This window comes from Kiritimatiellia bacterium, from assembly GCA_026417735.1.
Lineage (GTDB): Bacteria > Verrucomicrobiota > Kiritimatiellia > PWTM01 > PWTM01 > CAACVY01.
In genome coordinates this window covers 115,343-170,400 of sequence record JAOACR010000017.1, presented here as the reverse complement: position 1 = coordinate 170,400, position 55,058 = coordinate 115,343, and the positions used below count along the sequence as shown (strand labels likewise).

The 55,058-nt window shown below is 69.2% G+C and carries 53 protein-coding genes, 1 tRNA gene and 1 riboswitch (2 of these 55 running past the window's edge); of the genes, 37 read left to right on the top strand and 17 right to left on the bottom strand.

Annotated elements, in window-relative coordinates:
* From N2652_09065 to thiE, 3 genes are all read left to right on the top strand, one after another.
* Positions 1-1,143, top strand: the 3' portion of a protein-coding gene (locus N2652_09065; protein MCX7819344.1) for a hypothetical protein. The gene continues 69 nt to the left of window position 1, outside the view; 1,143 of the gene's 1,212 nt are visible here — the last part of the coding sequence; its start codon lies off the left edge, out of view; it ends in the stop codon at positions 1,141-1,143.
* 40 nt (positions 1,144-1,183) lie between these two features.
* A riboswitch (TPP riboswitch) is annotated at positions 1,184-1,283 on the top strand.
* A 57-nt stretch (positions 1,284-1,340) separates the two neighbouring features.
* The gene (locus N2652_09060; GenBank protein MCX7819343.1) at positions 1,341-2,114 is read left to right on the top strand and encodes a sulfide-dependent adenosine diphosphate thiazole synthase; all 774 of its coding nucleotides are present in this window, start codon (positions 1,341-1,343) and stop codon (positions 2,112-2,114) included.
* A complete protein-coding gene (gene thiE / locus N2652_09055) occupies positions 2,107-2,742 on the top strand; it encodes a thiamine phosphate synthase (GenBank protein ID MCX7819342.1) in 636 nt (211 codons plus the stop codon). Before N2652_09060 ends, thiE begins: the two co-directional genes overlap by 8 nt.
* Here thiE and N2652_09050 read toward each other — a convergent pair.
* From N2652_09050 to N2652_09040, 3 genes are read right to left on the bottom strand one after another with little or no spacing between them, the layout of a single operon-like run.
* The gene (locus N2652_09050) at positions 2,706-4,637 is read right to left on the bottom strand and encodes an ASKHA domain-containing protein (protein MCX7819341.1); all 1,932 of its coding nucleotides are present in this window, start codon (positions 4,635-4,637) and stop codon (positions 2,706-2,708) included. The genes thiE and N2652_09050 overlap by 37 nt on opposite strands.
* Before the next feature lie 18 nt (positions 4,638-4,655).
* Positions 4,656-5,285 (bottom strand): corrinoid protein, encoded by a 630-nt coding sequence (locus N2652_09045; GenBank protein ID MCX7819340.1) that lies wholly within the window; start codon positions 5,283-5,285, stop codon positions 4,656-4,658.
* Between the two features lie 29 nt (positions 5,286-5,314).
* The gene (locus tag N2652_09040; protein MCX7819339.1) at positions 5,315-5,740 is read right to left on the bottom strand and encodes a hypothetical protein; all 426 of its coding nucleotides are present in this window, start codon (positions 5,738-5,740) and stop codon (positions 5,315-5,317) included.
* A gap of 112 nt (positions 5,741-5,852) precedes the next feature.
* On the opposite strand from N2652_09040, the gene N2652_09035 reads away from it, so the two are divergent.
* The 6 genes from N2652_09035 (at position 5,853) to N2652_09010 (ending at position 11,723) form a co-directional block, all read left to right on the top strand.
* Positions 5,853-6,638, top strand: a complete 786-nt coding sequence (locus N2652_09035; GenBank protein MCX7819338.1) for a prolyl oligopeptidase family serine peptidase — start codon at positions 5,853-5,855, stop codon at positions 6,636-6,638.
* On the top strand, positions 6,635-7,516 hold the full coding sequence (locus N2652_09030) for a hypothetical protein (GenBank protein MCX7819337.1): 882 nt from the start codon (positions 6,635-6,637) through the stop codon (positions 7,514-7,516). Before N2652_09035 ends, N2652_09030 begins: the two co-directional genes overlap by 4 nt.
* A gap of 23 nt (positions 7,517-7,539) precedes the next feature.
* Positions 7,540-8,607, top strand: a complete 1,068-nt coding sequence (locus N2652_09025; GenBank protein ID MCX7819336.1) for a mechanosensitive ion channel family protein — start codon at positions 7,540-7,542, stop codon at positions 8,605-8,607.
* A complete protein-coding gene (locus N2652_09020) occupies positions 8,604-10,055 on the top strand; it encodes a glycoside hydrolase family 140 protein (protein ID MCX7819335.1) in 1,452 nt (483 codons plus the stop codon). Before N2652_09025 ends, N2652_09020 begins: the two co-directional genes overlap by 4 nt.
* A gap of 73 nt (positions 10,056-10,128) precedes the next feature.
* Entirely contained in the window at positions 10,129-11,013 is an 885-nt protein-coding gene (locus N2652_09015) for a lysophospholipid acyltransferase family protein (GenBank protein ID MCX7819334.1), read from the top strand.
* Positions 11,010-11,723 (top strand): glycosyltransferase family 2 protein, encoded by a 714-nt coding sequence (locus N2652_09010; GenBank protein MCX7819333.1) that lies wholly within the window; start codon positions 11,010-11,012, stop codon positions 11,721-11,723. Before N2652_09015 ends, N2652_09010 begins: the two co-directional genes overlap by 4 nt.
* On the opposite strand, the gene N2652_09005 is transcribed toward N2652_09010, so the two are convergent.
* Together N2652_09005 and N2652_09000 are read right to left on the bottom strand one after the other, a co-directional pair.
* The gene (locus tag N2652_09005) at positions 11,720-12,793 is read right to left on the bottom strand and encodes a peptidylprolyl isomerase (GenBank protein MCX7819332.1); all 1,074 of its coding nucleotides are present in this window, start codon (positions 12,791-12,793) and stop codon (positions 11,720-11,722) included. The genes N2652_09010 and N2652_09005 overlap by 4 nt on opposite strands.
* A gap of 66 nt (positions 12,794-12,859) precedes the next feature.
* Positions 12,860-14,191 carry an RsmB/NOP family class I SAM-dependent RNA methyltransferase gene (locus N2652_09000; GenBank protein ID MCX7819331.1) on the bottom strand — a complete coding sequence of 444 codons (1,332 nt, stop codon included), beginning with the start codon at positions 14,189-14,191 and terminating at the stop codon, positions 12,860-12,862.
* A 79-nt stretch (positions 14,192-14,270) separates the two neighbouring features.
* On the opposite strand from N2652_09000, the gene N2652_08995 reads away from it, so the two are divergent.
* From N2652_08995 to N2652_08985, 3 genes are read left to right on the top strand one after another with little or no spacing between them, the layout of a single operon-like run.
* Positions 14,271-15,434 (top strand): nucleoside-diphosphate kinase, encoded by a 1,164-nt coding sequence (locus N2652_08995; protein MCX7819330.1) that lies wholly within the window; start codon positions 14,271-14,273, stop codon positions 15,432-15,434.
* A gap of 4 nt (positions 15,435-15,438) precedes the next feature.
* Entirely contained in the window at positions 15,439-16,647 is a 1,209-nt protein-coding gene (locus N2652_08990; protein ID MCX7819329.1) for an aromatic amino acid transaminase, read from the top strand.
* 19 nt (positions 16,648-16,666) lie between these two features.
* On the top strand, positions 16,667-17,869 hold the full coding sequence (locus tag N2652_08985; GenBank protein MCX7819328.1) for an RtcB family protein: 1,203 nt from the start codon (positions 16,667-16,669) through the stop codon (positions 17,867-17,869).
* 21 nt (positions 17,870-17,890) lie between these two features.
* On the opposite strand, the gene N2652_08980 is transcribed toward N2652_08985, so the two are convergent.
* Positions 17,891-18,658: a PorT family protein gene (locus N2652_08980; GenBank protein ID MCX7819327.1), complete on the bottom strand. Its 768-nt coding sequence runs from the start codon at positions 18,656-18,658 to the stop codon at positions 17,891-17,893.
* Between the two features lie 181 nt (positions 18,659-18,839).
* A complete protein-coding gene (locus N2652_08975; protein MCX7819326.1) occupies positions 18,840-19,937 on the bottom strand; it encodes a hypothetical protein in 1,098 nt (365 codons plus the stop codon).
* A gap of 112 nt (positions 19,938-20,049) precedes the next feature.
* Between N2652_08975 and N2652_08970 the strand changes: the two genes are divergently transcribed.
* From N2652_08970 to N2652_08895, 16 genes are all read left to right on the top strand, one after another.
* Complete coding sequence (locus N2652_08970) at positions 20,050-20,823, top strand: DeoR/GlpR family DNA-binding transcription regulator (GenBank protein MCX7819325.1); 774 nt, start codon at positions 20,050-20,052, stop codon at positions 20,821-20,823.
* Between the two features lie 55 nt (positions 20,824-20,878).
* Complete coding sequence (locus tag N2652_08965; protein ID MCX7819324.1) at positions 20,879-23,176, top strand: dehydrogenase E1 component subunit alpha/beta; 2,298 nt, start codon at positions 20,879-20,881, stop codon at positions 23,174-23,176.
* A 35-nt stretch (positions 23,177-23,211) separates the two neighbouring features.
* Positions 23,212-24,591 (top strand): 2-oxo acid dehydrogenase subunit E2, encoded by a 1,380-nt coding sequence (locus N2652_08960; protein ID MCX7819323.1) that lies wholly within the window; start codon positions 23,212-23,214, stop codon positions 24,589-24,591.
* A gap of 30 nt (positions 24,592-24,621) precedes the next feature.
* A complete protein-coding gene (gene lpdA / locus N2652_08955) occupies positions 24,622-26,025 on the top strand; it encodes a dihydrolipoyl dehydrogenase (protein MCX7819322.1) in 1,404 nt (467 codons plus the stop codon).
* 372 nt (positions 26,026-26,397) lie between these two features.
* A complete protein-coding gene (locus N2652_08950; GenBank protein ID MCX7819321.1) occupies positions 26,398-26,841 on the top strand; it encodes a prepilin-type N-terminal cleavage/methylation domain-containing protein in 444 nt (147 codons plus the stop codon).
* Positions 26,842-27,004: 163 nt separating this feature from the next.
* Positions 27,005-27,427: a type II secretion system GspH family protein gene (locus tag N2652_08945; GenBank protein ID MCX7819320.1), complete on the top strand. Its 423-nt coding sequence runs from the start codon at positions 27,005-27,007 to the stop codon at positions 27,425-27,427.
* 91 nt (positions 27,428-27,518) lie between these two features.
* Positions 27,519-27,956 carry a type II secretion system GspH family protein gene (locus N2652_08940; GenBank protein MCX7819319.1) on the top strand — a complete coding sequence of 146 codons (438 nt, stop codon included), beginning with the start codon at positions 27,519-27,521 and terminating at the stop codon, positions 27,954-27,956.
* Between the two features lie 40 nt (positions 27,957-27,996).
* A complete protein-coding gene (gene pilM / locus N2652_08935) occupies positions 27,997-28,941 on the top strand; it encodes a pilus assembly protein PilM (protein MCX7819318.1) in 945 nt (314 codons plus the stop codon).
* A complete protein-coding gene (locus tag N2652_08930; protein MCX7819317.1) occupies positions 28,928-29,569 on the top strand; it encodes a hypothetical protein in 642 nt (213 codons plus the stop codon). The genes pilM and N2652_08930 overlap by 14 nt, the downstream gene beginning before the upstream one ends.
* 127 nt (positions 29,570-29,696) lie before the next feature.
* Positions 29,697-30,086 carry a hypothetical protein gene (locus N2652_08925; protein ID MCX7819316.1) on the top strand — a complete coding sequence of 130 codons (390 nt, stop codon included), beginning with the start codon at positions 29,697-29,699 and terminating at the stop codon, positions 30,084-30,086.
* A complete protein-coding gene (locus N2652_08920; protein ID MCX7819315.1) occupies positions 30,083-30,643 on the top strand; it encodes a hypothetical protein in 561 nt (186 codons plus the stop codon). The genes N2652_08925 and N2652_08920 overlap by 4 nt, the downstream gene beginning before the upstream one ends.
* Positions 30,618-31,100, top strand: coding sequence for a type II secretion system GspH family protein (locus tag N2652_08915; protein MCX7819314.1), 483 nt, complete (start codon positions 30,618-30,620; stop codon positions 31,098-31,100). Before N2652_08920 ends, N2652_08915 begins: the two co-directional genes overlap by 26 nt.
* Entirely contained in the window at positions 31,097-31,570 is a 474-nt protein-coding gene (locus tag N2652_08910) for a hypothetical protein (GenBank protein ID MCX7819313.1), read from the top strand. The genes N2652_08915 and N2652_08910 overlap by 4 nt, the downstream gene beginning before the upstream one ends.
* 17 nt (positions 31,571-31,587) lie before the next feature.
* The gene (locus N2652_08905; protein ID MCX7819312.1) at positions 31,588-32,868 is read left to right on the top strand and encodes a hypothetical protein; all 1,281 of its coding nucleotides are present in this window, start codon (positions 31,588-31,590) and stop codon (positions 32,866-32,868) included.
* On the top strand, positions 32,865-34,169 hold the full coding sequence (locus N2652_08900) for a hypothetical protein (GenBank protein MCX7819311.1): 1,305 nt from the start codon (positions 32,865-32,867) through the stop codon (positions 34,167-34,169). Before N2652_08905 ends, N2652_08900 begins: the two co-directional genes overlap by 4 nt.
* A gap of 25 nt (positions 34,170-34,194) precedes the next feature.
* On the top strand, positions 34,195-34,608 hold the full coding sequence (locus tag N2652_08895) for a hypothetical protein (GenBank protein MCX7819310.1): 414 nt from the start codon (positions 34,195-34,197) through the stop codon (positions 34,606-34,608).
* Positions 34,609-34,710: 102 nt separating this feature from the next.
* Here the strand turns inward: N2652_08895 and N2652_08890 are convergent, their stop codons facing one another.
* Both N2652_08890 and N2652_08885 read right to left on the bottom strand, forming a co-directional pair.
* Positions 34,711-35,988, bottom strand: coding sequence for a tagaturonate epimerase family protein (locus N2652_08890; protein MCX7819309.1), 1,278 nt, complete (start codon positions 35,986-35,988; stop codon positions 34,711-34,713).
* Between the two features lie 64 nt (positions 35,989-36,052).
* Positions 36,053-36,137: transfer RNA gene (locus N2652_08885), tRNA-Leu, on the bottom strand.
* Between the two features lie 48 nt (positions 36,138-36,185).
* On the opposite strand from N2652_08885, the gene N2652_08880 reads away from it, so the two are divergent.
* Positions 36,186-36,308, top strand: a complete 123-nt coding sequence (locus N2652_08880; GenBank protein MCX7819308.1) for a hypothetical protein — start codon at positions 36,186-36,188, stop codon at positions 36,306-36,308.
* Positions 36,309-36,949: 641 nt separating this feature from the next.
* Here N2652_08880 and ybeY read toward each other — a convergent pair.
* The 3 genes from ybeY to N2652_08865 are packed head-to-tail and all read right to left on the bottom strand — an operon-like array spanning position 36,950 to position 40,693.
* The gene (ybeY, locus tag N2652_08875; protein ID MCX7819307.1) at positions 36,950-37,357 is read right to left on the bottom strand and encodes an rRNA maturation RNase YbeY; all 408 of its coding nucleotides are present in this window, start codon (positions 37,355-37,357) and stop codon (positions 36,950-36,952) included.
* Positions 37,314-39,695 (bottom strand): HDIG domain-containing protein, encoded by a 2,382-nt coding sequence (locus N2652_08870; protein ID MCX7819306.1) that lies wholly within the window; start codon positions 39,693-39,695, stop codon positions 37,314-37,316. Before N2652_08870 ends, ybeY begins: the two co-directional genes overlap by 44 nt.
* Positions 39,692-40,693 (bottom strand): PhoH family protein, encoded by a 1,002-nt coding sequence (locus tag N2652_08865; GenBank protein MCX7819305.1) that lies wholly within the window; start codon positions 40,691-40,693, stop codon positions 39,692-39,694. The genes N2652_08870 and N2652_08865 overlap by 4 nt, the downstream gene beginning before the upstream one ends.
* A 150-nt stretch (positions 40,694-40,843) precedes the next feature.
* Here N2652_08865 and N2652_08860 point away from each other — a divergent pair, with 150 nt between their 5' ends.
* From N2652_08860 to N2652_08830, 7 genes are all read left to right on the top strand, one after another.
* Positions 40,844-41,143 carry a hypothetical protein gene (locus N2652_08860; protein ID MCX7819304.1) on the top strand — a complete coding sequence of 100 codons (300 nt, stop codon included), beginning with the start codon at positions 40,844-40,846 and terminating at the stop codon, positions 41,141-41,143.
* Positions 41,144-41,174: 31 nt separating this feature from the next.
* Positions 41,175-41,468, top strand: coding sequence for a hypothetical protein (locus N2652_08855; GenBank protein ID MCX7819303.1), 294 nt, complete (start codon positions 41,175-41,177; stop codon positions 41,466-41,468).
* 8 nt (positions 41,469-41,476) lie between these two features.
* Complete coding sequence (gene yidD / locus N2652_08850; GenBank protein MCX7819302.1) at positions 41,477-41,974, top strand: membrane protein insertion efficiency factor YidD; 498 nt, start codon at positions 41,477-41,479, stop codon at positions 41,972-41,974.
* Complete coding sequence (locus N2652_08845) at positions 41,943-42,842, top strand: hypothetical protein (GenBank protein ID MCX7819301.1); 900 nt, start codon at positions 41,943-41,945, stop codon at positions 42,840-42,842. Before yidD ends, N2652_08845 begins: the two co-directional genes overlap by 32 nt.
* 37 nt (positions 42,843-42,879) lie before the next feature.
* Positions 42,880-44,133 carry a NupC/NupG family nucleoside CNT transporter gene (locus N2652_08840; protein MCX7819300.1) on the top strand — a complete coding sequence of 418 codons (1,254 nt, stop codon included), beginning with the start codon at positions 42,880-42,882 and terminating at the stop codon, positions 44,131-44,133.
* A 113-nt stretch (positions 44,134-44,246) separates the two neighbouring features.
* A complete protein-coding gene (locus N2652_08835; protein ID MCX7819299.1) occupies positions 44,247-46,433 on the top strand; it encodes a glutamine synthetase III in 2,187 nt (728 codons plus the stop codon).
* Between the two features lie 46 nt (positions 46,434-46,479).
* Positions 46,480-48,315, top strand: coding sequence for a bifunctional homocysteine S-methyltransferase/methylenetetrahydrofolate reductase (locus tag N2652_08830; protein ID MCX7819298.1), 1,836 nt, complete (start codon positions 46,480-46,482; stop codon positions 48,313-48,315).
* Positions 48,316-48,332: 17 nt separating this feature from the next.
* On the opposite strand, the gene N2652_08825 is transcribed toward N2652_08830, so the two are convergent.
* From N2652_08825 to hemG, 5 genes are all read right to left on the bottom strand, one after another.
* Complete coding sequence (locus N2652_08825; GenBank protein MCX7819297.1) at positions 48,333-49,100, bottom strand: protein-L-isoaspartate(D-aspartate) O-methyltransferase; 768 nt, start codon at positions 49,098-49,100, stop codon at positions 48,333-48,335.
* A 60-nt stretch (positions 49,101-49,160) separates the two neighbouring features.
* On the bottom strand, positions 49,161-50,474 hold the full coding sequence (locus tag N2652_08820; protein MCX7819296.1) for an alginate export family protein: 1,314 nt from the start codon (positions 50,472-50,474) through the stop codon (positions 49,161-49,163).
* On the bottom strand, positions 50,447-51,535 hold the full coding sequence (locus N2652_08815) for an Sb-PDE family phosphodiesterase (GenBank protein ID MCX7819295.1): 1,089 nt from the start codon (positions 51,533-51,535) through the stop codon (positions 50,447-50,449). Before N2652_08815 ends, N2652_08820 begins: the two co-directional genes overlap by 28 nt.
* 196 nt (positions 51,536-51,731) lie before the next feature.
* A complete protein-coding gene (locus tag N2652_08810) occupies positions 51,732-52,850 on the bottom strand; it encodes a TIGR04053 family radical SAM/SPASM domain-containing protein (GenBank protein MCX7819294.1) in 1,119 nt (372 codons plus the stop codon).
* A 31-nt stretch (positions 52,851-52,881) separates the two neighbouring features.
* Positions 52,882-54,282, bottom strand: coding sequence for a protoporphyrinogen oxidase (gene hemG, locus N2652_08805; protein ID MCX7819293.1), 1,401 nt, complete (start codon positions 54,280-54,282; stop codon positions 52,882-52,884).
* Positions 54,283-54,323: 41 nt separating this feature from the next.
* Here hemG and thiD point away from each other — a divergent pair, with 41 nt between their 5' ends.
* On the top strand, positions 54,324-55,058 hold the 5' portion of the coding sequence (gene thiD / locus N2652_08800) for a bifunctional hydroxymethylpyrimidine kinase/phosphomethylpyrimidine kinase (protein MCX7819292.1). The gene runs 234 nt beyond the window's last position; only the first 735 of its 969 coding nucleotides appear in the window; the start codon lies at positions 54,324-54,326; its stop codon lies off the right edge, out of view.

Here is a 55,058-nt window from a genome sequence, read left to right as displayed (position 1 = left end):
GCGGCCGCGACGGTGGTCCTGCCGTTGTTGATGCCGGCGCTTGCGGCGGGGCTGACGTGGGAGCGGCGGGGGCGGCTGTTTGCGGTGCTCGGCGGCAGTTTTGTCGTGGCGCTGGTGGCGTCGGGGCCGATCGCGGACCGAACGCATCCGCGGCCGTTTGTGGTGGGGGGGAATCTGCTGGTGGGCGCCGGGCTGGTGCTGCTGGGTGTTGCGCGGGGGTTTGGGCCGCGGGCGTTCGCGTGCGCACTTTTGGGGTTGGGGGCGGGTCTGCTGGACATGGTCCTGAGTCCGCTCGTTGCGCGGACGGCGCGGGGGCGTGCGGCTGCGGCATTGAACCGGTTGCATGCGGCGTATTCGATTGGAGCGGTGGGAGTCTCGGCGCTCGGGGCGGCCTGGCTGCGGGCGGGGTTAGACTGGCGGTGGCTGCCGGTGGCGTTGCTTCCGCTGCCGCTGGGGATCGCGGTGCGATTTGCCGGACTGGCGCTGCCGGCGCTGGCAGAGCGCGAAACGCGGGCGGGTGCGGTGCGGGAGGTGTTGGGGCGTCCGGAGTTTCGGTTGTGGGCGCTGGTGTTTTTCGGTGCGGGTGCGGCGATGGCGGGGCTCAGCCAATGGCTGCCGGCGCTGGTGCGCGCGGAGCTGGGCGCGTCGGCATCGATGGGGAGCATGGCGCTCTCGGTGTTTTTGCTTGGGATGGGGGGAGCTCGGCTGATTGTCGCGCGCTGGCTGCACGGTCATTCGCCGGAGCGATTGTTGGCGTGGGGGCTGGTGGCGACGATCGCGCTGGGGCTGGCGGGACGGTTCGTGGGTCCGGCGGAGGTCGGCGTGCTGGCCCTGATCGCGGTGGGCGCACCCTGTGGCATTCTTTGGCCGACCGCCCTGGCGGCTGCTTCCGCACGCATTCGCGCGGGCGGGGGGGCGCTGTTCGGCTGGCTCTCGGCGGCGGGCAACTCGGGGTGTTTTGTTGCGCCGTGGCTGATTGGGTTGGCGGCGGACCGGATCGGGCTGCGGGCGGCGCTGCCGATCGCGGTGCTGCCGGCAGCGGTGGCGCTGTGGCGGCTGGTCCAACGGTTGGATGCGGCTGCGGCGGCGGAATCCAAGGATCGGAGAGCGCCGTGCGGGGCGGCGCGGCGTGAGGCGGCCTGAGAGGTCCGGCTTGAAGATTGGGCTCGCGGTGGTAGCGTAGAGCCAGCGGTTGGGGTGCTGCCCGACAACGGGCGGCTGAGAACATACCCATTGAACCGGATCCGGATAATGCCGGCGCAGGGAACCGTGAGCCGAGATCCTCGAACGCCCCGCGGGTGCGGGGCCCCTCCCGCTCGGTTCCGCGCAGGAGCAGCAACATGGAGCCATCCATCACACGGGCGATTGTTCGCTCGTATTTGGCGAAACTGGACCGAGCGGCGGAGCTGGACGTTGCACTGGTCGGGGCCGGGCCCTCGGCGCTGATGGCGGCGCGGGATCTGGCGGCGGCCGGGCGCTCGGTTGCGATTTTTGAGCGGCGGTTGGCGCCGGGAGGTGGGGTGTGGGGGGGCGGCATGCTGTTCAACGAGGTGGTGTTGCAAGAGGACCTCGGGCCGTTGCTGGACGAGCTGGGCGTTGGGCATGCGCCGGCGGGGGAGGGGCTGCTGACGGCGGATTCGGTGGAGCTGGCGGCGGCGCTGATCCTCGGTGCGCGGCGTGCGGGCGCGCTGATTTTCAACGCGGTGACGGTGGAGGACCTAGTGGTACGTGTGGATCGGGTGGCAGGGCTGGTGATCAACTGGGCGCCGGTGGTGCGGCAGCAGATGCACGTGGATCCGATCTGCGTGGTGGCGCGGGCGGTGGTGGACGCGACCGGCCATCCGGGGGAGATCGTGCGGCTGGCGGCGTTGAAAGGCGGGCTGGTGCTGGACACGCCCACGAGGGGCGTCCCGGGCGAACGACCGATGTGGGCGGAGATGGGCGAGGCCGCGGTGGTGCAGTATACCGGGCGGGTGTGCGCGGGGCTGTATGTTTGCGGCATGGCGGCGAACCAGGTGGGGGGTGGACACCGGATGGGGCCGATTTTCGGCGGGATGTTGCGCAGCGGCCGCAAGGTGGCCGAAGTGATCCTGCGGGATCTGGCGAATGCGTGACCGCTTCGGGCTGTACCTGGTGCTGACCGAGCCGGTGGCCGGCTACGAGCGGTGTGCGGCGGCTGCGGTGGAGTGCGGTGTGGCCTGGGTGCAGCTGCGGATGAAGCGCGAACCGCCCGACGAGCGCCGACGGATCGCGGAGCGGATCCGCGAAATCACGCGCGGGAGCGCGACGGGGCTGATCATCAACGACGACTTGGCGCTGGCGCGCGAAGTGTCCGCCGACGGCCTGCATCTGGGCCAGGGGGACCCGCCCGGGCCGGCAGAGGCGCGGCGGCAGTGGGGCCGCGTGGAGGTGGTGATCGGCCTCTCGACGCACAACGCAGCCCAGGCGGCACGTGCCCGCGAGCTCGGTGCCGACTATGTCGGTGTGGGGCCGGTTTTTGCGACGCCGACGAAGCCAGATGGCGATCCGCCGTTGGGGCCGGTGGCGGCCGCACGGGCGGCAGAGCTGGCCGGATGCCCTGCGGTGGCGATCGGCGGCATTGATGCGACGAACCTCGAAGCGGTGCTGCGCGCCGGTTTCGTGAACTTCGCGGTCGTGCGCGCGGTCGGCGCCTCGCTTAATCCGGCGGCGGAGATCCGGCGGCTTCAGCGAATCTGGTGGGAGGTCGTTGGCGGCGGCTGAGCGGGCGGCTCGTTCGATTCGTCGGCGAGCACCTGCTCGAACCTCGATGGGTCCGCGTGCGGGATCAGCAGCGAGTCAACGAACTCGCCCTCGAACCCCTCGCAGAGGTTCAGTTCGACCGGCTCGGCGATCCGCACCAGCCGTTCCCAGATTTCGGGCGCCCGCGGGTCACCGAGCCCCTGCAGCGCGCCACCGAGCGCGCCGTTGCCGATCACTTCGATGATTTCGAGCGGCAGGTCCGGCAGTAGACCGATGCGCATCGCGTTCCGCAGGTGGAGGTGCCGGCCAAATCCGCCGGCGACGATGACGCCGTCGAGGTCGTGCGGCCCGCAGCCGGCCGCACGCAGTAGTGTGACGATGCCTGCGTGCACCGCCGCCTTGGCCTTCAAGAGTTCGGCGATGTCCGCCTCGCTCAGCACGATGGGGGAGCCCTGTGCGGTTGGCTCGGAGGGAGCGACGATCACCGCGCGAAGGTCGTGGCCGCGCTGATGCACAGTGATGCCGGCGCCGGCGCGCCGGAGCGCGTGCCAGTCGAGCCGACCCGTCGCGTCCAGCCGGCCCGCGCGCGCGAGCTCCGCGAGCGCGTCCACCGCGGCGGAGCCGCAGATCCCGACGGGTGGCGCGCCACCGATGGTTTCGTACTCGAAGTGGTCCGCATGCCAGCGCAGCCGTTCGATCGCGCCAGGCTCGGCGCGCATGCCACAGGCGAGGCCGGCACCTTCGAACGCGGGGCCGGCCGCGGTGGCCGCACAGAGCAGTCGTTGGCCGTTCCAAAAGAGAATTTCTCCGTTCGTGCCGATGTCGACCAGCAGCCAGCGGCCGGTGCGGTCGAGCAGGCCGCTGATCGCGGCGTCGGCGGTGAGGTCGCCGCCGACATGGCCGGAGAGTGACGGAATCGCCTCGACCCACGCGCGCGGATCGGTGGCCAGGCCGACCCGCGTGGCGCGCAGGGGCGGGTAGCGCCGCGCGGCCGGGCGGAACGGAATTCGCCCGATGCCGACCGGCGAGAGCCCCAGCGCGAGGTGTTCCATCACGCTGTTGCCGGCCAGCACCACGTGCAGGATGTCGTCGGGCGAGCGGTGCGCGCGCGCACAGGCGCGCTGGATCAGCCGGTTGGCCGTCCCGATGACCAGTTCCTGCAGCTGGCGGCGGCCCGCGGGATCTTCGGCGGCGCTGATGCGCGAGGCGACGTCCGCGCCGCGACTCATCTGGGCGTTGTAGTCGGAGGCGGTTGCGAGCGGTTGGCCGCTGTCCAGTTCGACGAGCGTCGCGACGACGGTGGTGGTGCCGATGTCGAGCGCGAGGCCGAGCGGAGGCGGGGCGGTGGCGGACCGGATCTCCGCCGGGAGCGCGCGGCCGGCGCGCTCCAGCCACCAGAGCTCGGCGCGCCCGTAGCGGGCGAGTTCCGCGTGCAGACGCTCGAGAGCGTCGATGTCGAGGGCCGGCGGGGTGGGTGCGCCGGTGGCGATGGCAGCGGCTTCCGCCAGTTCCGCATCGGAGGCGACGGCGCCGGGCTCGTCCGGGGGAGGCCGGACTTCGGCGCGATGGAGACGGGGGCGCCAACCGCCGAGCGCGATCGCGCAGTCGGCGACGACGCGGCCTTCGGCGGGGCTGCGCGAGGCCACCGGAATCTCGAACTCGCACGGCGCGCCCTCGATCGTGGTGGTCTGGCAGGCGAGCACGCGCCGGGGCTCGCCGCGATGGATTTCGGCGATGGCCGCGCGGATGCGGATCCGACCGCTCTCTACGATCACCGCGCAGCGGCCGCACCGCCCGCGGCCGCCGCAGAGGGTGTTCAGCGGCCATCCTGCGCGCGCGGCGGTGCAATCGAGGGTTTCGCCCGGCCGGAGCGGCACGGTACGGGTTTCGCCGCCCAGCCGCACGGTGATGGTCATCGCAGGAGAGGCGGCGAATCAGCCGGCGAGGCCGAGACAGCGCTCTACCACGCGCACCGCGGCGCCCGCGTCCTCGCCGTAGCCGTGCGCGCCAATTTCGTCGGCGTATTCCTGCGTGATCGGCGCGCCGCCGATGATGATCTTCACACCGGGCGAGCCGCGGAAGTGGTCCGCGACGGTTTTCATGTAGGGCATTGTGGTGGTCAGCAGCGCACTCATCAGCACCGCGCGGGCGCCGTCGTTCACCGCCTTTTCGAACTTCAGCACGTCCACGTTGGTGCCCAGGTCAATCACCCGGAAGCCGGCGCCTTTGAGCATCATCGCGACGAGGTTCTTGCCGATGTCGTGCAGGTCGCCTTTCACGGTGCCGATGCAGATGGTGGCGCGCGGCTCGTGGCCGGTCTTCACGAGCAGCGGCTCGAGGATCTGCAGCCCCGCCTCCATGGCGCGCGCGGCGATCATCATTTGCGGGATGAACAGCTCGCGGCGCGAGTACCGCTCGCCGACGTCCCGCATCGCGGGAATCATGGTTTCGGTGAGCAGTTCCGACGGGCTACGGCCCGCGGCAAGCTCGCGCTGCAGGATCGTTTGAACCGCCGGCCGGTTGCCGCTGCAGATCGCTGTATACAGTTCCTCGAGTCGTGCCATGACCGCCTCCTTTCCGCCGGTCGGCCGGATCAGAGCGACTTCGCGTCCCGCCGATCGCCGACGTCCTGCAGGATGTCCGTCATTCGATCGAGCGCGGCCTGGATCGTCGCCATCTCCTCCCGGATGCGCTCGAACCGCAGCGCGTGATCAATGCGCAGCTTTTCGAGATAGCGTTTGCGGTCGAGCACCTCTTCCATGGTCACCTGGAGCCGCTCGACCTTTGCCTTCAACGCGGCCTCTTCGCTGGCTTCCCCCGCGAGCAGTTCGGTGTCCGAGCCGGGCGGTGCGATCGCCTGCTCCTCGCGGGTTGGCACCTGCATGCGTTGGCCGCAGTCGGGGCATTTGACGACCAACCCCGCGCCGCGTTCATCGATACCGAGGCTTTTGCCGCAGTTCGGGCACTCAAACAGGATATCGTGCTCGGTGAACCCCGGCGGGAGTTGTTCCTGATTCATCGTCGCACCTCGTCTTCGGGGTCAGCATAGCGGGGCGGCGTGCGGGTCGCAAGCGGCGGGGGCGCACGGCCGCGCGTTGGCAACGGGAGCTGCGGCCGATACACTCCGCGCCATGAGCGGGCACGGTTGGTGTTGGCGGGCTGGGGTGGTGGCCGCGTCGCTGGCGGTGGTGCCGGTGGCGCACAGCAGCCCCGCCCCGACGAATGGGATGACGATGGATGCGAAGGTGCTGGACGGTGCGGCGAGCCTGCGGGTACGGGTGCGCTACTGGTTGGCGTGTCCGCCCGGCTACGAGCGCGAGGGGCCACAGCGCTGGCCGCTGCTGCTGTTTCTGCACGGCGCAGGGGAGCGCGGCGACGATCTGGAGCGGGTGAAGCAGCACGGTCCGCCGAAACTGATCGCGGCCGGACGTGTGTTGCCGTTCATTGTGGTGGCGCCGCAGTGTCCGGCGGACGACTGGTGGGACAGTGCGCGGCAGATTCTGGCGCTGCGGACGCTGCTGGACGACGTGATCGCGGCGCACCGCGTGGACCGGGACCGGGTGTACGTGACGGGGTTGAGCATGGGTGGATTTGGCACCTGGCGGCTGGCGGCGGAGTTTCCAGAATTGTTTGCGGCGATCGCGCCGATCTGCGGCGGGGGGCCGTGGTATCGCGCCGGCGCGCTGCGACAGGTGCCGGCGTGGGTGTTTCATGGCGCGGACGATCCGGTGGTGCCGCTGAGGGAGTCGGAGGTGATGGTGGAGGCGCTACGCCGTGTGGGTGCGCAGCCCCGCTTCACGGTGTATCCGAACACCGGTCACGACGCGTGGACCGCCGCCTACGAGGGGCCGGAGCTGTACGAGTGGCTGTTGCAGCATCGGCGCGGCGCGGCGCCGGCAGCGGGCGGAGCGCAATGAGCGGAGTGGTGGTGCTGGCCTGGGTGGCGCTGGTGCCGGTGTTGGCGGCCGCCGCGGCGGAGCGGGCGCATCCGGCGCTCGCGCAACTTTTGGCTGACGGCGCGCCGCTGCGCAACCTGCACGTGCACCTGAAGGGCGGCCTCACGGTGGAGCGTGCGCTCGAGCTCTCGCGCGCGACTGGCGTGCAGTTCGGCCTGGCGATCAACGTGGGTCTGGGGTTCCCGACCACCAACGACGCGGCCGCGCTCGCGTGGCTGGCGGAGGTGCGACGCTGCGGGGAGTTCTTCGCCGCGGTTCAGGGGGAGGGGCGGGAGTGGACCGCACTGCTCTCGCCGGAGACGGTCGCGCAGTTCGACTATGTGTTCACCGATGCGATGACGTGGACCGACCGACGGGGGCGGCGGCTGCGGCTGTGGATTGCGGCGGAGGCACCGGTCGACGATCCGGAGGAGTTCATGGACATGCTCGTCGAGCGGACGGTCGGCATCGTCGAGCGCGAGCCGATTGACGTGCTGGCGAACCCGACGTTTTTGCCCGCATCGCTCGCGGCGCGGTACGACGAGCTGTGGACCGAGGCGCGGATGCGGCGCGTGATCGAGGCGGCGGTTCGGTACGATGTCGCGTTGGAAATCAACGCGCGCACGCGGCTGCCCGGCCGGGCGTTTCTGCGGCTGGCGCGTGCGGCAGGCGCGAAGTTCGCGTTCGGCACGAACAACCGCGACGAGGACGTGGGTGACCTCGGTTATTGCCTGGACGTTGCGCACGAGCTGGGGCTGGGGCCGGCGGATTTGTTTGTGCCACGGCCAGCGGGCCAGCGGGCGGCGGACCGGCGGCGTCATCTTTTCCCGGCGGTGCGGCGCGCGGCGGGCAGAGGATAACGCCGGGCGGCGGGGGGTTTGTGATGGTCGAGTGGCGGGTCGCATGGATTGGCGGTGTTGCGCTTGGCGCTCTGCTGGGGGGCCGCGTGCTGCGGGTCTACCTCGAGCGGTGGGCGGGCGCCGCCGGCCGGAGGGGACGGCCGCTGCAGCAGAGCGCCGCGGCGGCGCTGGCGCGCTGTGCGCCGGGGACGATCGGCGCGCTCGCGCTCGCACGGATTTTACCCCAGCTGCCCTGGCCTGCGCCCCTGGCACCGGGGGTTGCGGCAGTCGCGCGGGTGCTGGACGTGCTGGCGGTGGGCTGGGTCGCGTGGGCGATGGTGGCGGTCGTCGTGCGCTGGCTCGAGCTCACCGCGCAGCGGAGCCGCAGCCGGCTGGACGAGATGCTGGTGCCGATTGTCGGACACAGCCTGCGCGCGACCGTGTTGGTGCTGGTGATGGTGCAGGTGGCGCAGACGCTGTCCGACAAGCCGGTCACTTCGATCCTCGCCGGCCTCGGGATCGGCGGACTGGCGGTCGCGCTGGCCGCGCAGGACTCGCTGCGGAATTTCTTCGGCTCGATCGTGCTGCTCGCGGACAAGCCCTTTGGACTGGGCGATCGGATTGCGGCGGGCGATCTGGACGGCGTGGTGGAATCGGTCGGGCTGCGGTCCACGCGGTTGCGCACGCTCGACGGCGAGCTGGTGACGATTCCGAACGGCGACCTCGCGGGCCGCGCGATCCGCAACTACGGCCGGCGCACGTTCATCCGAAGCCAGTCGGTGATCGGCATCACGTACGACACGCCGCCGCAGCGGGTGGAGCGCGCGATGGAGATTCTTCGCGAGCTGCTCGATCGGCACGAGGGGTTCAATGCGGAACGGCCGCCACGGGTGCATTTCCGCGAGTATGGGCCCTACTCGCTGAACCTGCAGGTGGTGTACTGGTACCATCCGGCCGACTGGTGGGCGTATCTCGACCACCACAGCCGCCTGAACCTTGAGATTCTGCGGCGGTTTGCGGCGGAGGGAATCCAGTTCGCGTTCCCGACGCAGACGGTACACATTGCGGGCGGCGCGGGCGCGCTCCGGCCGTCCGAGGAGGATCGCACATGATGCGTTGGCCAGCCTACGTCACCCGGGGATTTGTGACCGGCATTCTGGCGGCCTTCGTGGCGGGGTCCGCGGCGCGGGCGGCGCCGCTGCCGCGGCTGCAGGTGCATCCGGAGCGGCGGTATTTGCAAACGGAGGACGGCCGGCCGTTTTTTTGGCTCGGCGACACCGCCTGGGAGCTGTTTCACCGGCTGAACCGCGAGGAGGCGCTGCACTACCTCGACACGCGTGCTCGCCAGCAGTTCAACGTGGTGCAGGCGGTCGCGCTGGCGGAGCTCGACGGGCTGCGCGTGCCGAACGCGTATGGCCATCTGCCGCTGGAGGATCTCGATCCGGCCCGCCCGGCGGAGCGGCCGGGGCCAGCGAACGACTACTGGGACCACGTGGACTTCATTGTGCGCGCCGCGAACGAGCGGGGCATCTACGTGGGGTTCTTGCCGACGTGGGGCGACAAGTGGACCGCGGCGGCCGGCGGCGCGGGGCCGGTGGTGTTCAACGCGACCAACGCATATGTGTACGGACGCTGGCTCGGCCGGCGCTACCGCGAGGCGGGGATCGTCTGGATTCTGGGCGGTGACCGCACGGTGGACAGCGACGAGCATCGCGCGATCATGGACGCGATGGCGCGCGGGCTGCGGGAGGGGGATGGCGGCGCGCATCTGATCACGTTCCATCCGCGCGGCGGGCGGAGCTCGTCGGAGTGGTTCCACGACGCGCCGTGGTTGGATTTCAACATGCGTCAGAACGGTCACGACGCGGTGTGGCCCGCGTACGCGCGCACCACGCGCGATTGGGAGCGCCAACCGGTGAAGCCGGTGCTCGACGGCGAGCCGATCTACGAGGGGCATCCGGTCGGCTTTCGCGCGCAGGAGCACGGCGTTTCGCTCGCGGCGGACGTGCGCCGGGCGCTGTACTGGGACCTGTGCGCGGGGGCGTTCGGGCACACCTACGGCCACCACTCGGTCTGGCAGATGTGGGCGCCGGGCCGCGCGCCGGTGAACGCGCCGATACTGAGCTGGCGCGAGGCGATCCGGGAGCCCGGCGCCGAGCAGATGCGGCACGCGCGGCGATTGATCGAGTCACGGCCGTTCTTCACGCGCATTCCGGACGACTCGCTGATCGCGCCGCATCCGACGAACACCAACGCGGTGCCCGGCGCGGGGCTGCGGCGCTTTGCTGCAACGCGCGACCGGGAGGGCCGCTGGGCGATGGTCTACGCGCCGTGTGGGCGGAGCTTCCGGGTGAACGCCGCACCCCTGCGCGAAGGGCGCTGGGTGGCCTGGTGGTACGATCCGCGCACCGGCGAGGCGTTGAAGATCGGCGAGTTTGAGAAGGCCGCGCTGCCCGTGTTCACGCCGCCGGCTGCGGGCGAGCAGCTCGACTGGGTGCTGGTGCTGGACGAGGCCGCGCAGAACTGGCCGCCGCCGGGCGAGCCACGGCGGGAGGGCTAATGCGGCGGGGTCCTTGCGGTGGGGAGGGGCCGCGCATAGGCTGGTCATCGGGCGTGGCGGAGGCGAGCGGAACGTGGTGGGTTACTGGGCGAACCTGGCGGCGGCGTTCCTCAGTCGTCGGCTGCCGCTGCCCTTTTCGTACTGGCTCGGCATGCGGGTGGCGGATTTGTTCTGCCTCGCGGACCCCGCAGGCCGTCGCGGCGTCCGCGCGAACCTGCGCCGCATTCTCGCCGCGCGCGGCATCCACCCGGCGCGCGGTGCGATCCGTACGCTTGCTCGCAAGACCTACCAGGCGTTTGGCAAATACATTGTGGATTTCTACCGCTATTCCCGCGCGTTTTGCGATGAGCTTGAGCGGAAGGTCAGTGTCGCGCACGGCGAGCGGCTCGACCGGGCGATCGCGGCGGGGCGCGGTGTGATTCTCGCGACCGCGCATCTGGGCAGCTGGGAGATGGGCGGGTTGTTTCTCGCCAGCCGCGGCCATCGCGTCACCGCGGTGTACCGGCCCACCGGCGTGCCGCATCTGGACCGGCTCTGGAGCGACCACCGGCTGCAGCGCGGCATCCGGATCCTGCCGCTGGGCGACGCCGCCGCGGGGCTGTGCCGCGCGTTGCAACAGGGCGAGCTGATTGCGCTGCTGGCCGATCGCGACTTCACGGGGCGCGGCGCACCGGTGGACTTTTTCGGCGCGCCGGTCCGCATGCCGATCGGGCCCGCGGTGCTCGCGAAGCGGTGCGACGCGCCGATTCTGCCCGGTTTCATGCTGCGGCAGGTGGATGAGCGGTTTCTGCTGCAGTTTCACGAGCCGATCTGGCCGCGGGAACATGCCTCCGTCGCGGAGATCCACGCGCGGCTGGTGCGGGTGCTGGAGGATGTGATCGGCGATCATCCCACGCAGTGGTTCGTGTTCCGCGATTTTTGGACCACTGCGGAGCCGGGGGCGGCGCGGGCGAAATGAACGGCCGCGACGCCATCCCTGCGGCGCCGCCCCGCTATGTCGCGGTGATTCCGGCCTACGCGGAAGAGGAGCGGATCGGGCCGGTGGTCGCCGCAGCGCGGGCGCACGGTGTGCACGTGCTGGTGGTGGATGACGGCTCGCCCGATCGCACCGCGGAGGTCGCCCGCGCCGCCGGCGCGGAGGTGATCCGCCATCCCGAGAACCGCGGCAAGGGCCAGGCGCTGCAGACCGGATTCCGGCGTGCCGCGGAGCTCGGATGCGAGGCGGTGATCACGCTCGACGGCGACGGCCAGCATGATCCCGCCGAGATTCCACGCTTCATCGAGGCTTACGAACGCACCCGGATCCCGGTGCTGATCGGCAACCGGATGTGGGATTGCCGGGGCATGCCGTTGGTGCGCCGGCTCACCAACCGGTTCATGAGCTGGCTGCTCAGCCGGGAGATGCGCCGGTATCTGCCCGACACGCAGTGCGGCTACCGGCTGTTCCGAACCGACCTCCTGCGGTTCGTCGAAACCGAGTCGGACCGGTTTGCGGCGGAGTCGGAGATTCTGCTGAGGCTGGCCGCGCGGGGACTGCGGATGGACTCGGTTCGCATCCGCACCATCTACCGGGGCGAGCGCAGCAAGATTCGACCGCTCGCGGATACGATCCGCTTCTGCCGGATGTTGCGCCGCTGGCGGCGCGCTCGCGCGGCGCCGCCGGCCTAGCGCTGCGGAGCGGCGGGGGCCACCGGCGCGGCGCCCGGCCGCACGATGTTTGCGCGGGCCTGCAGGCCGCGGATGTAGTCGGCCACCGCGCGGTTCCACTTCGTCCGCTCCAGATGCTGGCGGATGCGCGGCGCAGCCTCTTCGAACGAAACGGTGCGTTCCGGCGAGCGGTTTGTCGTCTGGATGATGTGATAGCCGAACTGGGTTTCCACGATCGGGCCGATTTCGCCGATTTTCTGCGTGAACGCGGCCTCTTCAAACGGCGGCACCATCCGGCCGCGAGGGAACTCGTAGAGGCCTCCGCGATCGCGGCTGCCGGGGTCGTCGGAGTACTTCTTGGCGAGCTCCGCGAAGTCGCCGCCCGCAAGCAGTTCCGCGCGCACCTTCTCGGCCTGCTCGCGCTTCTTTGCGCGGTCGGCCGCCGGCGCGTCCGGCGGCACCGCGATCAGGATGTGGCGGGCGGTCACCGTCTCCGGCAGGCGAAAGACGTCTGGCTGGCTTTCGTAAAACGCCCGGACCTCCGCGTCGGTCACCTCCGGCTTCGGCACGTTCTTCTCGAGCAGCGCGCGCTTGCGCAGCTCCTGGCGGAGGTCGGCGTCGAACTGTTCCATCGTCACGTTCTGCGCCGCGAGCGCCTGTTCGAGGGTCTGTCCCGGCGGCAGCGTAATGGAGGCCTTCAGTTTGGCGAGCTCCTCGTCGCTCACCGGAATCTTTTGGCGTTCCGCTTCGGCCTCGAGCAGCGTCTGCACGATCAGCTCCTCGCGCGCCTGCACCGCGAGCTGCCGGCGCGCCTCGTCGCGGCGATCGGGCGGGATCTGCCGCCCGTGCATCGCCAGCGCGCGCTCGACCAGGCGGTCCACGTCGCGCTGCGTGATGGTGCGCCCCTCGACGATGGCGACCACCGTTGTCGGGGCGACGGCCGACGGCGCGGGTCGTTCGAAGAGATCGTCGGGAATCAGCGCGGAAGGAACCGCGGGAGGGTTGGTCGTTGCGGCGCCAGACAGGCACACCGCGGCGATGGCGGCGACGCTGCCGCAGCGCAGAGGAGCGGACGGCTGGTTGATCTTCATTTGGCTAGAGTCGCTCGGCGGGGGCACAAAGTCAAACGGCGTTCGGCGGTGCGCGGTGCGTGCCGCTCAGCGGATCCGCCGCCAGCGGACCGCGTACATGCCGGTGCCTGGCCCCATCCACGGCCAGACCCACATGGCCGGTTCCGGGCCGCCCCCCGACTGCAACGGGTGGAGGCCCGGTTCGCGTTCGAAGCGGGGATGTTCGCGCTCGAACCAGCTGGTGATCTCGAGCGTCTCGGCGCGGGTGAGCGAACACACTGCGTAGACCAGCCGGCCGCCGGCGCGGACGGCGGCGGAGGCGGCGCGGAGCAGTTCCCGCTGGAGCGCGGCCGATGCGGCGAGGTCTTCCGGCGCGGCGCGCCAGCGGGCGTCCGGCGCACGGCCCCACGTGCCGAGGCCGGTGCAGGGCGCATCGACGAGCACGCCGTGGAATTGGGGCGAGCCGGGCAGGGGCTGGCGGGCGTCGTGCAGCGTCAGCCGGATGCCGCTGAGGCCGAGCCGGCGGATCCGGCGCCGCGCCTCGCCCAGCGCGGCGGGGCGCACATCGCTGCCGAGGATCTTTGCGCGGCCGCGCGTGCGCGCGGCCAGGTCCAGCGCCTTGCCGCCGGCGCCGACGCACGCGTCCCACCACTCTTCGCCCGGTCGTGGATCGCACCATGCGCCGACCGCCTGGGAGGCCGCGTCCTGGATCTCAAACACCGGGCCGACGGTTTTCTCGAGTTCCGCGATCGGGATCGGGCGGGGTACGCGGACGGCGGCGGGCAGCCGCGGCAACGGTGTTTCGGCCGGATGGCCGAGCGCGGTGAGGCGGCGCGCGAGCGCGGCCCCATCGCCGTCTGCCGCGCGCAGCCAGAGCGGGGGCCGCCGCTGAATTGTCTCGAGCCAGCGCAGAGGCGTGGCGCCGGGCGTGGGGTCGTCGGGCAGTGCGAGTGCATCAAGCGCCCAGGCCGGCACCAGATCTTCCGGGCGGGCGTCAGGCTTCCAATGGTTGGACACCCATTGCCGCCGGTCTTCCAACCCTTGGAAGCCATCGGGCGGAGGGGGTGGGGGGGCGGCGAATCCGGGCAGGTGGTGGAGCGCGGCGGGCAGCGGTTCTGCGCCGCATTCGAGCCGGTGGGCGATCGCGAGCACCGCGCCGATGCGCTCTGTCGGCGGTCCGCACCAGCCGCGCCAGCGCCACAGCGCGAACACGCAGCCGGAGATGATGCGGCGGTCCCGCGCGCCGAGTTCCGGCCGGCTGCGGAAGTAGCGGCTGAGGGTTTCGTCGACGGGCTGCCGCGACGCGACCGCGGTCTCCGCGAGCCGGACCGCCTCCGCGAGCGCGGCGGCCTGGCGTGCGGCGCGCGCGCGGGCGGCCTCCGGCGGGGGCTCATCGGCGTCGGGCTTGTGGTGGTGCATCGGCTCGCCTAGAGTAGCGCGCCCGCGCGGCCGGGGCGACGCACCGCAGGCTGGCGAGCGCGGAGCGAGGTGGTGGACCATGGCCAGAGAACTTGCATTCGCGATGATCAACCCGTACTCGCTGGCGAAGTCGCGTACGGGGGGAATTCTGGGTCGGTTTTTGAGCCGGACGGGACTGGACCTGGTGGCGGCGCGCATGTTCGGGCCCAGCCGGGAGCTCGCCGAGGCGTACGCGCGACAGATCGAGGAGGAGGCGGTGCCGACCAGTCAGACCGCGCCGCTGCTGGCCGATTATGTGCGCCGCGCGTACGGGCCGGAGCCGGCGAGCGGCCGGCGCCGGCGGGTGATGCTGCTGCTGTTCGAGGGGGAGGACGCGGTCGCGAAGATCGCGGCGACCGCTGGGCCAGTGCGCGCCAACAGCGTCAGCGGCGAGACGGTGCGCGACACGTACGGGGATTTCATCGTCGGCAGCGACGGCGAGGTGCGGTACATTGAGCCGGCGGTGATGGTCGCGCCGACGGTGGAGTCGGCGGCGCGCACGCTGCGGATGTGGGCGCAGTACAGCGCGCAGGATGGGGGGGTGGTGGACAATGCCGCGGACGTGGATCCGACCGGGATCGAGCGGACGCTGGTGCTGATCAAACCGGACAATTTCCGGTATCCCAGTGCCCGGCCGGGCAGCGTGGTGGACATTCTCTCGCGCTCGGGGCTACGCATCGTGGCGGCGAAGGTGCACCGGATGAGCGTCGCGGAGGCGGAGGAGTTTTACGGTCCGGTTCGGCCGGTGTTGCGCGAGAAGATGAAGGGTGTGGTGATGCAGAAGCTCGCGCATCTGATCGAGTCCGAGCTGGGGATGGAGGTGCCGGAGGAGCTGCGGGTGCGGCTGGGGGAGCTGGTGGGGCCCTACTACGGGGACCAGCAGTTTTTCAACATCATTCACTTCATGACCGGCCGCTGGCCGCAGAAGTGCGCGCCGGAAGCGAAGACCGAGCCCGGTCTGGAGCGATGTCTGGCGCTGATGTATGCGGGGCCGGACGCGGTCGCCAAGATCCGGCGATTGCTCGGGCCCACGGATCCGAGCCAGGCGGCACCGGGGACGGTGCGGCGGGAGCTGGGGCAGGACGTGATGGTGAATGCGGCGCACGCCTCCGACTCGCGGGAGAACGCGGCGCGGGAGGCGGCGATCATCCGCATCGAAGAGGACCTGGTGACGCCCTGGGTGCGCCGGTACTACGGAGACTGAACCGATGGGTTGGCCGAATGTGGAGCCGGCGCCGCCGGACCCGATCCTGGGGCTGACGGAGGCCTGGCGCGCGGATCCGAATCCGCGGAAGGTGAACCTGGGCGTCGGCGTGTTTCAGGACGAGCAGGGACGCACGCCGGTGCTCGCGTCGGTGAAGGCGGCGGAGACGGCGCTGGTGGCGGCGGAGTTGACGAAGAACTACTGGCCGATTGCGGGCGATCCGGAGTACGGGCGACGGGTCGCGGAGTTGATCTGGGGTGCGGACGGTGGTTCGGACGCGCGACTGCGGGTGATGTGTGCGCCGGGGGGGACCGGCGCGCTGCGCGTGGGGGCCGAGCTGGTCGGGGCGGTCGTGGGGCGGGGCGGTGCGGTGTGGCTGAGCCGGCCGACGTGGCCGAACCACCGGGGCATTTTCACGGCGGCGGGTTTCGCGGTACGGGAGTATCCCTACTTCGAGCCGGCCGGTGGGGGGGTGGATCGTGGGGCGATGTGGGCGGCGTTGGAGGCGGCGGGCCCGCGCGACGTGGTAGTGCTGCACGCTGGGTGTCACAACCCCACCGGCGCCGATCTCGAGCCGGAGGACTGGCAGCGGCTGGCGGCGGCGGCGCGCGAGCGGGGCTGGTTGCCGGTGGTGGACGCGGCCTACCTCGGATTCGGCGGGACGCTGCAGCAGGACGCCGCACCGCTGCGCGAGCTGCTGGGGGCGGGGGTGGAGTTTTTGGCCGCGATTTCGTTCTCGAAGAACATGGGACTGTACCGCGACCGCGTTGGGGCGCTGGCGATCGTTGCGGCGGACGGGCAGGCGGCAGAGGCGTTGCTGAGCCACGCGCGGTGTGCGGCGCGGGTGCTCTACTCGAACCCGCCGGCGCACGGCCCGCAGGTCGCGATGCGCATTCTCGCGGACCGGCTGCTGCGGGAGATGTGGACCCGCGAGCTGGACGCGATGCGCGAGCGTATCGCCCGGGCGCGCGCCGCGTTTGCGGATGGGCTTGCGGCCCGGCTCCCCGCGCGCGACTGGTCGTTCATTCGGCGCCAGCGCGGGATGTTCTCGTTCACGGGGCTGTCGCGTGCGCACACGGAGTGGCTGCGCGAACATCGGTCGATCTATATGACCGCGGACGGACGGGCGAACGTCGTCGGTCTCAATCCCGACAACCTGGACTACGTGTGCGACGCGATCGCCGAGGCGCTGCGCGAACGGCCGGCTGGCTGAGGGCCGTTCGCGGACCGCGATGAAATGGGTTCGGACCGATTGGGGCCGCGTGCCGGTCCTCTCGTGGTGCGATCCGCTCGACGAGAAAGCGGCCGAGCAGGCGGCGAACCTCGCACGGCATCCGGCGGTGTGGAAGCACGTCGCGCTGATGCCGGACTGTCACGTTGGGTTCGGAATGCCGATCGGCGGGGTGATCGCCTGTCCGGAGGAGGTGATCCCGAACGCGGTCGGCGTAGACATTGGGTGCGGCATGCGGGCGGTTCGCACCAGCGTGCCGGTGGAGCGGCTGAATGCGGGACTGATCCGGGAAATTCTCAACGACCTGCGCCGGGAGGTGCCGGTGGGGGAGGGGCATGCGCACCGGCAGCCGCAGGCGTGGGAGGGGTTCGAGCAGGTCGAGACGCGGCCCGGCGGCGTGGATGCGGACGCGTGGGAGCTGGCGCGGCGCAACCTCGGCACGCTGGGGGGCGGCAACCATTTTCTAGAGCTGCAGGGGGGTGAGGACGGGCGCGTGTGGCTGATGGTGCACTCCGGTTCGCGGAACCTTGGCCTGAAGATCGCGCACCACTACCACCGGCTCGCGCGGGAGCTGTGCGCTCGTCGGCGGCTGGTGTTGCCGGATGAGGATCTGGCGTGTCTGCCGCTCGACAGCGAAGCGGGGCGAGCGTATCTGCGGGACATGGCGTTCGCACTGCGCTACGCGCGCGAGAATCGCCGCCGGATGGCGCAGCGGTTCCGCGAAGCGGTTGCACGACACCTGCCCGAGGCGGACTTCGAACCGGACATTGACGTTCACCACAACTATGCGGCGGAGGAGACACACTTCGGCCGGACGGTGTGGGTGCATCGCAAGGGAGCCACGGCCGCGCGCGCCGGTGAGATCGGGATCATACCCGGCAGCATGGGGACCCCCTCCTACATCGTCCGCGGCCTCGGCCATCCCGATGCGTTCATGTCTTCCTCTCATGGCGCAGGCCGGCGGATGGGTCGGTTGGAGGCCTGCCGCCAGCTCACGAAGGAGGAGGCCGATGCCGCGATGCGCGGGATTGTGTTTGACGGCTGGAAGCGGCTCGGCGGTGGGCGGCATCGGGATCTCGCCGGCCGATATGACCTGGAGGAGGCGCCGCAGGCCTACAAGCCGATTGACGAGGTCATGGCCGCGCAAGCCGACCTCGTTGAGCCGGTGGTGCGGTTGCGCCCCTTGGGTGTGGTGAAGGGCTGAGCGCGGCCGGCGGGGCGCCGCTCAGGGGGCGAAGCGGTACTGGTAGCCCAGCAGGAACAGCGCCGCGCCGGTGTTGCTCTCTCCGTTTGCCTTGTCCTTTTGCACCTCGCGGAACCCGTACTGGCCGCGCACCTCGAACGACACCCGATGGGGCCCACCGATGTCCCACAGCAGCCCGACGCCGCCGGTCAGGCCCCAGTTGAAGGTGTGGAGGTCGTCCGTCACATCGGTGGAGCGGTCGAACGAGACCGGCGGCAGCGGCCGGCCGGCGAGCAGAAGCGGAGTGCGGCCGCGATCGAGATAGATCAGGCTGGTGCCGCTGGTTTCCTGTTCGGCGTGCAACAGAAACCCCGCGTAGGGTCCGGCCAGCGCGACGAAGTGCCACTGGTCCGCGAGTTTCGCGCGCCATTTGAGCAGCAGCGGGATCTCGAGGTATTCAAGCTCGCTGCGGCTTTCGAAGTCCGCGTAGAGGTACCGGCCCGGCGGCAGCGGGGGAAGGCCGGGGAGATCCGCGGTAATTGGCTGCAGTTCGTCGCGCTCGCCGCCCTGCACGCTGTAGACCAGCTCCAGCGCGACCGACCAGTCTGCGTCGAGATCGCGTTCGACTGTCAGCCCGAAGTTCGGCGCGAGGATGGACTCGTAGCCGCGGCTGATCTCGTTGCCGCCCCCGCGCAGCCGGGGCACCGCCAGACCACCCCGCGCCCCCGCGCGCCAGCCCTCTGCGAAGGATGAGCTTAGGGCGAGGACCAACGTTCCCGCGATGAGCATTCGCCGATCACCAATCTTCATCGCTTGTTTCCCCCATGGACGCCGCGGTGTGCGGGCCGCGGCGCCAGGTTCAAAGTAGATGACCCCCCGGTGGTTTGACAAGCATCCGGAGGCGGGTTCGCGCGCGGCGGGCGGCCGTGGGGGTGGGAGCGCGGCGGTGCTCGCGTTGTTTGTTCGGTGCGGGCCCGACGAGACGCCCGACTCAGCCCAGCGCTGCGGCAATGAGGTCGGCCGCGCGATCGGCGCCGTCGGTCGGAAGGGTGCGGGCGGGCGGCGGCTGTTGGAGCGCCTGCTCGATGGCCCGGGCCAGCTCGCCCGCGTAGAGGTCTTCTGCGGCCAGCTCCACGCCGCGGGCGCACTCGCGGATTCCCTCCACCAGCAGGTACGACTCCGGCCATTCCGGTCGGTGGACATAGACGATGGGCTTGTCGTTCACAATGCACTCTGACACGATGCCGAACCCGGTCTTCGACACGACCACGTCGCACGAGGCCAGCACGTCCGCGAAGGGGAACCGGCGGCGGTCGAGCGCGTGAAAGTGGGGCGCGGTCCACGCCAGGGGTCGGACTGTGAACCACTCCACGCCCGGCGTTGCGGCGGCCCGCTGGAGCGCGGAGGCTGTCCAGTCCAATGAACTGAAGCTGAGCAGCGCCCAGACCGCGTCTGGCGGCGCGCCGGTGGCCGCGGCGATGTCCTCGCGGCGCGGCCGTCCGGGTGAGGCGACGAGGCCGACGTCGCACCGCTGCGGGAAGGCGTCCATCGGCTCATGAAAGGGAAGCCGGATCAGCTGGTCGGCGCCGGCGTAGGCGCGGCGGAAGGCGTCCGCGACCGGTCGCCAGCGCGGCTCGTCGCGCGCGGCGTGCTCGTAGATCCAGTTCCAGGAGAAATTCCCGACCGCCAGAGCGGGGCGACCGAGGCGGCGGGCGGCCTCGATGGGGATGGCGGGGATATCGCAGACGACCGCGCGAATCGTCTCATCGGCGAGCCAGCGCGCTTCGCGTTCGACGAGCGCCGGCCAGCGCGCGAGCAGCTCGAGCGCGGCGGTGAGGCTGGCGTGGGGGTCGCTGCGGACCGAGTCGCGCTGGATCATGCCGGTATCGAGCGCGTCCTGGCGAATGCGGATCGTCGGATCGCCGATGCGCGAGTGGAGGAACTCCGGCGGGTGCCGACTGACGAGCACCACCTCGACGGCGGGGTGGCGGCGGCGAAGCGCGCGCACGATGTCGCACATGCGCACGGTGTGGCCGTTGCCGTGCGGCGTCAAATAGACTGCGAGCGTGGGCGCCGTCGAACCGCTCATCGGGCGGTGGCTATAGCATGCCGGCCGATGCTCGGCGAGCGACGCGGGCATCTGGCATGATCGCTTCTGATTGCATTTGATCACAATCATGCTATACTCATCACATTCGATCATGATCCGAAACGGCCAGCTGCCGGTCGAGCGGTGGGAGAGGATTCGCGAAGCGCTGCGCGAGGCGCGGATTCTGCGGGTCGGCGAGCTGTGCCGGCGGGTGGGCGCCTCCGCGGCGACGCTGCGGCGGGATCTGGCGGCGCTGGAGCGGCGGGGGGAGCTGAGGCGGGTGCACGGTGGCGCGGTGAGCGTGGAGAGCCGGCTGGAGGAGCCGGGGTTTGAGGACAAGGCCGGCCGCGCGGCGCGGGAGAAGGCGAGGATTGCGGAGGCGGCGCTGGCGCAGATCATGCCGGGCATGACGGTGTATCTGGACGGGGGCAGCACGGTGTTGGCGCTGGCGCGCGCGCTGCGGACGCGGCAGGACGTGGTGGTGGTGACGAACTCGCTGCGCGCGGCGGTGGAGCTGGCGGGTCAGGGGCCGCGGACGATTCTGATTGGCGGCGAGCTGCGGCGGCTCAGCCAGACGCTGGTGGGACCGCTGACGCGGCACGTGTTGGACGTGCTGCAGATGGATGTCGCGTTCATGGGGGCGATGGGGATCGGGCCGGACGGCGAGATCACCACCACCGATCCGGCGGAGGCGTTCACGAAGGAGTGGGTGATGCGGCGGTCGGCGCGCGTGGTGCTGCTGGCCGACCGCAGCAAGTTCGGGAAGGTGTCGTTCGCGCGGGCGGGGCACCTGCGCGATGTGGACGTGTTGATTACGGATGGCCGGTTGGGGCCGGAGTGGGCGCGCCGCATCCGCGCGGCCGGCGCGACACTGGTGAGCGCATGATCGCGCGGAACAGCCGGGCGGCGCGCACGGGCCGCTGGGCGGAATGGAGAGGCGAATGAGCAAACCGAACTATTTGAGCGATCTGAGGCCGGACTTCACACCGTTTGAGATCGACTGCGGGCGGATCCCGGGGTTTCAGTACCGCGGTACGCTGGCGGGGGAACTCGCCGCCGGGCGTCTCACACCGGCGACCGCGCTGGAGATTTTTGAGGACATGCTGATCGTGCGCGAGGTGGAGGACATGATCGTGCGGCTCCGGTCGGGCGCGTACGATCCGCTGCCCGGCTACAACTACCGGGGGCCGACGCACGTGTCGATCGGGCAGGAGGGGACGTCGGTCGGCGCCTGCTCGGCGCTGCGGCTGCGCGATCGGATCACGAGCACGCACCGCGGCCACGGCGATAGCCTTGCGAAAGGGTGTGCGGCGATCCGCCGGATGGGGGAGGCGGAGCTGCGCTCGCGCGTGCCGGGCTCCAGTGCGAGCGGTGCGGCGCTGCTGGAGGAAGTGCTGGAGGACCATGTGTACCGCACGATCGCGGAGCTGTTCGGCAAGGAGGACGGCTACTGCCGCGGGCGCGGTGGCGGCATGCACATCGCGGACTTCCGGATCGGGCACTTGGGGGCGAACGCGATTGTCGGTGGCGGCGTGCCGATCGCGACCGGCGCGGCGATGGCGCTGAGGTATCTGCGCGCCTCTGACATCGTCTGCTGTTTTGCGGGCGATGGCGCCTACGCGAACGGCGTAGTGCTCGAGTCGCTGAATTTCGCCGCGCAGGCGCAGTGGACGAACCACCTGGCGGGGGACCGGCCGTTCGGGCTGCCGATCATTTTCTTGATCCAGGACAACCTCTACGCGATGACGGGGCGTTCGGTGGACGAGGTGCTCGGCGTGCGGTGGCTGGCGCGGCGCGGCGCTGGGTTCGCCGAAAACAACCTGCACGCGGAGGTGGTGAACGGCATGGACGTGTTGGCGGTGTGGGACGCGGTGCAGCGCGCGGCGGAGCGCTGCCGCGCGGGCGAGGGACCGGTGTTGCTGGACGTGATCACCTACCGCTACTACGGGCACTCGCTCGGCGACCCCCGCGTGGAGTACCGCACGAAGGACGAGGAGGCGGCCTGGCGCGCGGTGGACCCGGTGGAGAGCTTTCGGCGACAGCTGCTCGAGGCGCGCGTCGCCAGTGCGGAGGAGCTGGCCGCGATCGAGACGCGGGTGCGGGAGCGCAACACGCGCGCGGCGATCCGCGCCGCGGAGGCGCCGGACCCCAAGCCCGAGGAGGTGCTCCGCTTCATGTACACTGACCGGCGCTGCGACGAGGTGCCGCCCGAGTTTCGGAACGTAACGGTGCTCGACCGTGACGCGTCGAGGGTGAAGCGCGACGCGGAGGGGCGCATCAACTACCGCGACGCGATCAAGGAGGGCATGGTCGAGGAGATGCTGCGGGACCGGCGGGTGATCCTGTATGGGGAGGACGTCGCGGAGTACGGCAACGCGTTCAAGCTGACGAAGGGGATGCTGGAGACCTTCGGCCGCGAGCGGGTGTTCAACACGCCGATTTCCGAGGCGTGCATCTGCGGCACCGCGGTGGGCGCGGCGATGATCGGGCTGCGGCCGGTCGCGGAGCTGATGTACATGGACTTCGCGCTGATGGCGTCGGACCAGATCAGCAACCAGGCGGCGAAGTGGCACTACATGAGCGGCGGGCAGACGACGCTGCCGCTGGTGATCCGCGCGTCGGTCGGTGGGGGCAAGGGCTACGGCGGCCAGCACTCGCAAACGCTCGAGAGCGTGTTCGCGCACATCCCGGGGCTCTACGTGGTGTATCCATCGACGCCGTACGACGCCAAGGGGCTGATCAAGGCCTCGATCCGCGACGACAACCCGGTGATGTTCGTCGAGTCGCAATTGCTCTATTCGGAGAAGGGTGTGGTGCCGGAGGAGGAGTACCTGGTGCCGATCGGTGTCGCGGACGTGAAGCGGGAGGGACGAGACCTGACGTTTGTGGGCTGGGGGCCGGCGATTTTGGATGCGTTGAAGGCCGCGGAGGTGCTCGCGAAGGAGGGCGTCGAGGCGGAGGTGGTGGACATTCGGTCGCTGGTGCCGCTGGACGAGGAGACGATTCTGCGGTCGGTCGCAAAGACGGGGCGCTGCGTGGTGGTCAGCCAGGCGGTGCAGATCGGCAGTTTCACCGCGGAGATTGTGTCGCGGATTGTGGAGAAGGCGTTCGACGACCTAGACGCGCCGGTGGTGCGCGTGGGCGCGAAAGACGGGATCGCGCCGCAGTCGCACATTCTGGAGGCTGCGTTTCTGCCGAACGCGCAGGACATGATCGCCGCCGCGCGCCGGATTCTGTGAGCGCCGGACGGCGCCGAATCGGAGGAAACCGAGCCATGCCGCATGCGGTTGCGATGCCGAAACCGGGGCAGTTCACCGAGGAGTGCACGATTCTGCGTTGGCATAAGCGCGAGGGAGATCCGGTCGCGAAGGGCGACATCCTGTTCGAGATCGAGACCGACAAGGCGAACATGGAGGTCGAGAGTTTTTATGAGGGGACGCTGCTGAAAATCATCGCGAAGGAGGGCGCGACGGTGCCGGTGCAGGCGACGGTCGCGTTCATCGGCCAGCCGGGCGAGGCGATACCGGAAGTCGCGCCGCCGGCGCCCGCGGCGCGCTCGGCGGTGGCGCCCGCCGCGACGCGAACGGCCGCAGTGGTCTCCTCCGCACCAGCGGTCCCCGCGCGTGTTTCGGCCGAGACGCCTCCGCCGGAGCCCGTGTCGAGAGCGTCGTCGCCGATGCCGGTTGCACCCGTGGCGCCGGTGGCGGAGCCAAGCCGGCTGCGGATCAGTCCGCGGGCGCGTCGGCGCGCGCGGGAGGCGGCGATTGATCCGGCGCGCGTGCCGGGCAGCGGTCCGGGAGGGCGGATCACCGAGCGCGACGTGAACGCCTGGCTCGAGGCGCAGGGATACGCTGCGTTGCGGATCACCCCGGCCGCGAAGGAACTGGCGCGGCGCGAGGGCGTGGACATCCTGACGGTGCGCGGTACGGGCGAACACGGCCGCATTCGCGTCGAAGACGTACAACGGGCGATCGCGGAACGGCCGCAGCCGATGAGCCGGATGCGGCAGGTGATCGCGCAACGGCTGACCCACAGTTTTACGACGACGCCGCACTTTTTTGTGACGGTGCCGGTGGACATGACCGAGCTGCTGGCGTTCCGGCAGCGACTGAAGGCAGAGGGTGCGCCCTACACGGTGACGGACTTCATTGCGGAGGCGGTGGTTCAGGCGCTGGTGGAGTTCCCGCAGATGAACAGCCATACGGACGGCCGCCAGGTGTGGCGTTCAACCCGGGTGCACCTGGGAATCGCGGTCGCGCTCGACGCGGGCCTCGTGGTGCCGGTGGTGCGGGATGCGGACGAGCTCTCGTTCCTCGAGCTCCACGAGCGGGCGGCGGCGCTGGTGGAGAAGGCACGTGCGGGCAAGCTGACGCCGGACGAGATGAGCGGCGGCACGTTCACGATCTCGAACATGGGCATGCTCGACGTGGAACAGTTCACCGCCATCATCAATCCGGGCGAGGGCGCGATCCTGGCGGTGGCGAGCACGCGCGCGACCCCATGGGTGCGCGACGGGCGGGTGGAGGTGCGGCAGATCATGCGGATCACGCTTTCGGCGGATCACCGACTGGTGGATGGCGCGACGGCGGCGCGTTTTGCGAACGCGATCCGGGTGCGGCTCGAGGACCCTGCCGTGTGGCGGTCGTGGGTGTGAGGGGATGGCGGCGCAGCGGAGGCCACAACGATGAGCACCGACGGCTACGACGTGGTGGTGATTGGTGCCGGCCCCGGTGGGTATCCGGCGGCGATTCGGGCGGCGCAGCTCGGCGCGAAAACTGCGATCGTCGAGCGGGAGGCGTGGGGCGGGACCTGTTTGAATTGGGGGTGCATCCCGACCAAGGCGATGATCGCGGCGGCGGGCCTTGCGCGCGCGGTGCGACACGCAGGCGGCATGGGTGTGCGGGCGGAGGGTGTCTGGGTGGATTACGCGGCGCTCGCGGCGCACAAGGACCGCGTGGTCGAGCGGCTCGCCGGCGGCGTGCGGGCGCTGCTGAAGGCGAACGGCGTCGAGATGCTCTCGGGCGAGGCGTCGTTTGTGACCGCGGACCGGCTGGCGGTTCGCGGGGCGGAGGGCACGCGGTGGATCCGGAGTCGGCGGGTGATCGTCGCGACGGGGTCAACCTCCGCGATGCCGGCGTTTCTGCCGCGTCATCCGCGGGTGAACGACAGCCGCGCGTTTCTCGAGCTGAGAGAACGGCCGCAGCGGCTGATTGTGCTGGGCGGCGGGTACATCGGGTGCGAAATCGCATGCCTGGCGGCGATGGCCGGCGCGGAGGTGACGATCGTCGAGCTGCTGGAGGACATCCTGTTGCTGCTGGATGCGGACGCGCGGGCGGAGGTGCGGCGCTCGATGGAGCGGGAGCTGGGCATTCGGATTTTGTGCGGCCGGCCCGCGGACTCGGTGGAGGCGGGGGAGGAGGGCGTGCGGGTGCGTGTGGGCGATAGGACGATGGAGGGGGACTGTCTGCTGGTGGCGGTCGGCCGGCGGCCGGTAACGGACGGGCTGTCACCGGAGCGCGCGGGGCTGGAACCTGATGAGAAAGGCTACCTGCGCGCGGACCGTTGGAACCGGACCCGCGTGCCGGGAGTGTATGCGATCGGGGACGTGAACGGCGGCCCGCAACTCGCGCACGCGGCGACCTCGCAGGGGTTGATTGCGGCGTCGGACGCGCTGGGCCGGCGGCCCTCGCCGAACGAGACGCTTGTGCCGGGAGTGATCTTCACGCATCCGGAAGTTGCGCTCGTCGGTCTGACAGAAGCCGAGGCGAGCCGCCAAAATGTACGGGTGAGGGTGGCGCGTTTCCCATTTTCCGCATTGGGGAGGGCGGTGGCGGCGGGGGAGTCCACCGGTTTCGTGAAATGGCTTGCTGAAGAAGAGAGCGGCCGGCTGGTCGGCGCCGCAGCGGTCGGCCCACACGCTACGGATTTGATCTCCGAGGCAGCCGTGGCGATTCGCGCGGAGCTGACGGTGGAGGAGCTGGGCCGGACGATTCATCCGCATCCGACCTACGGGGAGATCTGGATGGAGGCGGCGCACGTCCTGGAGGGGCATCCGGTTCACATTCCGCCCGCGCGACGGCGCGGCTGAAGTGCTGTGGAGGATGGGTTTATCCGACGGCGTCTCTGTCCGATACAGGCGTCGGGCAAATACGGACAAAGAGGTGGCCGGCTGCGCGACGCCTTCTCATGCGGATCGCTCTTGACTGCCGGCCGACCTTGTGATGGGATCCCGAACGCGGGTCGGCGGTGGAAACGCCAGCGCGTACCACAATGAATGCCGTTTCCACGGCGGGGTCGGCGGATCGGGAGGGGGGTCCGAGAGCTCTATCAGAATGTTTTTTCATTTTTGAAAAACGTTTTATTTGTCGGCTTGGCAAGTGGTGCTGATTTGGGCGTTGGAACGGGCATGGGCGGATGTGGAGAGTTTTGGCACGGCGATTGCTTGGTCTGAGGTGTGCACATGATGATTCAGCGACCAGCAGCGAAACGTGCAGCGGCGCGCGGCTTCACGTTGGTGGAGCTGATGGTGGTGGCGGTGATTGTGGCGGTGCTGGCGTCTGTTGCGATTCCGCTGATGGGTGGGGGCAAGAAGAAGGCGATGGCGACGGAGGCGCAGGCGGCGCTGGGGATGGCGCGCTCGTGTCTTCGGGCGATGTATGCGGAAACGCGGGATTACTCGCGAGATCCTAATGGGAGTCAGCTTTCGGCGGGCGATCCGCTCACCGCGATTCCGGGAGTTAGTGCGGGGGACCTCGCGGGGAAGTTTTTCCGCGAGTCGGACTATTCGATTCAGTCGATTTCGCGAGATAGTTACGTGCTGAAGTGCCAGGGCAGCACGGGTGAGACGGTAGGGGTGACGATCACGCTCGACCAGAGTGGGAATCTGCAGACGACCGGGATTTGAGGTGGATTTGGGGAGCCGCGGGTCTCGCAGGCGCGAGCTGGCGGCGGGAGGAGGAAAGGCCGGCGAAGGCCGGGACGCAGCGGCGGGTGTCGCTGCGGGTGGTACGAGGAAAGACGAACCGTCCGGCGGTATCCGGACGGAATGAAGGATGAGGAGACGGGAAATGAGAACGAAAGGCAAGAGTGGGTTCACGCTCGTGGAACTGATGGTTGTCGCGGTGATCGTTGCGATCCTCGCGGCAGTCGCAATTCCGCTGATGAGCGGCAACAAGAAGCGGGCGATGGCGACCGAGGCGGAGGCGGCGCTCGGCAGTGTTCGGACGGCGCTCCGCGCGATGTACGCCGAGACGAAGGCCTACAACAAGGATCCGAATGGCAACACCATTAGCCAGAACGATCCGGTGACCAAGATTCCGGGTGTGACTGCGGAAGACCTGGAGGGCAAGTACTTCAAGTCCACTGACTACACGATTGCCGCGATCGGGGTGGACACCTACACCATCCAGGCGAAAGGCAGCACGGGTGAGGTGGCCGGCGTGACGATCACGCTCAACGAGAAAGGCGAGTTCACCCGCACGGGTCTGTGAGCGGGCCTGCGGTTGAGCGGTCCGATAGCCGCGCGGGCGGTGGTGTGGGCGCGGGCCCCCACCGCCCGCGTTGCTTGAGTGGGTATGCGGAATGCGCGATAGTCGGCTCATGCGACGGTGCACGGCTCACGGTTTCACACTGACGGAGCTCATGATTGTTGCGGTGATCGTCGCGATCCTCGCGGCGGTTGCGGTGCCGCTGATGGAGGTGAATCGAAAGCGCGCGATGATCACCGAGGCTGAAGCCGGGCTGGGGACGATCCGAAACGCCTGGCGCGCGATGTATGCGGAGACGCGCAACTACAGCCGCACTCCAAACGGAGTTGAAATCACACCTGGGCCGGCACTGGTGGTGCCCGGGATCGGGCCGGTGGACCTGGAGGGTCAGTTCTTCAAATCGGAGAACTACCAGATCGTGGAGGTGGAGCCTCACAGGTTCCTGCTGCGGTGCGTTGGCACGACCGGTGCTGTAGCGGGTGTGATGGTGACGCTGGATCAGGACGGAACCTTCACGCGCTCGGGTCTGTGACGGCGTCGGGCGCGTCGGGCAGGCCGGTGGTGGTGTTCGGATGCTGGTTCGCGAGCTCATCGCAGGATTGGACGTCGGCGAGGAGGGTGTTGCCGCCGCCTGCGTGACAGCCTCGCGCGACGGACTGACGGTGACGCACGGCGGTTACGAACCCGTGCCGGAGGGGGCGGGAGAGGCGGAAGTTGCTCGGGTCATTCGGCATCTGTGGCGGCGGGGGCGGATGCCCAGTCGCTTGGTGTGTACTGCGCTCGGCGGCGGGGCGGTATTGCTGCAGAACTTTCGGTATGAGGGGCTGACGGAGGAACAGGTGCGTTCCGCGGTGCGTTTGGAGGCGGAGGAGGCGCTGCAGATTCCTTCGTCGGAGCTGGTGCTGGACTGCCACATCGCTGGCCGCAATGGTGGTGGACATTCCGGCGAGGGGTGCGAGGGCATTTTTGCGGCGGCGCCGCGGGCAGCCGTGGATCAGTATCGGCGACGCCTGGAGCTTGCCGGCGTGGTGCCGGTGGTGTTGGACGCTGCGCCCTTGGCGCTCGCGAACCTGTGGCTTTGGCTGGCCCGGAACCGGTCGACCGATGAAGTCGTGTTCGTGGTGGATATCGGCCGGCGACAGGCGCACATCGCGCAGATCTCGCGCGAGGGGCGCGCTGCCGCGCGAACGGTCGTATTCGGCGCTGCAGACGGCGAGGCGATCAGCGATTACCTTGCCGAGAACATCGCCAGCCAGCAAGAGTACGCGGAGGCACGGTTTGGGATGCCGGCCGCGCGGCGCCTGCTGTTGACCGGCGTGCGGTCGGAGGATGAGCGCTTGAGGGCGGGCCTTGCGCGGGAGTTGGCTGTCGCCGTGGAGGAGTGGATTCCGCTGGGCGACCCGCAGATTCGCTGCGAGGGGCGGGCGCGGGCGCTCGTTTCCGACGCGGGGTTGGCGCGACGAATGTCGGTGTGTTTAGGGCTGGCGCTGCGGGGTCTGGAAGATGGAGACCATTAGAATCAACCTCTTGCGGGGGCAGGTGCCGTCGCGCGCGGAGCGTGTGCGGCTGTTTTATCTGATGCTGGGATATCTCTTGCTTACGGGGACGGTTCTGGTGGTGCTCCTCAGCCAGCAAACTCGCGTCGTCTTGCGGCTGAGAGCCCAGCAGCGCGTGCTCGATGCGCAGGAGCGCTGGTTTCGGCGGCAGTACCCCCAGTTTGGCCGGCTCGCGGAGTTCGCGGACGATGTGCGCATGGGACTGTCCCACTGCCGATCCCAGCTGGCGGCGATCGAGCGGACTCTACAACAGCGAGCGGACCTTGCACCGCTGTTCATTGCGCTGACGGAACCGATGTTGCCGGGGATGCGCCTGACGATGGTGGCGTTGGATCGTGAGAAAAAATCGCTTTCCTTCGAGGTCGCCGTGCCTGCGGCGACATTTGACCGCAGGAGCGCACAAGGTGAGGGGGATCTGATCGCGGCTTGGAATGCGAATCCGGTGGTCAGGGCCCGCTTGCGCAGTGTTGCATTGATTGGGACGCGCCGGGCGCGGGGGCCGACGGGATTCGAGTATGTGTTGAGCTTTGGCGGGGTTTTGCGGGAACGGGGCTCGGCGGCGACTGCGCCGGGGATGGAGTCGTCTTGACATGGATTCGAGCGTGTTTTTTCGGAGTCGGTGGCACCTGTGGGCGTGGCGAGCGGGTCCGCTCTTGTTGATCGTGGCAACTGCGGCGGGTGGCGCAGCGTACTGTGCCCGCTGCCAACAGGATATCGTGTGGCGACGCTTGTTTTTTGAGACCATGCCGGAGATGCGCACGACGCTCGACGTTGCGCTGGCGACGATAACCAATGGGTTTCGCATCGCCCGCAGCAGCACCGAGGCCCGAGAGCGGCTGAGCGCCGTGGTGACGGAGGCCGCGCAGCGGGAGCGCTTCACCGTGAACTCGCTGCAGATCGAGGAGGGGAAGGGGGGTGGTGCGATGCTCCAAGCCACCGTTCGTGGTGATGGATTTTTCCCCGCTCTTGTTCGCTTCGCAGCCGAACTGGAGCGGCCGAACAACCTGCTGACGATCGAGCGGCTGGGCTGCAGTGCGCTGCAGCCCACTGCGAACCCGTTGTACCAGGCGGAGTTTGTGGTCCATTACGCGTTCAATCCGAAATGAAACGGACTCGAACCCGAGGGTGCGGGCGCGGCGCGTTCCGGCGGTGGACTCGCCAAGGGTTGGTAGAACTCGGCGCGCTGCTGATGGCGGCCGGCGGGTGCGGTCACCGGCCGGCAGAACCGTTCGCGGAGCATCGTTCGCTGGCGGCGGCAGTGTTGTCGGCGGTCCGCGAACTGGAGCAACGGCGCGTGGCGATCGAGGCGTCGAACGACGTTCTTGCGATGCTTGATTCGCTCAGATTCTTGCAGCCTGCGCCCGCGCCAGAACCGGAGCCCGCGCCGAATTTGGCGCCACCTTCTGCGGAGGTGGGCCCCGCGGATGCCCCTGCGGAAACACCCTCACCGCCGTCGATGCCTCCCGGTCCGCCGCGGCTGCAGGGTATCGTGCGGCACCCACGGGAGCCGCTGGCGATTTTGGGTGGTCGAACGGTCGGGGCAGGGGAGCGCGTGGATGGCTACTTGCTGCAGCGAGTCGGCTCGGACCGGGTGGAACTCCTGGCGCCGGACGGGACGGTGGTGGAGCTTCGTCTGCATGAAACAGGCTCGTCCAAGCCGTGAGGTGTGCGGGTGGCGGGCTGGCCGGCGTGGTGCGACGCTCGTCGAGGTGATCTGGGCGAGTTTGCTGCTGGCGGTGATCGCGATCGCTGCGGGCGCGTTTGTGGCGCTGTCGAGCGGAATGGTGGCGATCGCCCGGAACCAGCGGACCGCGATCGAGTTCGCACACAGCCGGCTCGAAGAGCTGCGATCCGCCGGCTTTGATGCGATCAAGCCCACTTCCCAGGACTACATCACTTATTACCTGCGGCGGACCCCGACCGGTTGGCAGCACTCGCTGACCGACCCCGGGGAGGTGATCCGAATGCTCGGTTACGACTACCCGATCACCACGACGGTTCGCTACGTGGATGTGGACGGGGGCGCTCCCAGCTATGACGTGCTGGAAGCGCGGGTGGTGGTGAAGTACCGGCGTAACGAGCCGAACAGTGTGACGCTATGGGCGTACTTTGCGCCATGAGCGGGCGGTCCGCGCGAAGAGGATTCACGGTGGTCGAGCTGCTGGCCACCGCGGTGGCGGCTAGTATTCTCGCGATCGCGCTGGGATCGGTCCTCTACTTCGTCTATGCCGCCCTGCGCCGCAGCAATGAGGCGCTGAACCTCCAGAGGGACATGAGCTACGCGCTGGAGCTCTTGCAGCGAACCGGCCGGAGCGCGTCGCCCTCCGAGGTGACGCTCGGGTCCGGATCGGTAACGTTCGGCACCAACATGTTCCGTCCGAAGGGCTGCCGGTTCTACGACAACCGGACCGGTGATTTCGTGTATGACCCGGATCTGTCCCGGAGCGGTGACGACCAGACGCTCATCAATGACCGGCTGGTCGCGTTCGATGTCGCGCTGGACGGCAGCCGGTTGTTGGTCCGGTTGTCCGTCCAGACCGCCGCCAGTCAGACGTTGTCGATTTCGAACTCGATCACGATGCGCAACTGATCGTGGAGGATGGATCGATGAGCGCCGCAGCAGCCAGCGGCGGCCGCGCCAGCCAACGAGGAGCGGCGCTCCCGGTGGTGCTGGGACTGATGCTGGTGCTTGGCGTCATTGGTTCGGGCCTACTGGCCTGCGCACTTGCGGCGCGGACCGAGGCCGTTCGGCGCCAGCAGTCCTTGCAATGTTTCTGGGGGGCAGAATCGGCGCTGGCGCTGGTGCGACAGCGGCTGTACGGTGTGGCCGAGTACCGGGACAACCCTTCGCCGGTCGAGCTGACGAATGGGCCGGTTGCGGCGGAAGCGACCGTGGTGCGGAGCGGCCAGGTGTTTACGGTGACCGCCCGTGGCACGAACGGCGTGGCCCGCCTGAGCCGGCGAGTGCGGCAAACGTTCACGATGCAGGTGTATGACTACTGGGATGATTTCGCGCTGTTCGTTGGTGGGAGCGGGTGCGATTTGAGTCAGAGCATTGCGATTTACGGTGACGTGTTTTGTGAGGGCAGCCTGCGCATGGCCCAGGCGGCGGTGGTTTTTGAGAGTCTGTACTGTCTTGGCGACCTTTCGATGAGTCAAAGCGCCGCGATTTATGACCAGGCTTTTGTTGGAGGCCGGATCCAGCTCGGCCAGTCCTCGATCATCTATGGGGGCTCCTACCCGTTCAGCAGTCCGGCAAACCCCTACTATCTGGTGCAGCCGACGATACCGCGGATCGATTGGAGCTGGTACGAGGGGCTCCTGGCGCAGGCGGCCACCCAGGATTCCGGCCTCAACTTTAATGAAGACATCAACTTGTCGAATCGGGTGCTTTTTGTGCGGGGCGACGCGTCGCTGAAAGCCTCGCGGCGGATTTACAGTGAGCCGCCCGGCGGTGTGCTGGTGGTGCGAAATTCTTTGCAGCTTCAGCAGTATGCGCGGATCGAGAGCGGGGTGACGATCGTCTGTGGAGGCGTGTTCGCGATGGGTCAGAATACGCGCATTGGACCCAATTCGCTGGTCTATGCGGGCTCTGCGATCGAGATGAAGCAGAGTGGCATCGTGGCCACGCGTTGCTCGCTGGTGACGCCGGGCACCATTGAGATGAAGCAGGCCGCGCAGGCTACGGGATTGCTCTATGCGGGGGACCTCCTGGACGTCTCGCAGAGCGCGATGATCACAGGACTTGGGTTTGCGGGCCGCCGAGCGTTGCTGTCCCAGGGTGTGACGATGCAGTATAGCCCGGCTTCCTTGCCGTTGGCGCTGCCGCCGGGTCTGCGAACAACGAATGCGATTGTAATCACGCCATCGGAATGGAGGGAACTATGAACTCGTGGTGGTGGCTGGAGCCGGTGAGGGTCAGGCGAGCTCGCTCGCGGAGGCCCAAGCGGGGTGCGTCGCTGGCGCTGGTGATGGGGGTGACCGTCGTCGTTGCACTGGTGGGAGCAGGATTGATTTCCAGCGCAGGCGCGGCGAGGACGGAGGCGGTGCGTCGGATGCAGTCGCTTCAGGGTTTCTGGGCGGCTGAATCGGCTCTGGCGCAGGCGCGTGCACGGCTGTACACGGACCCGAGCTTTCGCAATTCACCCAATCTGATTGCGTTTACGAATGGCCTCACGGTGGGAAGCGCGAGCGTCGCACGCACGGGCAACGTGTACTTCGTGCTCGCGACGGGAACCAACAGATACACGCGCCATAGCCGCCGGCTCGCTCAAGAGTTTGTGCTCGAAACGTTCGATTATTGGGATGATTTTGCACTAATTGCGGGGGCCAGCGGAATTAATCTGGCGCAGAGCGTCTCCATTTACGGTGACGTATACTGCCAGGGCAATCTTTCGATGTCGCAGTCGGCGGCGATTTTTGAGACGCTGTACTGCCTCGGTAATCTGGACATGAGCCAGAGTGCGGTAGTGTACGATCAGGCGTACATCGGCGGAACGATCTCGCTCAGGCAGTCCTCTGCCATTTATGGCGGTTCCTATCCCTTCAATAGTCCGGCGAACCCGTACTACATTGTGCAGCCGCAGGTTCCACAGATTGACTGGAGCTGGTACCAGGCGCTTCTCGCGCAAACGAGCGTGCGGCATTCCTCCAATCTGAATTGGAGCGGTAACGTGAACCTCGGCGGGACGAACAACTTCTGGTCGGGCAGCGCCTCCTTGCAGCAGTCGAAAATGCTGACCAGCACGCCGCCGGGCGGGGTGCTGGTCGTCAGTGGCGGTTTTTCGCTCCAGCAGAACGCGCAGATTGGACCGGGTGTGACAGTTGTGTGCGGGACGGTGTTCGAAATGGGCCAGAACACCCGGATCGGCAGCAACGCGGTGATTTACGCGGGCAACCGGATCAACATGAAACAGAGTAGCATTGTCGCGACCCGGTGCGCGTTGGTGACGCCCGGCACTATCGACATGAAACAGGCAGCGCAGGCCTCCGGATTCATTTACGCCGGGGAGCTGCTCGATCTTTCACAGTCCGTTTACATTCAAGGGCTCTGCTATGCCGGTTCTGCCGCGAATCTTTCGCAAAGCGTAGCGCTGTACTACAATCGCAGTATCGTTCCAGGTGCCGTTCCCGGCCTCGAGACAAATGCGGCCGTCCGGCTGCAGCCTCGGCAGTGGCGGGAGCTGTAAGGCGGTGCAGTGGCTCAGGAGCAGCATGAAGAACCCGATGCGCTGGCAGGTACTGACGGTGATGGCGGGCGCCGCGGTGTGGGCGATGTTCGGTTGCGAGACGGTCGAGCCGGTGGACAAGGAGCTTCAGATCGAGCCTTCGTCCACGAACCTCACTGCGGCGGGGCAGACGGTGGTGTTTCAGGCCGTGGTGAATGCGGTGACGAACCTGGGCATCTCCGCGACCAGCACGAACAAGGTGATCGCCGGCCCGCCCGTGATGATACCGCTGAGATGGTCGGTTTCGGACCCGGCGCTCGGCCGCATCCGCGCCTCGGGGGGCTTTACTGCGGTGTACGAACGCAACGGAGATGCGGTCGGCAACAATTATGTGTTGGTGCAGGATGCAGCCGGTCGCTATGAGGGGGTGGCGACGGTGACCCAATTGCCCGTGCCGTAGCTGGCGGCGCGGGGTGCGCTCGCTGTGTGCCCTGCCGAGAGGGGTTGCCGCGGGCGAGCGGAGCGGCTCCGCAGCGATGCGTTGTCCGGCCGGGTCCGCACGTCAGGCAGGAAGCGCCGCGCCGGCAGGAGAAAACAACGGGCGGATGTGGCGGTCGAGCAGATTCGCCCGAACGCGCTGGCCAATGTGATCGCGATGAGCGCGCAGGGCGTCAAGAAACTCGGCACCGCGTCGCGCGGCCTCGGGATATGCGATGTGCATGAACTGTCGAAGCGCCGGCCGATACCGGGGAGAGGCTGGATTGTGGGCGACCGTGGCCGCAAATTGTTCACCGGACCATGTTGCGATCTCCTCCGGCGGGGGCAGCTGTTCGCGGCGAAGTGAGACGACCGCCGCGTAGGGCGCGACGAGGCAGTCGAACCGGTTCCAAGCGGCGCGGTAGATGTCCCGGATGAGCGCCCACGCGTCGCCGCCCGCCTCGGCGAGGCCGGTGGCTTCCTCGAGCCAGGTAGTACCGGCGGTCTTCACGTGCAGCCCGGCGCCACTGCGCTGCAGCACTGCGCGAATGCAAGGGTAGAGGCTGAACTTGTCGCTGCCGGAGTGGATGCTCAGACGAAGCGCCGGATGCAGCGGGGTCTCGGCAGCGACGATGCGGACGAGCTCGATGAACTGCTCGAGGGTTTGCTCGAAGATGATGGGATCGCCGGCGTAGTCGACGCCCTTGTGAAACTCGCCGGGGAAGCGCGGCGCGAGCGTGGCGACCGGCAGGCCGCTGTGCGCGATCGCGAGCAGAATCACGAGCCAATCGGCTGGGGACTGGGGACGGTCGGTTTCGTCCATGGAAATCTCGAGCCGTACGGTTCGCGGACCGATGTGTTCGCGGATGATATGCCAAGTGACCGCGGCCTCGCGGATCGCATCCAGATAGGTTTCTGCGGCGCGACGCAGCTCGTTCTGTGCTGGTGTCCATCGCGATGGACGGCCCGGCAGCGGGAGCGCGCGCCGTGTCCATGGTTGCCAAGTGTTTTCGAACGCGTTCAGGGCGTCCTCCGGCGCGCGTCGGCCGATCGCGCCGGCGACATCCACGGTGAACCAGTCGCAGGCGGAGAGAAACGCGTTGACGGTGGCGGGGCTGATGTGGTCGGCGTCCACGAAATAGGGACCGTTCCAGCGCAGGATGCGGACGGCCGCGTCAGCTTCGCGGCGCACGTCCGCCGGCACGGAACCGATCAACTGGTGCTCGCGGTGGGACTTGTTCCAGACGGGGGTGAGTTGGATGCCGTCGCGTGCGGCGGCGACGAAGGCGGAAAGCTGCGCTTCGCCCTGCTGGCCGAACCGATCACCAATGCCCAGGGAATATTCGGGGGGGTGGCAGCTCATCGGGAGGTCTCCGGTGTGGAGTCGGTGGTCGCCGACGTTGGGAACGACGGGACGCTCGGCGTTGTGGTGGGCGAGGGGGGATTCGAACCCCCACGGATTTCTCCACAAGATCCTAAGTCTTGCGCGTCTGCCAGTTTCGCCACTCGCCCGGCCAGGGCGATTGTACGAGAGAGCGCGCCGGCTGCGAAGCCCGTGGCGTGTTCGCGGAGCAGCTCCAGTGCCAGCTCGCGGCCGGGGAGGGGGGCGTGGAGGTGGTGGCGCAGGAAGGCGCCGAGCGCACCGGCGAGGGCTTCGAGATCCTGGAGGGAGAGCGGGGTTGACGGGGGCGTTCTGTCGTTGGCACGCCACTGGTGCAGCGCCAGCCTTGCGGAGGGGGGAAGCGGGGAAGCGTCGTGACGGCTGTAGCGCCGCAGACGGCAGGGGCCGCAAACGAAGCCGCCGGCGGCGGGGATGAGCACCGCGGTCTCGGCGGCGCTTTCGGCCTGCCCGCAATTGGTACAGCGATCGACTTTCGGAGCGAGCCCTTCCAGCACGAGGAACTGAAGTTCGAACCAGAGCAGCGCGGTTTGTGCGCAAGGAAGAGCGCCCAGCGCATCGAGCCAGGCCGAGGTGAGATCGAAGAGGCGAGGTTGGGGGGCCTGCGGCGGCAGTGACTGCATCAGCAGCTCGGCGGCGCTCGAGGCGGCGATCGCGGCCCGCCAGTGTTCGCGCAGGGCGGGCCGGGGACGAACGAGGCGGCACTCGCGCGCGAGGTGCACCGCGTCGCCGGCACGCCGGTAGAAGACCAGGTCGCTGGTGGCGAAGATGTCGCACTGGCCGAGGAAGAAGCTCTTGGGCCGCAGCGCGCCGCGAATCAGTGTGACGAGCCGACCGTGCGTGCGGGTGAACCAGTGAACGTAACGGGAGGTCGTCCGCCAGGGCGTGAACTTCAGTGGAATGCCAACGTCGCGGACCAATTCGCTCATGGGGAGGAAGCGGCCGGCGGACCGAGCAGATGGAGGGACAGCCCCGCAGCGCGGGCAGCCTTGAGCGCGCGCCGATTGCGGGCGAGCATTGCGCGGCGACGGGCGGGGGTGTCGTCGCGGCCTCCGGTCAGGTGATCGCAGCCGTGCGCGACGTAGAGGGCCAGCTCGCGGCTGGCGCCGGCCGGATTCTTCGAGCGGCGGAGCGCGGCCGCGACGTTGACGAGAATCTCGCCGCACCACTCCGCGGAGATCGCGTCGGGGCGGTACGCCTGGCTGATCACATCGGTGGACTGCGGTGCCCCGAAGCACCGCGCGTGGGCGCGCGAGATCGCACGGTCATTGAGAAGAATCAGCGTGACTTCAGCCCAGCGCCTGCGCCTGCTCCGCCGCGCTGCGCGTGTCATCAGCCAGGCGGTCAGCTGCCGCAGCAGAGCGGTTCGGATCGGGAGGGGCTGGCGGTTGGCGATCCGAATGCGCGGCGGCATCATAGGGCACGCGGCCATGGTACATGGCGGTCAGCGTGAACACAAAGGCATCTTCAACGCGGCGCAGCTCCGCGAGCGTGAGCGGGCACTCGTCGAGTTCGCCGTCCGCGTAGCGTTGGCGGACCAGTTCGCGCACGAGTCGTTCGATGCGGCGCGGCGAGGGATTGGACAGCGAGCGGGCGGCCGCCTCGACCGCGTCAGCCAGAGCGATCAGCGCGGTTTCGCGACGGCGCGGGCGCGGGCCGGGATATCGGAAGTCGCGTTCCTCCGGCGGGGCACCGACCGGATGGCCGAGCCGCGAGGCCTGTTGGTGGGCATCGAGCGCTCGGCTGTAAAAGAACGAGATGAGCGAGCGGCCGTGGTGCTGCTCGATCGCCTCGCGGATCGGCGCGGGGAGGCGGTGTTCGCGGGCCAGCTGCAGGCCTTCGCGCACGTGGGAGAGGATCACCAATGTGCTCATCTGCGGAGAGAGCTCGGCGTGAGGGCTGGCGCCAGGTGGGGCGTTTTCAACGAAGTACTGCGGCTTCGCGAGCTTGCCGATGTCGTGATACATCGCCGCGACGCGGGCGAGCAGCCCGTTCGCACCGATCGCATCGGCCGCCGCGCGGGCGAGGGTGGCGACCATCAGGCTGTGGTGGTAGGTTCCCGGCGCGTTCGCGGCGAGGCGTTGGAGCAGCGGGTGTGAGGGGTCGCTGAGCTCCAGAAGGTGCATGTCCGAGGAGAGCCCGAACACCGTTTCGAGCAGTGGCAGCACGAGCAGCGCGATCGCGGCGATCCCCAGGCCGTTGGCGACGACGGTGCCCAGTTGTGGCAGCACGACCGGCAGTGGATCCCGGACCTCGACCGCCTGGACGGCGGTCACGGTGGCGCCGGCCAGTCCGATCCATAGTCCGGCGCGAAAGATCAGGGAGCGCTTGCGCGCGTGTCGGGCCGCGATGAGAGCGGCACCGATCATCGCGACGCCGCGCACCAGCGTGGGGAGCGGCGCAGAGGCCAATGCGGGGACGGCGAGTGCGCTCCAGCTGCCGACTGCGGCGGCGAACGGTCGGCCGACCAGCAACACACCGAGCAGCGCGCCGAGCGCGGTAGGCAGCGCGTGATCGCCGTATGGCCGCGGCAAGATTCCGTTCATGACGAGCGCGACCGCGAGCCGGGCGCCGCCCATGGTGAGCGTGCCGAGCACAACGAAGAGCGCCAGCGACGACGGCTGCTTCACATGCTCGGGTGCCGCGACGAACAGCAGCAGCAAGCTTGCGAAGGCGGCGACCGCCAGCATGCCGGACCGGCCGAGCCGGCGGAGCCATTCGTCGGCCGGGCGGATCCGCTCTCGCAACCGCCGCTCGTGTGCGGCGAGCCGAGCGACGGTGTGTTCGTCGGCCGTTTCGCCGGCTTCGATCAGTGTGGTGCCGGCACGGATGTAGGCCATCACCGGCTCGACCCGCGCGGCCGCCTCGCGGCGGCGCATCTCGGTGAGCGTCGGCGCGTAGACGAGGTTCGGATGCAGCCACGGAATCGCGAGCCGCCGCAGCGCGTCGGTCGGAGTGCGCAGGCCGGCGGCCGCGGCCAGCCGTGCAAACTCCGCGGCCGCCTCGGCGGGAGTCCGCACCGCCGCGAGGTCCGCCACGCGTGCAGCGACGCCGCTGGTCTCGATCACAAACTGACCCTGTCGCACCAGCTCGGCGAGGGGGCCGTCGCGCTCGGCAGCGTCCGCAATGCCGTCAAACCAGACGGTGGCGAGCGCGTTGGTGAGCGCCCGGAGCGCGGCGGCGGCTTCGCCGGGTTCTGGGACGATGGTCAGTGCTTCCTCCGGCTGCAGATCGAGTCCGAGCAGCAGGAGCGCGTTGGCGAGCTCGCGCCGCGCCTCGTCAGGGGACGGCGCGCGGCGGCGCAGCGTGGCGAGATGCTCGATCAGCCGTTCGAACGCGCGGAGCCCAGCGGCGAGCGGAGCCGACGAGATGCTGAAGACGGGGCGCACCGCGTCGGCGGCGCGCTGACGTGCCAGCTCAGTGCGGGCGCTGTCGACGGCCTCAAAGTCGGTGAGCGCGATGATCGAGACGGGCGCCCGCTGGCCGGGCAGCAGCGGGACATGAAGAACCGGCGACACACCCAACAACAACAGGGAAGAAACTGCCCAGAGCACCACGCCGGCCGCCCACGCCCATCGGTTGCGAGCAACCTGCGGGGCGGCCGGCAGGTCCGGCTCGTCGCCGAGCCGACGGCGCTCGCGCTGCCGCCCGCGCGGCCACCCGCGGTTCATCGACGGCGGCTCCGCGGCAGACGCCGCGAGGACGGTGGATTCCGTTCCCGGCAGCGCCGATACGCCTGAATGATGCGCTGCACCAGATCGTGGCGGACGACATCGGAGTCGTCGAGCTCACAGATCGCGATGCCGGGCACGCCGTCCAGGGCTTCGCGCGCCTCGAGCAGTCCGGAGGTCTGACCGGCGGGCAGATCGGTCTGCGTCAGGTCGCCGGTGATCACGCACTTGGAGTCGAAGCCGAGCCGGGTCAGGAACATGAACATCTGCTCGGGCGTGGTGTTTTGCGCCTCGTCCAGAATGATGAAGGCGTGGTTCAGGGTTCGGCCCCGCATGAACGCCAGGGGCGCGACCTCGATCACGCCGCGCGCGGTCGCTCGTTCGATGTCCTCGGCGGGCATCATGTCGTAGAGGGCGTCACGGAGGGGACGCAGGTAGGGGAGGATCTTTTGTTCGATGTCGCCGGGAAGAAAGCCGAGCGCTTCGCCGGCTTCCACGGCGGGTCGGGTGAGGATGATGCGGCCGACATCGCCGCGCAGCAGGGTGGAGACGGCCATCGCCATCGCGAGGTAGGTCTTGCCCGTGCCGGCGGGTCCGATGCCGAGCGTGCAGTCGCGCTGCGCGATCGCCTCGACGTAGCGGAGCTGGCCGAACGTCCGGGGCGACACCGGCGCCATCCCCGGCCCCACTGCGATGCGGGTGGCCAGCAGTCGCTCGAGTTCACGTTCGCGGCCTTCCAGCATTGCGCGCAGCGCATAGAACACGCCCTGTTCCCGCGGGAGGATGCCGCGGCTTCGCGCGGAGCGAAGGAGCCGAAACAGCCGTTCGGTGATGTCGACGCGATCGCGGGGACCCTCGATCTTGAGCCAGGTGTCGCGGGCGGTCATCCGCACGCCGAGCGGTTCCGCGAGCCGATCCAGCCACTGGCCGCCAGGGCCGGTGAGGTCCGCCGCCTCGCGGGGGCTGTCGAACACGATCGTCAGCTCGGTTCGATCCATCGGGTGCAAGTGTGGTGAGTCTCCTCGGCGGGGTCAACGCCGGGCGGGCGTGAGGGGAGCGTTTCAGTCGTTGGCGGAGGCCGGCGAAGGCGGTATATTGCCGGGCGAAGACGTCGCCTTCGGATTCGGACGGGCGGCATGGAGGTGGCGATGAAAGTGACGCGTATTACGGGTGCGGTGGTCGCGGCGGCGATGCTGGTGACGGCACTGTCCACGCCGGCGGCCCAGGCGCAGACGGGCCGGGGAGGCATCATGGGGTTCATTGCGGGTTGCTGCTTCGGCGTGCGTGCGGCCGGCGCGTACAACGACGGGAAGGAGATTCACTGGCGCGAGTGGGTGATGCTGATTCCGTACGTGAACATCGTGTTCGCGATCTGGAACGGCGTGGACGGTGCGAACGGCACGACGACGGCGGACTTGGCGCAGCGCTATGGCGCCTCGTATTACTGAACAACAGCACCAGACAGCAGGGGAGACGACGATGAAGAAGGTACTGGCGTGCCTGATGGCCGCGCTGATTCTGGCCGGTTCGGTTTCGGCCACGGCGGCGCAGGCGCAGACGAGCCGGGGAGGCATCATGGGGTTCATTGCGGGCTGCTGCTTCGGTGTGCGTGCGGCCGGCGCGTACAACGATGGCAAGGAGCTTCACTGGCGCGAGTGGGTGATGCTGGTGCCGGTGGTGAATCTCGTGGTGTCCATCTGGAACGGCATTGACGGCGCGAACGGATGGACGACCCGCGATTTTGCCGCGCAGTACGGGAGCGCCTACTACTGAGGCGGTGTGTGTTTGCCGCGCTGTTCTGCGCGGCGGTCTGGACGGCAGTCGCGGAGGGAGCTGAGCGGCTCGAAGCGGTGAGGCTTGCGCGCGAGCTGGCGGAGGATGGATGTCCGACGTTGGCGGCGCGCGAGTGTCGGCGTGTAGTTTCGGGGGATCCTGCTGACCGCGAGGCCGCGGCGCTGTTGCGGACGCTGGCCGCAGCGGAAAGTATGGCCAGCGTGGACCGGCAGCGGCCGAGGGGGGCATGGCTCGCGGAGGGAATCGTCGGTGTGTATCGCCGGTGGATTCGTCCCGCGATCGGCCGTCGTTGTTCGCTGTCGCCGAGCTGCTCCGAGTATTTTCTGCAGGCCGCACGCCGGCACGGTTGGCTGGCGTTCCCGATGATCGCGGATCGTCTGGTGCGCGAACCGGGTGTGGTGGCGGCGGGGGCTGCTGGCCCTGACGGTCGGGTTGCGGACCCTTTGGAGGAGCATGATGTGTGGCTGGGCCGGTCGCGCCGCTAAGCGATTGCGCGCGAGCGCGAGGCTGCTGAGCGGGCTGCTGGTGGGGGCGGCGTGGGCGGCGGAGGTTGGGGAGCCGGCCCAGCAGCTGGCGTTGGAGTTGGTGGCGGCGGGCGACCATGAGGGAGCGGCGGTGGAGTACCGGCGGCTTGCGCTGCGCGAGGTCGATGAGGCCGGGCGGGCCGCGTGGCTTTGGGCGGCCGCGCGTGAGCATTTGCGGGCGGGGCAGGTCCGTGCGGCGGAGGGCGCGCTGGATCGGGCGGAGGCGGCGGGGCTGGCGTCGCTGCCACTGCGCCTGATGCGGGCGGAAACGGCGGTGGCCGCCGGCGACCGCGGTGCGGCGGAATTCTACTGGACTTCGATCGCGGAGGACCCGGGTGTGCCCGCCGAGGCGCGAGCGATGGGGGCGCGTCGTGCCGCCGCACTCCGCGCCCGCGAGGGAAGGTGGGAGGATGCCGCGCGCGCGCTTGCCGCCTCTCCCTTGGACGAGTCGGCGCGTCTACGGCGGATCGAGCAGGCGGGGTCCCGGCCGCGGCGCGTGCCGTGGGTTGGCGGACTTCTGGGCCTCGTGCCGGGGCTGGGCTACGTGTACAGTGGCGAATATGCGAACGGTGCGCGTTCGCTGATCCTCAACGGGATCTTTTTGGGCCTGCTGGCGCTGGCGATGGACGAGGAACAGTGGGCGGCGGCGGGCGCGATTGGATTCCTAGAGGTTACCTGGTACAGCGGCAGCATTTACGGCGGCATTGACGCGGCGCACCGATGGAACCGGCGGATTTTCGAGGACACCGCCGCGGAGCTGGAACGCGGGACCCAGTGGAGTTTCGACGAGCGTGCGCTGCCGGTGCTGCGGCTGAAGTTTGAGCTCTGACCGACTGCGCGGGGACCTGAGCGGGAGGTGAACGGCGATGGAACGCTGGGTCAGTTTCGCGGGCATCGGGGTCTGGATCGGCGTGGCCTGGCTGTGCTCAACCGACCGGCGCGCGGTCCGGTGGCGGCCGGTGGTGTGGGGAATCGGCCTGCAACTGGTGTTCGCGGCGGCGATTCTGCGGACGGGGCCGGGGCGCGCGGTGTTCGAGTGGCTGAATCGGGCGGTGGGGGCGGTGCTCGACTGCCAGTACGAGGGGGCGCGGTTTGTGTTCAACGCGCTCGCGATTCCGCCGGGGGAACCGGGCAGTCTTGGGCTCTTCTTCGCGTTCCAAGTGCTGACGACGATTGTTTTCTTCGCTGCGCTGATCGCGATTCTGTACCACGTGGGCGTGATTCAGGCGGTGGTGGGCGGATTTGCGCGGTTGATGGTGTGGACGCTGCGGACCAGCGGTGCGGAGACACTGTGTGCGGCGGCCAACGTGTTTGTGGGCATGACCGAGGCCCCGCTGCTGGTGCGCCCTTACGTGCAGACGATGACGCGGTCCGAACTGTTCTGCGTGATGGTGTCCGGCATGGCGACAGTCGCCGGCGGGGTGCTGGCCGCGTATGTCGCGATGCTCCGTCCGTATTTTCCCGACATTGCGGGGCATCTGTTGGCCGCGTCGGTGATGTCGGCACCCGCTGCGCTCGCGATCGCGAAGCTGATGGTGCCGGAGACGGGCGAACCGCTCACTGCCGGTCGCACGCCGCCGGTGGTGGGGGAGCCGGCGGTGAATGTGTTTGACGCCGCGGCACGGGGGGCGTTGTCCGGCATGCAGCTGGCGTTCAACGTCGGCGCGGTGCTGGTCGCGTTCATGTCGTTGCTCGCGTTGCTGAACCTGGCCCTGGGGCGGATCGGCGCGTGGGTCGGGGTGGAGGGGCTGCGACTCGAACGGTTGCTCGGCTGGCTGTTTGCGGTGCCGGCGTGGTTGATGGGGGTGCCGGCGGAGGAGTGCGTGCGGGTGGGCTGGCTGATCGGCGAGAAGACCGCGGTGAACGAGTTCGTCGCCTACACCAGTCTTGCCCGGCTGCTGGCGGAGAATTCGGCGGCGCTCTCGGCGCGATCGATTACGGTGGCCGCGTATGCGCTGTGCGGGTTTTCGAACTTTCTTTCGATCGGGATCCTGATCGGAGGGTTGGGCGGCATGGCGCCGGAACGGCGGGGGGAGGTTGCGGCGTTGGGGTTACGCGCGGTGCTGGCCGCGTCGCTGGCGTGTTTCATGACGGCCGGGATCGCCGGTCTTTTGATCTGACCCTGCGATGGCGAAACGATGCGGGGTGTGGTCGCGCGAGCGAGCAGGGGCGTGATACGATCGCGGGCCGGCCGGTACGGCGGGTGCGAGGTTCCGGCGGGGAGAGTGGCGCGATGCGGGAGCACATCAGAGCGCGTCAGGCGGCGATCGCCTCGATTGTGAACTATCGACCGCCCGAGCGGCGGTTCAATTATCTGGAGACGCCCGCACAGGACGTGTTCGGCGTTCACGTGTTCAACGACCGGGCGATGCGCGAGCGGCTGCCCGAGCCGGTGTATCGCGAGCTGCGCGAAACGATCGAGGGCGGCCGGCGGCTGAATCCGGCGCTCGCGGACGCGGTTGCGGTGGCGATGCGCGACTGGGCGATCGAACGAGGCGCAACCCACTACGCGCACGTGTTCTACCCGCTCACTGGCCGCACCGCGGAGAAGCACGACTCGTTTCTGAAGCCCGATGGGCAGGGCGGCGCGCTGTCGGTGTTCTCCGGCCGCCAACTGATCCGCGGCGAGTCGGACGCCTCGAGCCTGCCGTCCGGCGGTTTGCGCGCGACGTTTGAGGCGCGCGGCTATACCACCTGGGACGTGTCGAGCCCGGCCTATATTCTTGAACATCCGAACGGCACCACGCTGTGCATTCCGACGGTGTTTTCCTCCTGGACCGGCGAGGCGCTCGACAAGAAGACGCCGCTGCTGCGGTCGCTGCAGGCGGTGGACGAGCAGGCGCGGCGGATTCTGGCGTTGTTCGGCCAGCCCGGCGCGCGCCGCGTGGTTGCGACCGTCGGCGCGGAGCAGGAGTATTTCCTGATTGACCGCAACTTCTATTTTGCGCGTCCCGATCTGCTCTCGGCGGGCCGCACACTGTTTGGGGCGCCCTCTCCGAAGGGGCAGGAGCTGCAGGACCAGTACTTCGGCGCGATTCCGGACCGGGTGCTCGCGTGCATGATTGACACCGAGCACGAGCTCTACAAGCTCGGGGTGCCGGTGACGACCCGCCACAACGAGGTGGCGCCGGCGCAGTATGAGATTGCGCCGGTGTATGAGGAGGCCAACATTGCGACCGACCACCAGTACCTGGTGATGCTGCAGCTGCAGCGGGTCGCGCAACGGCACGGGATGGCGTGCCTGCTGCACGAGAAGCCGTTCGCGGGCATCAACGGATCCGGCAAGCATCTGAACTGGTCGCTGGCCTCGGGGCAGGTGAACTTGCTCGAGCCGGGCGCAACGCCGCACGACAATGCGCAGTTTCTGGTGTTTCTTGCCGCGGTCGTCCGCGCGGTGCACCGGCACGGCGATCTGCTGCGCGCGTCCGTTGCGAGCGCCGCGAACGACTGCCGGCTCGGCGCACACGAGGCGCCGCCCGCGATCATCTCGGTGTTTCTCGGCGATCAGCTCACCGACATTCTCCGGCAGCTGGCCGCGGGTGGTGTGCGGCGAACGCGGCGGCCGGGTCGGCTGGACATCGGTGTGGACATGCTGCCGGCGCTGCCGCGCGACGCTGGCGATCGGAACCGCACCAGCCCCTTTGCGTTCACCGGCAACAAGTTCGAGTTCCGTGCGGTCGGCGCCTCACAATCCATTGCGGGGCCGCTGACGGTGCTGAATACGATCGTGGCCGAGTCGCTCGATTTCATCGCAACGCGGCTGGAGGCGATGCCTCGGGCGACGGCGGCGCAGTTCCGGGCGGCGGTACGGTCGGTGCTGCGCGAGGTGGCGCGCGAGGTCGACGCCGTCGTGTTCAATGGCGACAACTACTCCGAAGAGTGGCGGCGCGAGGCTGCGCGGCGCGGGCTTCCGGACCTGCCCTCCGCGGTGGACGCGCTGCCGGTGTTCAGCCGTCGCGACGTGGTCGACATGTTCTCGCGCTACCGGGTGCTCAGTCCGCGCGAGCTGGAGAGCCGGTTTGAGATCCACCTCGAGCGGTACGCGCACGATGTGGCGATCGAGGCGCGGCTGATGCGGCGCATCGCGCGCACGCAGATTCTGCCTGCCGCCTTCGAGTATCAGCGACGGCTGGCGGGCACGTCGGAGGCGCTCAGCCGGCTGAGCCGCGCGCACTGCACCGCGATCTTGGACGAGACCGACGACCTGGTGGGCGGGCTGCAGGCGGCGGTGGCGGATCTCGGGGTGCGGATCGAGCGCATGCCGCTGGGTGGTGCCGCGCTGCGCGCGGCGGAGTACGCGCGGCGGGAGCTGCTGCCCGTGATCGCCGAGGTGCGGCGGCTCGCGGACGCGCTCGAAACGATCGTGGCGGATGAGCTGTGGCCGCTGCCCAGCTACCAGGAGATGCTGTTCATCCAGTGATGGGCCGGCGGCGGCGCGGCGTGCCGGACTCGCTTATACTCCTCGCATGATCTCACGAGATGAACTGGTGCGGCGTCTGACCGCCGGCGTCGTCGTATTCGATGGTGCGATGGGCACGGAAATCTACAAGCGGCACGTGTTCGTCAATACCTCGTACGACGGGCTGTGCCTGAGCGCGCCCGAGCTGATCCGGGCGATTCACGACGCGTACGCGGAGGCCGGTGCGGACGTGCTGACGACGAACTCGTTTGGTGCGAACGCGAACAAGCTGGCCGCGTATGGGCTGGCGGAGAAGATGCGGGAGATCAACGCGGCGGCGGTGCGGCTGGCGCGGGAGGCCGCCGGCGCGGAGCGCTGGGTGGCCGGTTCGGTGGGACCGCTGGGGGAGCTGCCATTCGGGCGGGAGGCGACGGAGGAGGAGCGGACCGCGATGGTGGAGGCGCACGCGATCGCGCTGGCGGAGGCCGGCGCCGACTTCGTCCTGTTTGAGACGCATGGCACACGGCTCGACGTGGAGCGCGCGGTGCGGGCGATGGCGCGGCGTCCGGAGGTCACCTGGGTGCTCAGCATGACGGTGGATCGCAACGGCGAGACGGCGCGGGGCGAGCCGCTGGCTGCGCTGGTGGCGGTGATCGCGGCGGCACCCTCGCCGCCGGCGGCGATCGGTCTCAACTGCGGGCAGGGACCGGACGCGATGCTGTCCGCGCTGGAGATTCTGATGCCGCTGACGACGCTGCCGGTGATCGTGCAGCCGAACGCCGGTACGCCGAAGCCGGTCGAGGGGCGGCTCATCTACATGACCAGCCCGGAGTATCTGGCGACCTACGCGCAGCGCTACATTCAGCTGGGTGCCCGCGGGGTGGGGGGCTGCTGCGGCACGACGCCGGAACACATTCGCGAGCTGGCGCGCAGTCTGCGGCCGATCGCGCGCGTGCACGCCGCCGATCGCGCGCCGAGTCTGGCGGCGGCGGTGGAGCTGGCGCCGCGGCCGCCGACGGCGGGGAAGTCGCGGTTGGCGGACCGGCTGGTCGCGGGCGCGTGGATTCGCTGTGTGGAGATTGCGCCGCCGCGCGGCTGGGGGCTGGACGGCACGCTGGCCGCCGCGCGACAGTGCCGCGATGCGGGGGTGGATGCGATCAACGTGCCCGACGGCCCGCGCGCGAGCGCCCGGCTCTCGCCGTTCTACACCGCGCTCGCGATCCAGCGCGAGGCCGGCATCGAGGCGATCCTTCACTTTTGTTGCCGGGACAAGAGCCTGCTCGCGATGCAGGCCGACCTACTGGGCTGCGCGGCGGCGGGGATCCGGAACATCCTCTTCATCACCGGCGACCCGCCGAAACTGGGCGACTTCCCGTTCTCCAGCGCGGTGTTCGACGCCGACTCGATCGGGATGACGAAGATCCAGGATCACATGAATCGGGGTGTGGACATCGGTGGCCGGCGGCTCGATCCGCCCACGCGCGCGCTGATCGGGGTGGGTGCGGACCCGAACGCGATCGACATGGCGCGGGAGCTGCGACGGCTGCGGGAAAAGGTCGAGGCCGGCGCGGAGTTTGTGATCACGCAGCCGGTGTTTGCGGTGGAACCACTGGAGCGCTTTCTCGGGGCAATTTCGGATCTTGGTGTGCCGGTGATTGCGGGAGTGTGGCCGCTGGCGAGTCTCCGCAACGCGGAATTCATGCGCAACGAGGTGCCCGGCGTCGTGGTGCCGGACGAGGTGATGCGGCGGATGGCGGCGGTGCCGGACCGCGAGGGACAGAAGCGAGTAGGCATCGAGATCGCGCGGGAAACGATCGCGAAGATCCGCGGGCTCGTGCGCGGTGTGCAGGTCAGCGCGCCATTCGGGCAGGTGGCGACGGCGCTGGCGGTGCTGGCGGAGTAGGCCGCAGTCCCTCGCTGTCAGCGCCGCTCGTTGGCGGAGGGTTTCGCCGAGCCCGGCACCATCGGCACGAACCGCACCGGAATCTCGTCTTCCAGCACCAGCTCGCCTTTGTTTTTGCGGAAGGTTTTGAGCGTCTGGGACCAGCCGGAGGGGCCCACCGGAATGACGAGACGGCCGCCCTCGCGCAGCTGCTCCACGAGCGCGGGCGGCACCGCGGTCGGCGCGCAGGTGACAATGATCGCATCGAACGGCGCCTCCTCGGGCCAGCCACGGTAGCCGTCGCCGCAACGGACCTGCACGTCGCGGAAGCCGGCCGCGTCGAGTGCGCGCCGCGCGTGTTGTGCGAGCTCGGGCACGATTTCGATCGTGTACACGCGCGCGCCCATCGCGGCGAGGATCGCGGCCTGGTAGCCGGAGCCGGTGCCGATTTCGAGCACTTTCGCGCCGGCGATCGGACCGAGCCGGTCGGTCATGTATGCGACGATGTAGGGCTGGGAGATCGTCTGCCCGTGGCCGATCGGGTTCGGATGGTCGCCGTACGCGGTCTGGTCGCGGAACTCCGCCGGAATGAACTCGTGCCGGGGCACGCGGCCCATCGCGTCCAATACCGCCGGATTGGTGACCCCGTAGGCGCGAATAACGCGAACCATCGTGGCGCGCGCCTCGGCCCAGGGGTCGGCGCGAGCTCCCTCACCCGCTGCACCGGGCGCGCCATTGCAGGCGATCGTCAATGCCGCGGCTCCCGACGACAACGCAAGCTCCCACCGGCGCATCGCCAACAGCATGATTCGGTTGCCGGCCGCCTGCAAGCGCGGCCCGGAGGGGAGCGCTGCCCCTCGGCGGCGTCACCATGACCACTGCAGCTGAAGGAACCACCAGTTCGCGGGTCGCGCGCCGCCCTCGGTGCGCCGCAGGTATGTGCCGGGCCAAAACCTCGCGACGCCGGCGAGCACCTCGAGGCCGCCGCCGGGCTTCCAGCCGAGGATGAAGTCGATTTCCCGACCGAGGTCGGCGCCGGCCCGGCCGGTCGGATCGCGGCGTTCCGGTTGCCGCGTGGACCAGTACCAGGCGTCGCGTGGCTCCGCCAGCCGGAACAGATGCAGCTCCAGCGTGGCGGTGAGGCTGGAACTGGGCTGGAGGCTACCGGTCAGCACCGCCTCCTCGAGATTTTTCAGCATGACGAAATTCATCCAGCCGTAGGGCTGCGCGATCTGACCGTAGACACCGTCAAAGGTTCCCTCGTGCCGATCGTCGGGTGTGGGGTCGCCCGAGGCGCGGTTGTATTCGAAGCCGAGGCGGGGGCGACCGGGTGCCTCGAACGTGTGGCCGCCGTGGAGCAGCAGCGCCCAGGCGCGAATGTCCCGCCCGTCCAGTTCGCCGGTCTGCACCGCGTACCACAGCAGACCATCCCAGCCTTGTCCGGCGCGGCGGTACAGCGAGGCGCCCGCGGTGTGGCGGGTTTCGTCGGGGGCGGACTCGTTGCGTTTCAGCAGATAGAACACCTCCGGTTCCACCGCGTCGATGTGGAGGTGGCCAATCGCGCCGGCGAGATGGAATGGTGCGTGATGGCGGTTCAGTGCGCGCGGTTCGATTCGGACGCGTCGGGCGTAGAGGGCGTGGAGATTGAACGACTTCTCGTCCCACAGCAGCCGGGCGGCGTCCCACCAGTTGCCGCCGACATTCCCCCAGTTCATCGGTGCGAAGAGCCGTCCGGCGCCGTAGGTCAGGTCCTGGCGGCCGACGGAGATTCCGAGCGGCGTGTCTGCGATTTGGCGCCACTCAAGGAGCGCGATGCGCACGTCCAAATCGTCGCGATGCGGCGTTGCGTTACCCAAGTCGTCGAGCCGAAGGCGGCTGAGCCAGTAGTATGCGGACTGGAGCTCCAGCGCGGCGGTGGGGCCGAGAGGCGAGGCCGCATCGAGCCGCACGCGCGCGCGGCCGAGCAGCAGGTCGTCGTCCGGGCCGCCGTAGCCGCTGACGTTGAAGCCCTCGAGGTGTTCGTAGCGGAGGCGGAACGAGCCGGACGCTCGCAGGTCCACGGGAGCGGGGGCGTCGTCGGCCGGTGCGCGCATGCCGAGCGCGAGGAGCGCCAGCAGCGCCGCGGGCGCGCGGACCATCTGGAACCCCGCCGCTATGGCTTCCGCGCGTCGACTGTCCACGTCAGCTGCGCGAACTCACCGGGCGCCCACCATGCGTTGGTTGCGGCGTACACTAGGCGGGCGGTTGTCGCGGCGGGCACAGGGATCTTCACCAGCACCACGCGGCCGGCCGGCACGCTGAGCCGCTCAGGTCCCGGCCCTTCGATGCGGACTAGCTCGAACGGGATATCGGAGAGGTTCCGCAAGTGGAACGCGAGGTTCTTCGCATCGCGATGGTGCGGCGGATCAACCTGTAGACATGCCGCGACGAATGGTTCGAGCCACTCGCGGCGGCCAACCAGCAGGTTCTCGTTCCAGATGAGTGTCCGCCCCTCGAAGAGGGCTTCCCGCAGACCGGTCAGCGACCGTTCGCGCGCCAGCACGATGGTGAGCGTGCGATGGTTTGCGTGGTTGGGGAGGGGCGGGTCGATCGGCCGGTGATAGTCCGAGTTGCCGAGCCAGGCCAGCTTCGTCTTCATCGCCCACGGCCACACGTTGGTGTAGGCAGTCCCATCGTTCCACAGTTCGATGCCGTGCAGCCAGTTCGAGGCGACCATCTCCTCGTGGTGGGGTCGCACGATCGGTTGGTCGGGAGGCACCTTCCAGCCGGGATGGTTCCAGAACACGAACGCGCCCTGCGCGGCGGCGCGGCGGACGCTCTCGCGCACGTCGTCGTGGGCGACCTCGTAGATGTTGGTGAGGAAGATCGCGTTATAGTGGCCGGTCTCCGCCGACTTGGTGATCTCCGCGCCGCGAATCAGCAGGATGCCGCGTTCGCGAGCGGTGCCGGCGGCCAGCTCGTATGGCCGGTGGTGTTGGGTCGGCACGTCGTTGGTTTTGGGCTGGTATTCGATGTGGTCGGTCAGGGCGATCGCATCGAGGCCGTCGCGCCAGGCCTCGATCACCCGCACCGGCGGCCAGACGTCGCCGTCGGAAAAGACGGTGTGCAGGTGCAGGTCGCACTTGAGCGTGACGTAGCCGGGCAGGTCGGGCAGGCGGATTTCGGTGCGATCGATGGTGGGGGCCGCGTGAAGTGCCAGGGGCAGCCATATCAGCGCGATGGCGATGGGGGATCGGCGCATGGATGGTCTCCGGTTGTGTTGTGGTGGTGGATGATTGCAGAGCGGCGGGGCGATGTCCACCGCGTGCGCCGGGTCGCCAGCGCCCGAGAGCTCCGCACGTCCAGGGAGTGGAGCGGTGTCGGGCTCGGGATTCCAATCGTTGGACGGCGGGCGCGGAGGCCGCGGCCGGGCGCGTGCCGGCAGGGGGCGCGCCCACTCAGGCTTTCGGTGCGGCCGCTGCGGTGAGAGGCCGGGGCTCGTACGCGCAGGAGGGGTCCTCGGCGAAGGGGTCGCCGGTGAGCGCGTAGGCGCGGGAGCGCGACCCGCCGCAGAGCTCGCGATATTCGCAGCGGCCGCAGCGGCCGCGCAGCCGGGAGGGATCGCGCAGCGCGCGAAAGAGTGGACTGTCGCGATAGAGCTTGGCGAGGGATGACTGCCGGAGGTTGCCGGCGGAGAGGGGGAGGAATCCGCTCGGGCACACCTCGCCGCGGTGGTCGACGAAGCAGAAGCCGTTTCCCGCGTTCACGGGGCGGGCGGCGTGGGCGACGCCGCGACGACGTTCCGTCGTACCGCCGGGGTGGAGGCGGGCGATGCCGCGCTCGCGCAGGAACCGTCGATAGTGCGGCGCCTCGATTAGCCGAACGACGAAGGGCGCGTCCCGCTCGATTTCCAGCGCGTTCGCGAAAAGCTCCTCGACCTCCGCCGGTGAGCAGGCGGGCAGTTCAGCGCCGCGCCCGGTGGGCACAAGGAGAAAGATTTCCCAGAACACAATGCCCAACCGCCTCACCAGTTCCGCCAGCGGCTTCAGTTCATCGCGGTTCTGCGCGCAGATCATCGTGTTGATCTGGAGCGGAACGCCGGCCTCGCGGATCCACCGCGCGGCGTTCAGTGCAATTTCGAAACAGCCCGGCACCCCCCGGAGGCGATCGTGGACGTCCGGACGGCTGCCGTCGAGACTGAGTGCGATCTGCGCAACGCCGGCGGCGGCCAGGGATGCGATCCGCTGCGGCGTCAGCCGCGGCGTTTCGGCGGGGATCGTGGCCATCCGCAGGCCGAGCGCCGTGCCGTGGGCGATGAGGTCTTCGAGGTCCTCGCGCTGGAGCGGATCGCCGCCGGTGAGGACGACGATCGGCACGCCCATCGCCGCGGCCTGGTTTAGGAGATCCCGGCCTTCGTCGGTGCTGAGCTCGGCGGGGTCGCGGCGATCTTGTGCGGCGGCGCGGCAGTGACGGCAGACCAGCGCGCAGGCGCGCGTGATCTCCCAGATCAGCACGTGCGGCGCGCGGCTGAAATCGGGCGCCGGGCGCGGGCCGTTCGCGGGTCCGGTCGTGTGCATCACTTCAATGTAGCATCGGCGGGCGTGGGGTTCATCTGCGCGAGTTCGCTTTGAGCTGCGCGGCGGCCTCGGCGGCGGCGCGGCCGCTGCGGATGCAGTCCGGCACGCCGACGCCGCGGTAGGCGCCGCCCGCCAGCCACAGCCGGGGCAGTTTCGAGAGCATGGCTTCAATGCGGGCGATGCGCTCGAGGTGGCCAACCTCGTACTGCGGATTTGCGCGGGGCCAGCGGGCGATCCAGGTCTGAAGCGGTTCGGCGACGAGCCCGAGTCGGCGGCGGAGCTCGGCGTGCACGCGGTCGAGCAACTCCGGTTCGGGCAGTTCCGCGATGTGCTCCCGGCCGGGGCCGCCGGTGAACGCGCGCAGCAGGTGGGTGCCCGGGGGTGCGCGGCCGTTGAATTTTGCGGAGGACCAGGTCAGCGCGAGCAGGTCGGAGGGTTCCGAGGCGGGAACGACAAAGCCGAATGCGCCGGCGCTTGTGCGCAGCGCGCTGTGCGCATAGGCGAGATTGACCACCGCGGACGAAACGCTGCGCAACGCCCGGAGCTCGCCGGCGAGCGGGGGGTGAAGACCCTCCAGCAGCGCGGCGGCAGCGGGCGGTGGCACGGCGAGAATGAGGCCCGCGCAGTCGAGCGGCGGCCGGCCGGCGGGGTAAATTCGCCAGCCATCGGGGCGGCGTTCGATGTGTTCAACGGGGCTGCCGGCGGCGAGCCGCTCGGGGCCGAGGGTACGGACGAGTGTGCGCACCAGCTGGTCCATGCCCTCGCGCAGCGTGGTGAAGATCGCGCCGGGCCGGCCGTGCGCCCGCCGGGCGGCGCGAATGCCACGCAGCAGGCTGCCGTAGCGTTGTTCTAGTTCAAGGAACATTGGAAATGTCGCACGAACGCTCATTTCCTCCGGGCGGCTCACGTAGATCGCGCCCATGATGGGGCCGGCGAGCCGATCAAGCGCTTCGCGACCGAGACGGCGGCGCACGAACCGGGCGAGGCTCTCGTCGCTGGGATCGCGGCGCGGCGGGATGAGTGGTTCCAGCGCGATGCGAAGTTTGCCCCACGGCGTCAGCAGCGGGGTCAACAGAAAGGGCAGCAAGCGAGTGGGAACGGCGAGTCGGAAGCCGGCCGGATAGGGGCGGAGACGTCCGCGCCAGAGCACGCGGGTGTGGTAGGTGGCATCGTTGGAGGGTATGAGATCCCCACCCAGACCGAGTTCGCGGCAGAGGTCCGCGGCATCGGTTTTTTGGGAAAAGAAGGAATCGGGACCGCCCTCGACGATGAATCCGCTCTCGCGCCAGGTGAGGATCTTGCCACCCCAGCGGGTTTCCCGCTCGAAGACGAGCGGTTCGAACGGCTCGCCGTGCTTCTCCGCGATGCGCCGGAGGTGGTGGGCGGCGGCCAGTCCCGTGATGCCGCCGCCGATGATCGCGATGCGTGTCATCGGCGGGGACCCGGCGCGGCGGTGAGCGGGTCGGCCGCAGGATGAGGACGAGCTCGCACGCTTCAGCGGTACTCGGCGTTGGGTGGGCGGTCAAGCTCGACAGGGTGCGCACTGGTGTCATTGCGGAGGTGGCGCGGTTCGGCGATAGTTTCGGCATGGTCGCACGGCCCATCGCATGGACCATTGCGGGTACGGATCCCTCCGGCGGTGCGGGCATCCAGGCGGACTTGAAGGTGTTTCACTCGCTCGGCGTGTATGGGGGTTCGGCGATCACGGCGATTGTGGTGCAGAACACGCTGGGGGTGCGATCGGTGGAGCCGCTGGGCGCGGGGGTGGTGCGGGCGCAGATCGAGTGTTTGGGGGAGGACCTGCCGCCGCGCGCGGTGAAAGTGGGCATGTTGGCGACCGCGGAGAACGTGAGGGTGGTGGCGGAGCTGCTCGGGCCGCTCGGGGTGCCGATCGTGGTGGATCCTGTGCTTGCCTCGTCCGGCGGAGCCGTGTTGCTGGCGGGGGGAGGTGTGGAGGAACTGGTGCAACGGCTGCTGCCCTGTACGACGCTGCTGACGCCGAACCTCGGGGAAGCGGCGCGGCTGCTCGGGCGGGAGGAGATTTCGGCCGCCGACATGCCGGCGGCGGCGGAGGCGCTGTTGGAGCGGGGGCCCGCTGCGGTGCTGCTCAAAGGGGGGCACGCCGAGTGGGCCAGCGAGTGCCGGGATTTTTTCGCGACGCGCGCGGGGGAGCGGCGGTGGCTGGTGAGTCCGCGTCGGCGGGTGACG

What these genes read in the sequence shown, in the direction of transcription:
- N2652_09010 (MCX7819333.1), top strand. Translation starts at nt 11,010, where the DNA reads ATGAACGGCCGCGACGCCATCCCTGCGGCGCCGCCCCGCTATGTCGCG.
- N2652_08930 (MCX7819317.1), top strand. Translation starts at nt 28,928, where the DNA reads ATGGAGACCATTAGAATCAACCTCTTGCGGGGGCAGGTGCCGTCGCGC.
- N2652_09000 (MCX7819331.1), bottom strand. Translation starts at nt 14,191, where the DNA reads ATGCACCACCACAAGCCCGACGCCGATGAGCCCCCGCCGGAGGCCGCC.
- N2652_08945 (MCX7819320.1), top strand. Translation starts at nt 27,005, where the DNA reads ATGAGAACGAAAGGCAAGAGTGGGTTCACGCTCGTGGAACTGATGGTT.
- N2652_08970 (MCX7819325.1), top strand. Translation starts at nt 20,050, where the DNA reads ATGATCCGAAACGGCCAGCTGCCGGTCGAGCGGTGGGAGAGGATTCGC.
- pilM (MCX7819318.1), top strand. Translation starts at nt 27,997, where the DNA reads ATGCTGGTTCGCGAGCTCATCGCAGGATTGGACGTCGGCGAGGAGGGT.
- N2652_08965 (MCX7819324.1), top strand. Translation starts at nt 20,879, where the DNA reads ATGAGCAAACCGAACTATTTGAGCGATCTGAGGCCGGACTTCACACCG.
- N2652_08990 (MCX7819329.1), top strand. Translation starts at nt 15,439, where the DNA reads ATGGGTTGGCCGAATGTGGAGCCGGCGCCGCCGGACCCGATCCTGGGG.
- lpdA (MCX7819322.1), top strand. Translation starts at nt 24,622, where the DNA reads ATGAGCACCGACGGCTACGACGTGGTGGTGATTGGTGCCGGCCCCGGT.
- N2652_08845 (MCX7819301.1), top strand. Translation starts at nt 41,943, where the DNA reads ATGATGTGTGGCTGGGCCGGTCGCGCCGCTAAGCGATTGCGCGCGAGC.
- N2652_09030 (MCX7819337.1), top strand. Translation starts at nt 6,635, where the DNA reads ATGAGCGGAGTGGTGGTGCTGGCCTGGGTGGCGCTGGTGCCGGTGTTG.
- N2652_08905 (MCX7819312.1), top strand. Translation starts at nt 31,588, where the DNA reads ATGAGCGCCGCAGCAGCCAGCGGCGGCCGCGCCAGCCAACGAGGAGCG.
- N2652_08840 (MCX7819300.1), top strand. Translation starts at nt 42,880, where the DNA reads ATGGAACGCTGGGTCAGTTTCGCGGGCATCGGGGTCTGGATCGGCGTG.
- N2652_08920 (MCX7819315.1), top strand. Translation starts at nt 30,083, where the DNA reads ATGAAACGGACTCGAACCCGAGGGTGCGGGCGCGGCGCGTTCCGGCGG.
- N2652_08860 (MCX7819304.1), top strand. Translation starts at nt 40,844, where the DNA reads ATGAAAGTGACGCGTATTACGGGTGCGGTGGTCGCGGCGGCGATGCTG.
- N2652_08825 (MCX7819297.1), bottom strand. Translation starts at nt 49,100, where the DNA reads ATGCTGTTGGCGATGCGCCGGTGGGAGCTTGCGTTGTCGTCGGGAGCC.
- N2652_08835 (MCX7819299.1), top strand. Translation starts at nt 44,247, where the DNA reads ATGCGGGAGCACATCAGAGCGCGTCAGGCGGCGATCGCCTCGATTGTG.
- N2652_08940 (MCX7819319.1), top strand. Translation starts at nt 27,519, where the DNA reads ATGCGCGATAGTCGGCTCATGCGACGGTGCACGGCTCACGGTTTCACA.
- N2652_09035 (MCX7819338.1), top strand. Translation starts at nt 5,853, where the DNA reads ATGAGCGGGCACGGTTGGTGTTGGCGGGCTGGGGTGGTGGCCGCGTCG.
- N2652_08890 (MCX7819309.1), bottom strand. Translation starts at nt 35,988, where the DNA reads ATGAGCTGCCACCCCCCCGAATATTCCCTGGGCATTGGTGATCGGTTC.
- N2652_08960 (MCX7819323.1), top strand. Translation starts at nt 23,212, where the DNA reads ATGCCGCATGCGGTTGCGATGCCGAAACCGGGGCAGTTCACCGAGGAG.
- N2652_08975 (MCX7819326.1), bottom strand. Translation starts at nt 19,937, where the DNA reads ATGAGCGGTTCGACGGCGCCCACGCTCGCAGTCTATTTGACGCCGCAC.
- ybeY (MCX7819307.1), bottom strand. Translation starts at nt 37,357, where the DNA reads ATGACACGCGCAGCGCGGCGGAGCAGGCGCAGGCGCTGGGCTGAAGTC.
- N2652_08865 (MCX7819305.1), bottom strand. Translation starts at nt 40,693, where the DNA reads ATGGATCGAACCGAGCTGACGATCGTGTTCGACAGCCCCCGCGAGGCG.
- N2652_08980 (MCX7819327.1), bottom strand. Translation starts at nt 18,658, where the DNA reads ATGAAGATTGGTGATCGGCGAATGCTCATCGCGGGAACGTTGGTCCTC.
- N2652_08810 (MCX7819294.1), bottom strand. Translation starts at nt 52,850, where the DNA reads ATGCACACGACCGGACCCGCGAACGGCCCGCGCCCGGCGCCCGATTTC.
- N2652_09020 (MCX7819335.1), top strand. Translation starts at nt 8,604, where the DNA reads ATGATGCGTTGGCCAGCCTACGTCACCCGGGGATTTGTGACCGGCATT.
- N2652_08910 (MCX7819313.1), top strand. Translation starts at nt 31,097, where the DNA reads ATGAGCGGGCGGTCCGCGCGAAGAGGATTCACGGTGGTCGAGCTGCTG.
- N2652_09045 (MCX7819340.1), bottom strand. Translation starts at nt 5,285, where the DNA reads ATGGCACGACTCGAGGAACTGTATACAGCGATCTGCAGCGGCAACCGG.
- N2652_09040 (MCX7819339.1), bottom strand. Translation starts at nt 5,740, where the DNA reads ATGAATCAGGAACAACTCCCGCCGGGGTTCACCGAGCACGATATCCTG.
- N2652_08895 (MCX7819310.1), top strand. Translation starts at nt 34,195, where the DNA reads ATGAAGAACCCGATGCGCTGGCAGGTACTGACGGTGATGGCGGGCGCC.
- N2652_09025 (MCX7819336.1), top strand. Translation starts at nt 7,540, where the DNA reads ATGGTCGAGTGGCGGGTCGCATGGATTGGCGGTGTTGCGCTTGGCGCT.
- N2652_08995 (MCX7819330.1), top strand. Translation starts at nt 14,271, where the DNA reads ATGGCCAGAGAACTTGCATTCGCGATGATCAACCCGTACTCGCTGGCG.
- N2652_08915 (MCX7819314.1), top strand. Translation starts at nt 30,618, where the DNA reads ATGAAACAGGCTCGTCCAAGCCGTGAGGTGTGCGGGTGGCGGGCTGGC.
- N2652_09050 (MCX7819341.1), bottom strand. Translation starts at nt 4,637, where the DNA reads ATGACCATCACCGTGCGGCTGGGCGGCGAAACCCGTACCGTGCCGCTC.
- N2652_08870 (MCX7819306.1), bottom strand. Translation starts at nt 39,695, where the DNA reads ATGAACCGCGGGTGGCCGCGCGGGCGGCAGCGCGAGCGCCGTCGGCTC.
- thiE (MCX7819342.1), top strand. Translation starts at nt 2,107, where the DNA reads ATGCGTGACCGCTTCGGGCTGTACCTGGTGCTGACCGAGCCGGTGGCC.
- N2652_08855 (MCX7819303.1), top strand. Translation starts at nt 41,175, where the DNA reads ATGAAGAAGGTACTGGCGTGCCTGATGGCCGCGCTGATTCTGGCCGGT.
- N2652_08830 (MCX7819298.1), top strand. Translation starts at nt 46,480, where the DNA reads ATGATCTCACGAGATGAACTGGTGCGGCGTCTGACCGCCGGCGTCGTC.
- N2652_08985 (MCX7819328.1), top strand. Translation starts at nt 16,667, where the DNA reads ATGAAATGGGTTCGGACCGATTGGGGCCGCGTGCCGGTCCTCTCGTGG.
- N2652_08815 (MCX7819295.1), bottom strand. Translation starts at nt 51,535, where the DNA reads ATGCGCCGATCCCCCATCGCCATCGCGCTGATATGGCTGCCCCTGGCA.
- N2652_09005 (MCX7819332.1), bottom strand. Translation starts at nt 12,793, where the DNA reads ATGAAGATCAACCAGCCGTCCGCTCCTCTGCGCTGCGGCAGCGTCGCC.
- hemG (MCX7819293.1), bottom strand. Translation starts at nt 54,282, where the DNA reads ATGACACGCATCGCGATCATCGGCGGCGGCATCACGGGACTGGCCGCC.
- N2652_09060 (MCX7819343.1), top strand. Translation starts at nt 1,341, where the DNA reads ATGGAGCCATCCATCACACGGGCGATTGTTCGCTCGTATTTGGCGAAA.
- N2652_08950 (MCX7819321.1), top strand. Translation starts at nt 26,398, where the DNA reads ATGATGATTCAGCGACCAGCAGCGAAACGTGCAGCGGCGCGCGGCTTC.
- N2652_08900 (MCX7819311.1), top strand. Translation starts at nt 32,865, where the DNA reads ATGAACTCGTGGTGGTGGCTGGAGCCGGTGAGGGTCAGGCGAGCTCGC.